Raw genomic sequence first — 57,671 nt, 5'->3', positions numbered from 1 at the left:
CCGGACTCACCGGCGGCCTCGGCGGCGCCGCATCGGTCGCCGCAGCCGCCGCGAAGGTGCGCTCGCACGCTCCCCGCTTCTACGCCCTCCTCACGGCCCTCCGCGCCAGCGCCGCCGCCTCGGTCTCGCGGCTCGAGCGAGTGCGCGACGAGCTCGCGGTCGTGCGCTCGCGCGTCCAGCGCTTCGTGCGTGCGCCGGTCCGCAACGAGGTGGGTGCTGTGAAGCCGGGCGCATGGCTGCCCCCGAGGAAGACCGGCTGGCTGAGGGACCACGAGGTACCGCCGGGCCACACGATCGAGTTGCACGTCGGCAAGACGTCGGACGAGCTGCTCCAACGATTCGAGAGATGGCCGAGACTCAAGCGTTCGTCGACCTTCGCGGACGAGTCCGAGGCCGAACACCTCATCTCGAGGGTGATCCAAAGGCGAGAAGACGAGATTCGGCAATGGCTAGCTCGCCCGTCGGGAAAGCTGACCCTGGAAGAGGATCTCGGCATCGCGACAGGACGCAGCATCGGGCGCGACGGCACTGTTCACATTCCCACCGGTGTGCGTGTGGTGCTCATCTCCGACGCCAGAGCACCGACGGGGTGGCGCATACTGACAGCGTTCCCGGACTGAGCAGGAGGCTCACATGGAAGCCGTGAAGTACCTCATGGGTGCGTACTTCCACCAGGACTGGGTCATGGACGGCGGCACCCTCTCGGACACGGTCGGGTCGTTTCTCCGGGAGCGACGCCAGCTGGTCGGCGACGCTGCCGACGAGATCGACCAGCTGCTCACCGCACCATTGCCCGAGGGTGACCTCGAAGCGCGTCTGGACGCATGGGGATGCGACTACTACGCCGGGGACACGGACGACGACTACCGTCGGTGGCTCGCCGAGATCCGCGACCAGCTGCGAGCCTTCCTCGCGACGAGCGCCGCCTCCTGACACCAGGCTGACAACCAGCGCGGGCAGTTCGCGCCGCTGCGCGCCCATCCCCCGCGTGAGGAGCGCGCCCGCTGACGCGAACTGCCTGCGGTGGTGGTCGCCGTTCCGGGCAAACGCCGGACGAAGCCCCACCAGCACCGCACAATCGTCGGGTGCCCCGCCGGACCTGGACGACCGTGCTGGCCACGCTTGCCGTGCTGTTCGCGATCGTGGCGCTCCACCCGTCCGACCGGCTCGCACCGGTCCGCCGCGCGATCGGGCTCGGATCCGAACGGGTGCTGCCTGCGCCCGCCGTCGTACGGCAGGGAGGGACCTACGCCTTCACGATGACGCAGCCGGACGACGACGGCGAACCGGTCGGGTGGGACCCGTGCATGGTGATCCGCTTCCAGGTGAACCCCGAGGGCGAGCCGGCAGGCGGCCGAGCGCTGGTCGACCGGGCGATCGCGCGGATCAGCGCCGCGACCGGGCTGGCCTTCGAGGACGAGGGTGACACCGTCGAGCGGCCGTTCCCGGGCGGGATCAAGATCTTCGGCGGGCCCGATCCCGTGGTCATCGGCTGGGGCACACCAGCCGAGTACCCCGACCTCGCCGGCGCTGTCGCCGGCGTGGGTGGTGCGATGGCGGACCAGGGCCGAGGGCGGGTGCACTATGTCAGCGGCGGCGTCGCCCTCGACCGGGAGGCGTTCACCGACGTGGCTGTCGCCCAGCAGCCGCGGGTGATGGAGGCGATCGTGCTGCACGAGCTCGCGCACGTCGTCGGCCTGGCCCACGTCAGCGAGCCGATGGAGCTGATGTTCGCCGACAACAGCGGGCAGGTCGAGCTCGGTCCGGGCGACCGCGAGGGCCTCGCGAGGCTCGGCTCGCTCCCCTGCGACTGAGACCTGCGGCTGACGGTCACGGCGCACGGTTGCCGCGCGCGTCCTCCTGCTCGACCAGCTCGGCGAGGTCCTTCAACCGGTCGAGCCCGTTGACCGCGCGCGACATCCGGTGGTTGCCGGCGAACGCCTCGCGGTGCCGGTCCAGGAACCACCAGTAGCCCGCGCTGAACGGGCACGCGTCCTCCCCCACCCGCACCTTCGGGTCGAACCGGCACGACCCGCAGTGGTCGCTCATCGTGTTGATGTAGGCGCCGCCCGAGGTGTACGGCTTCGTCATCATCACGCCGCCGTCCGCGTGCTGCGACATCCCGACGATGTTGGGCACCATCACCCAGTCGTAGCCGTCGACGAACGCCCGGTGGAACCAGTCGGTGACCTGCTGGGGCGCCCACCCACGCTGCAGGGCGTACGACCCCAGCACCATCAGCCGTGGGATGTGGTGCACCCAGCCGTGCTCGGCGACCTGGCCGAGGGCGTGCGACAGGCAGCGCGCGTCGGTCGCGTCAGCGTCGAGCTCGGTGAACCACTGCGGCATCCGCTGCGTCGCCCGCAGCGCGTTCTCACGCCGGTAGCCGTCGCCCTGGTGCCAGTAGGTGTGCCACACGTAGTCGCGCCACCCGATGACCTGCCGCACGAACCCCTCGACGCTCGCGATCGGTGCGGCGCCGCTGCGGTACGCCGCCTCCGCACGCTCGACGACCTCGAGCGGGTCGAGCAGGCCGAGGTTCATCGGCGCGCTGACGAGACTGTGCGCCATCCACGGGTCGCCCTCGAGGATGGCGTCCTCGTGGGCGCCGAACTCCGGCAGCCGGTGCTCGACGAAGTGGTCGAGCGCCGCCAGGGCCTCGCGCCGCGTCGCGGCGAAGAGCCGTGGCCCGTCCTTGCCGATGAGCTCGACGCCCTCGCTCTCCCAGCGATCGAGGTCGTCGCGCACCTCGGCGTCGGTGTCGTCCTCGGTCGGCCACCACGGCTCGGTGACGCCGAGCGTCGTCGCGCCCTTCGGCGGCGGCTGTCGGTTGTCGTGGTCGAAGTTCCACTGGCCGCCGGTCGGCTCGCCGTCTTCCACGAGCACGCCGTGCGCGAGCCGGGCGCGACGGTAGAAGTCCTCCATCAGCAGGCGCTTGCCCTTGCGCCCCTCGGCCCACCGCTCGAAGTCCTCACGCGGCGTCGCGAAGCCCCGCGGCGGCAGGATGCTGCACCCGAGCCGCTCGACCAGACCGAGTGCGGCGTACGACGTCGGGTGCACGACCTCCACGTCGTCCCGGCCACGCAGCGCGTCGGCGTACGTCTCCGCCTGCACGTAGGTCAGCCGATCGCCCAGCTGCGCGGCGCGGTGCCGCATCGCGCTGAGGACGAGGTGTGCCTTGGCCCGGTGGAACCGGCGCCGCCGGAACACCGCCTTCGACTCCACCATCAGCAGCGGGCCGCGGTGGTCCTCGGTGAAGTGCGGGCCGAGCTGGTCGCCGAACAGCCAGCGGGTGGTCATCCCTGCTGGAGGCCCTTCACGTAGGCCGCCTGCCCGAGGTGCTGGAGGCAGTCGCCGATGATGCTCACCAGTCGCTGGCCGGCGGTCACCGGCGGGTCCCAGCGCTGGTCGACCTCGCGCTCGAGCTCGCGCTCGTCGACGGTCTCGAGGTAGCGCGCGGTCGCGAGGGTGACCTCGTGGTGGTAGGCGACGAGCAGCTCGGGATCGGAGATCCGGATCGCGTCCACCTGCTCGCTCGTGTGTCCGTAGCCGATGTCGTCCGTGCCGTTGGGCAGGCCGAACCGCTCCTGCCACTCCTCCCACACCTGCGGCGTGTCCGCGAGGTCGGCGACGTGGTCGTCCTGCACCCGCGCCAGGTGCCAGAGCAGCCAGGCGATCGGGTTGCCGGTGCCGCCCGGTCGGTGGTGGAGGGTCTCGTCGTCGAGCCCCTCGGCCACGCCGTCGTACAGCTCCGTGATCCGGCCGAACGCCTCCGTCAGCACCCCACGCGAGTCCACGGGATCACTCCACCGGCGAGGCGGACCGGACCTGCGGCGCGCTCGACTTCTCGTCCTTCATCCCGTCGATCTCGGCAAGGATGCGGGTCTTCTCGTCGTCGCTGATCGAGACCTGCGCCTTCGCGAGGCCCTCGTCGAGCTGCTGCGCGATGGTGCTGTCCTCGGCGCTGTACTGCCACGAGCTCACCTCGTCCACCACCCGCTGCGCTGCCTCGATCGCTGCCTGCTGCTTGTCGTCAGTCATGCGTTCCAACGTAGCGAGGGCATCCGAGGGCGCAAGGCCCTTCGGGGTGGCTGTCTTCCGCGTGTCAGGTCCTCGTCGTACCCACCAAGGCATATGGCTTCGCTGTCGCGTGACCACGGACGGGCAGGCTCTTGGCTCGGCCGCGGCTAGCGCCTTCCGGTCTCGTAGATGAGGTGTCCGCCGTCCTCTTGCTCCTGAAGGAAGTCCGCCACCTCCTGTGCGTGGGACTCGTCTCGCGCGTCCACGGCGACCAGGCTGCGGGAAGACCACTCCGGGATCGCACCCATCGCTTGCAGCCGCTCGACCACCTCGTCCCGCGGCTGGTCCGTCTGGCCGAAGTGGACCCGGAACACGTACCTGCCCGACTTCTCGACCACCTGCGTCATCACGTGGTCGCCGTCGACTTCCACGACATCCCCGAGAGCGAGGTCGTACACGAAGAACGGGATGCAGCAGATCTCGTACCGATCCCCGTCCTGCCGTGCCCACAGCTGCTCGGTCGTGACGCCCGTGCTGCCTGGGTCGATGTTCGCCGCGATGATGAAATTCGAGCGATCCCGCCACGCTGGGTGCCGATGGACGACTTCGATCCGGCTCACGCGTCGCTACTGCCGTTCCCACTCCAGTGACGGATCCACGGCTCCGTCTTCCATGAACGTCCGAGCTGCCTTGCGCGCGGACGCGACGTCGACGACGAACTTGACGGGATACTCGCCAGGCTGGCCCGCCGCAACCAGCTCGACCATCTCCTCCTCGCCGCGGTGTGTCTCGGACAGCAGCTGGTGGATCTCGCCCTCGAGCCCGACGAAGAGGACAAGTCCCTGCTTCGCAGACCCTCCGCAGACCAAGTGCGCCTCGCCATCACCCAGACTCACGTGTGTCCGCTCGTCGCCGTCCAAGGACTCGATCAGATCGCTGACAGCACGCCACTCGGCGGTGTCGTCGTGCTCGCCGTCGTCGTCGTCCCACGAAACGTTCACAGCGTGGTTCCCCCTCCAGGCCAGAAGACATCCAAGCGCCCGATTCCGGCTTCGTCGGCCATGGTGCGCACTCCGCCGAAAGTACCGCAGGCCTTGCACAGACCGCCCGGATGGTCGATGTACATCGATGCATTCGAACCTCCCGCGCCGCCCCTGTTGACGACTTGTTGCATCGCGTCGCCCTCGGCGTGCGTGCGTGAGATCGCGTTGGACTTCATCGTCACGTCCTGCCCGTGCCCGCTGATTCCGTAGGTCGACCCCTGACCCTCCACGTCGAGCCTGGCGAGGGTGGGCGAGCCCTTGCCGGCGTGCTCTCCCAAGCCCAGTTCGCTGCGCATGCTCGACAAGTCGTCGAAAGCTGCTTGGGTCTTGCACGAGTTGTGCACCAGCACCCCGGCGTCACCCACCTGGTAGGTGTGGATGTCGGCGACCTCGAGGTTGTACGCGGTCCCGGTGCGGGCGCTGCCCGCCCGGATCCCGCGCACCTTGACCACCCGGCCATCGCTGGCCAGCACCCGGTCACCGCGGTCGAGCTCGTCGGCGCGCTGGTACTCCGCGTCGTCGACGTTCCAGAACGGGTGGTCCGTGGTGGTGGTGATCGACTCCCTGCCGACCTTGAGCTTCACGAGGGTGTCGGTGTGCACGAAGGTCTCGAGGACCTTCTTGCCCACCCGCTCGCCTGTCTCCGGGTCGCGGGCCTGGACCTCGTCACCGACGGCGACCTTGCTGATGGCCTTCGTCGAGCCGTCGGCCATCACCACCTTGGTGCTCCCGGAGAAGGAGCACATCTTGCTGGCGGTCTTGCTCGCGGTAGCGGCGTCCTGTGCCCCCTGGACGGCGTCGGTCGCCTTCTTGGCGTACTTGCCGGCCTTGACCGCGCTGGCGCCGTACCCGGCGAGCGGGACCGCCGCGGCGGCGCTCAACGCCGCGTTGGCGTAGTCCCCCTCAGCGGCATACCAGGCGGCGTTGCCGAGATCGGCCACCTCACCGATGACCGGCACCAGCCCGGCGACGTCGAGCGCGCCGTGACCGATCTCGGAGGCGTTGTCGGAGACCCAGTCGCCGGCGTCGTCGGCGAAGTCGCTGACGTCCTCGGCGCGGTCGGAGAACCAGCCCCCGATGCCGCCCCCGTCATCGTCGTCGTCGGACTCCTCGGAGTCGGTCGAGTCCTCGCTCGTCGACGACTCCCCCGACGACTCCGTCGACGTGCCGCCCGACGTCGTGCCGCCGCCACCGCCGTCGGCGAGCGCCATGTGCCCGTCGATCTCGATGTTGGAGACCGGGTTCCCGCCGGCCAGTGCGTAGCGGTTCTGCGTCAGCGGGTCGGTCGACAGCCCCAGGTCTCCCAGCGAGGACTGGAACATGTCCTCCTGCAGGAACCGGCCGGTGTCGAGGCCGTAGCGCCGTGCCCCCATGTTCATCGAGGTGGCGTTCTCGTTGGTCCCCGCCGTGCCGGAGTCCAGCCGCTTGCCCGAGAACCGGTAGGGGTTGAGCGGCGCCTGGTCGTCGGTGTCACCACTGCTGAGCGACTCCCCGCCCTGGTCGTCCTGCGCGTTGCCGTAGGCGTCGTAGCCGTAGGACGCCTCGACCTTGCCGTCCTCGTCGAGCAGCTGCGACGGCGACCCGTGCACGTCGTTGCCGTAGGTGTAGGACTCCTTGGGCTGCGTGTTGTCGGTCTTGGACGACACGTCGGTCATCGAGATCCGCTGCCCCATGGCGTTGTAGGAGTACGTCTTGGTGCGCGGGTCGGTGCCGCCGGTCTGCTTCTCCTCACCGACCTGGGTCGTCAGGCCGATGTAGGAGAAGTCCGTCGTACGGCTGTTGGCCGTGTTCTCGTGCTGCTCCGTCTCCTGCAGGGTGCGGTCGAGAGCGTCGTAGATGTACTGCGAGCTGTCCGTCGGCGCACCGGCACCCTCGTAGGAGGCCTGCGCGATCTGGCGGTCGAGCGGGTCGTAGGTGTACTCGGTGAGCACGTTCGCGCTCGCCCGGTCACGCGGCCCGTTGCAGTCGGCCTTCGTGCCGCCCGTCTTCGTCACGCAGTCCTGGTTGCCGAAGTCGTCGTACCAGGTCTTCGACACCGACGTACCGCCGACGAGCGTCTCCGTGAGCCGCGTGCCCAGGTAGCGCTTGTTGGTGGTGGTGCCGTCGGAGACCTGGGTCGTCACGTTGCCCGAACGCAGCGTCTGGTCGCCGTCGAGGTAGCTCGGCTGGTCGTAGGCGTAGGTGATGACGGTGCCGTTGCCCATGTCGTCCTTGAGCACCTTGCCACGGGCGTCGTACTCGTAGGTGCGGTTGCACCGGCTCGCAGCGACGCACTTCGTGGCGTCCCCGCCGGTGTCCGCGGACGTCTCGGACCGGAGCAGCAGGTAGCTGTCGGTGACCCGGTTGCCGTCCTCGTAGCGGCCGGAGGCGAAGTAGCCGACGTCGTGCGCCTCGGTGGTGCGTCCGCTGGTGTCCTTCGTGGTGAGGGTCTGCAGCTTGCCGTTGTCGAAGTGCGTCCAGCTCGTCGTCTGGCGAACGCCCCACGTCGCGGAGTCCGGGCCACATCCCGCCTTGGCCCGGCGCAAGGTGCGCTGCCGCTCCCAGCCGGTGTCGTAGTAGGTGGTGTCGGTGCGCTCGTCGTCCACGCAGTCACCGGTCGTCCCGAGGTTGACCTGACGCGTCATGAAACCGCTCTGGTCGTAGGTGAGCTCGACCCGCTTGGGCGCCTTGACCTGGGCGCCCGCCGCGTCGCGCTCGGAGTTCTCCAGACGCAGCGTGATCTGGCCCTCGCGGTCGTAGGTGAACTCGGTGTACTTCCAGTTCGCCTCCGAGTCGCGCTTGTAGCTGGTCTCGATCGCCTCGTCGAAGCCGTTGTACGACGCCCGGGTGGACACCGCGGAGTCGAAGCCGACGGACTGTCCGGCGGGGTCGTAGGCCTTCACGATGTTGTCGTGGAGGTCGTACTCCCACGTCGTGATGCCGCCCTGGTAGTCGGTCATCGACGACTTCATGCCGTCCGGCGTGTACGTCCAGCTGGTGCGACGGGCGTAGTTCCAGTCGTCGGCGGTGCCGGGCTTGGCCGGCAGGCGCGACGTCTGCTGGCCCAAGGCGTTGTAGTCGAAGAGCAGCGCCGGGTTGGCGTTCTTCCCGAGGGTGCGGATCCAGCCGGGGTCGTAGTAGGTGTTCTCGGTCTTGGCCAGGTCGCTCACCAGGTTGGGGTCGGTCTCGGTGGTGGGCAACGACGTCCACAGCGTGCGCCCGAGCTTGTCGTAGGACGCGTGGACGTAGCGCTTCTCCTCGCCCGACTTCGTCGGCTGCTCCTCGCGGACCATCTGGCCGTTGGCGTCGTACGTCTTGCGCGTCGCGAACTGCGTGTAGGTGCCTGCACCACCGTCGGCGTCGACCGCGCGCGGCGAGGCGGTGAGCGTCTCGCGGCCGTCCTGGTCGTACTGCGTGATGGTGGTCAGCTCGCGACCGGCCTGCTTGTCGAAGACCTCGACCTGCCTGGTCGTCAGGCCACGCTGGTCGTAGTACATCGTCGTGCGCTGCACGCGGGCCGCGCCGCGGTCGATGTCGGTCTCGCTCCACGTGGTGCGGCCGTTCGCGTCGTAGGCGGTGCGCGACTGCCGCCCCATCGGGTCGGTCTTGGTCGTCAGCTGGTGCGCGGCGTCGTACGCCATCCGGGTGACGTGGGTGTACGCGCCGAGGGCGCCGCAGTCGACGGTCGCGACACCGGCACCGGCCGACACCTGCGCGACGGCGTCACCGGCGAGGTCGTAGCAGGTGTGCGTGTAGCGCACGTCGGTCGCCGACAGGCCGTACTGCGCGGTGCGGGTGGCCCGGTCGAGCAGGTCGTAGGTCGTCACGGTCGTGAAGTCCTGCGCCGACGTGCCCTGGCCACGCGGCCGCGTCATGCTCGCGGTGCGGCCCGCCGCGTCGTAGACCATCGTCGTCTGCGCGCCACCGGGCTCGGTGTTGCTGACGACCTGGTCCATCTTGTCGTAGACGGCGACCGTCCTGGGCGTGCTCGGGTCGACAGGAGCGCCCGAGGCGTCGGCGAAGACCGGGATGTACTTCGACACCGCGTTGTCGTTGGGGTCCTGCTCGGTCACGCTCCACACCAGCGTGCCGCGGTCCGCCACCGTCGACTTGGGCGCGCTCTGCCGCACGACACGTCCGAACTCGTCGAAGTCGTAGTAGGTGCGGAAGGCACGCACGTCGGTGCCGCTGTCACCCTGGTGCACCGCGTCCTGCATCCACTGCGCGCGTGAGTCCGCGTCGTAGCCGAACGTCGTGAGGGCGCCGACCGGGTCGGTGATCTTCGACGGCTGTCCCGAGACGTGGTACTCGTAGCGCGTCACGCCACCCATCGGCATCGTCTTGGTCAGCGTCAGGCCCGCGGTCGCCGTGCCCGGAGCGCCGTAGGTGTAGCGCGTGGTGAAGTCGTCCGCGGTGCTCGTACGGCTGCCCTCGGGGTCGGTGATGCTGGTGATGTTGCCCCGCGAGTCAGCGCCGTACCGCCAGACGAAGTCGTTGGCGTCGGTCGTGGTGGCGACGCCCATCGGCATCACCCGCTCCTTGATGACGTTCCAGTGCAGGCGGGTGTCCAGCGCGTCGACCTTGCGGTCCTCGTAGGTGATGACGCTCTTCTCGCCCAGCTCGTTGGTCTGCGAGGTGAGGTAGCCGTTGGCGTTGTAGGTGAACGTGTTCGTCTTCCCGGTCGGGAAGGTCACCTTCGAGACCTTGTTGTCTGCCGTCCACTCCATGAGGGAGACCTCGGACCTGGGGTTGGTCATCTTCGTCACCCGACCGGAGAGGTCGTAGCCGTAGACGTAGGTCCGGCCCAGGGGCAGCGCGGTCGTCATCGTCCGGTTGGCCCAGTCGTGGGTGAAGGAGGTCTGGTTGCCGAGCCGGTCGTTCCAGCTCTTCAGCTTCCAGCGGTTCTTCGAGTCCGGCGTCGGACCCCAGTAGGCGAAGGTCGTCTCGTTCTTCCTCGGGTCGATGACGGAGTAGAGCTTCACCGACTGGGTCACCTTCTGCGGCGGGTTGAGCCGCTCGGCGGCGGTCGCGAGAGCCGGCGCGTCGCCCTTCGGGTTGGTGTAGGTGAAGACGAAGGACCGGTCCGCGACCGCGACCCCCGCGGCCGTGGTGCCACCCTGCTGGGTGACGCGCATCAGGTTGCCGTCGTCGTAGTAGTCGAAGAGCAGCAGCGAGCCGGAGTGGTCCGCGATCGACTGGACGTTGCCGCGCACGCGGCCGCCCTTGACCTCGTCCTTGTCGTAGTAGTCGACGACGTACGCCCGACCGCCCGGGTCGACCACCTTCGTCACGCGCATCTTCGGACCGCCCGGGTCCTGGCCGGGTGGCGTGGCCTCCAGCACGAACTCGAGGAGGTTGCCGTTGGTGTCCTCGACGAGTCGCGGGTAGCCGTCCTGGTCGAACCAGTAGGTGAGGTTGTCGGGGCGGGTCAGCGCCCAGTACTTGCGGGCGTCCGTCGTCGACGGGTAGCTGCGCAGGTAGAGGTTCACGCCTGCGGGCTCGGTCCACACCACGTTGCCCGAGGAGTCGAGCTGCCCGGTGAACTCGTGGGCCGATCCGTCCCCGTCGACGAAGCGGACGTAGCGCGTGTTCTGCCCGGTGCTCTTGTCGGCCTGGTTGGGGTGGATGTCGAGCCGCGAGCCGAAGCGCAGCAGCCCGGACACGTTGAGCGAGACGTTCTCGCCCGCCGGGGAGTCCGAGTGCTCCTCCAGCGAGTTGTAGGTCAGGTCGACGATGCTCGAGATGCCGCGCCCAGGGGTGGCCCACGGCGACCAACGCCAGAGCAGGTTGCCGTTGTTGGCGTTGGTGTACGCCGAGCTGCCCGCGCCGGTGGCGAGCTGCTCGTACTGCCAGTAGCGCTCGAGGCCGAGGTTCTCGGACTGGATCTTGTTCACGATGACCGGGTTGTCGACCGGCGCGTTGCCGCCCTGGGAGAACCACTTGCCGTTGGCGCTGTCGTAGATGTCGAATCGCAGCCGGATGCGGTCACGCTGGGCACCGTTCAGCAGCGGCGGCGGCTCGACGGTCACCGGGATCAGCTTGGTCTGGCCCGGCTGGAGGGTGGACGGGAAGTAGTCCGTGCCCGGCGCCTCGAAGAGGACCACACCGTCGTCGGTGTACCAGCGGTACCAGAGCTGGAGGCCGGTGCCGGTGGTGTTGGACTTCCACGGGATCGTCGACTGGTTGGTGACGTCCACGTCGAGCTTGAAGCCGTACGGCGACACCGGGTCGTCCGAGGGCTGGGCGGTCTCGATGACCTCGATCGAAGCCGGGTCCGTGGTCGCGCTGGTCGAGTTGCTGCCGGACTTGCTGCCGGACGTGCTGGCCGCACCACTGTCCGTGCTCTGCAGGGTGGCCGTGGTCGATCCGCTGCCGCACGCGTCGCAGCTGGGCGAGGTGGTGAGCGTCCCGCCCTTGGTCCCGGTGGAGCCGCTGCCGTAGGTCGTGGTCTCGGTGGTCGCCGTGGTGAAGCTGCGGTCGGTCTCCAGCATCTGCGGGAGCACGAACGGGGTGTAGTTGGACGACCCGACCTCGTTGAGGAAGAACGACGCCTTGAACGGCCCGGCGGTGGACCCGACGAGGTTGTTGTCGACCGTCACGTTGCGCACCGACGACTCGGTGGTGCGACCGCTGTCGTCGACCGCCTCGACCTTCAGCACGTGACTGCCGTTGAAGGCCTGCGTCAGGGGGGCCAATGTGTTCCAGGTGAAGGAGAACGGTGCTGCGGTGTCGGTCTCGACGACCGACCCGTCGACGCTGAGCACGACCTTGCTCACCGCCCGGTCGTCGGTCGCCGTCGCATTGACGGTGACGGAGCCGCCGACCTTCGCGCCCTCTGCGGGCGTGGTGATCGCGACGCCGGTGGGGGCCGGGGAGTTGTCGACGGTGAAGGTCGACGACGACGTCTCCACGACGCCGCTCGGGGTGCTCACCTCGGTCGTCAGCGTGTGCTGCGCCGACGAGACCGACGCCGAGTTCCACGACAGCGCGTAGGGCGCCGTCGCGTCGGTGCCCACTGCGGTGCCGTCGATCTTGAACGTGACCGTCGCCCCGCCGCGGGCGGCGGAGGCCTCGGCGCCCAGCGTCGTCGTACCGCTGACGGTGCTGCCCGGTAGCGGTGCAGCGGTGTCGACGGAGGTGGATCGTGCGACGTTCTTGGTCGCGTCGGTCCAGGTGACGTCCAGGACGGGACGGTTGGCCGCGGTGGTGGCGTCGTCGGAGTTGTAGGTGACGCGGGAGGCCGTGGTCCGGTCCTCGGTCGCCTGCTTGAGCAGGAGGCCGTGGTTGGGCGAGCCGTTGGCCCACGCCTGCACCATGGAGGTCAGGTTGAACGTGTCCTTGCCGGCTGTCGCGCGCGAGTGCGTGCCGCCGGTGGGGGCGATCCCGGTGGCGTCGTAGGTGCCGCCGGTCGCGAAGGCGGTGGCCTTGCGCCACTGCACGCCGGGCGCGGACTCGCGCCAGGTGGCGCCGGCACCGGGTCCGCACTGAGCGGAGGTCACGGTGCCCTCGGTCCATCCCTGCGTCATCCGGTGGGCGCGCATGCCGGTGTCGGTGTTGCTCGTGGCGATGTAGGTGAGGCCGAGGTCAGCCTTGGTGATCGTGGCCTTGGCCGGGATGTCCTTGAGGTCGAAGCGCAGGAGCGAGCGCAGGATCCAAGTGGTCGTGTCGCTGCCGGCGTAGATGTAGCCGGCGCCGCCCCAGCTGGTGTCGTTGCCGCACGCGAAGGTCGAGGTCGAGGACAGCGCGCCGATGGAGGTGGCGTCCACCGTGGACGGGGTGGCCGGGATGAGCAGGCGGCTGGTGCCGGCCGCCGGGAGCGTCGCGGCGACCTCGCTCGACGCGCTGCCGGACGCGGTGACCACGACGACCTTGTAGTAGTAGGTCGTGCTCCCCTTGGCCGAGTCGTCGGTGAAGGTGTTGGTCACCCGCGAGCCGATGCGCGCGATCCGGTTGGCGTCGGTGGCGGTGAAGCCGGCCGCGGTGCCGCGGTGGACGTCGTACCTCGTGAAGTCGCTGTCGGCGGCGCGTCGCCAGGTGAGGCGGGCGCCGTTGCCGTGGAGCAGGGTCGGGGTGTCCACCGCGACCGCGGTGACCGCCCGGGCCGGGGCGAGCGTCGCCTGCACGACGATCTGACAGATGCCGATGACGAGCAGGAGCCCGACCCACCTGGCGAGGAACGACCGGACCGCCACCCCCGTGCTGCCGACGTTGCCCTCGATGACGCGTGCCCGACCGGTCATGGCGACCTGCTCCCCGTGAGTGCCGACGACGCCCGGATGCCCGTCGGCTCTCGCAACGTAGGTCGCTCGGCCGCTGTCAGGACAGCCCTGCCGACCCCTCGGATGCCGACACAATGCCGACAGCTCGTGAACACGTTCACGATGCGTCGAAAGGGTGTAGTCAAGCCGCCACGCCGGACCTACCGTCCCGGACATGACGCTCGCTCTCGGGGTGGGCGCGGCGGCCTCGGTCGCCCATCCCACCGTCGCGTACGCCGCTCTCGCACAGGCCCTGGTGGTGGCCGCCGAGTCCCACATCGGGTCGGAGGCCGCGCGGGCCTGGGCGGTCCAGCAGGCCGGTCAGCTGCTGTCGATGGCGGCCGTCGCAGCCGCCCCCGCCGCTGCCCCGCTGGTACCGACGCCCGTTCCGGCAAGGTCCCGGCTCGTGCTCGACGAGGAGCACTGGGAGGTCCGACATCGCGACCTCGCGCTGCGCATCACCCTCGCGCAGTACCGCCTCCTCGGTGCGCTGATCCGGGCCGAGACCCACACCGTCCCCACCCGGCACCTCGCGCTCGTGATGTTCGGCAGCGCCCACCGCGAGACCGAACGGGTCGCCGCGCACGTACGTCGCCTGCGCCGCCGCCTCGTGGAGGAGCACGTCGACTGCTGCTCGCTCGACACCGTCCGCGGCGTCGGCTACCGCCTCACGTGGACGAGCTGACCGGACCGCACGCCGGGACGTGCCGGGCGTGCGCGCGACCTACAGGTGCTGCAGCTTGGCGAACGGCGGCTTGATCCGCACCGACTGGGCGCCGAAGTCCACCGTCACCGCGTGGCTGTCGACCGCCGAGACGCTCCCGAGCCCGTAGAGGTCGTGGCAGACGCGGTCGCCGACCTCGAAGACCTCCAACACCTCCTCGACCGGCGGGGCGAACGGACTGCTGCTGAGGTGCTTCGGCCGTGAGCCGTGCGAGGAGGTCATCGTCCGTCCAGTATGCGCCCTCGAGGAGGCGTTCCGTGCACGAACGGGGGACCCGCCTCCGGACTACGCTCGCGGCATGACCTCTTCCGCCACCTCTCGCGTCGCGCTGGTCACCGGTGGCTCGTCCGGCATCGGCGAGGCCACCGCCCGCGCGCTGCTCGCCCAGGGCTTCACGGTGTACGCCGTCGCGCGCCGTGTCGACAAGATGGCCGGCCTCGAGGCCGAGGGCGTGCACACGTTCGCCATGGACGTCACCGACGACGACTCGATGGTCGCCGGCATCGCGCGTACCGTGGATGAGCAGGGACGGATCGACGTCCTCATCAACAACGCCGGCTACGGGTCGTACGGCGCCGTCGAGGACGTGCCGATCGACGAGGCGCGGCGCCAGTTCGAGGTCAACGTCTTCGGTCTCGCCCGGCTGGTGCAGCTGGTGACACCGCACATGCGCGCGCAGGGGTCGGGCCGGATCATCAACATCTCCTCGATCGGCGGCAAGTTCTACGAGCCGTTCGGGGCGTGGTACCACGCGACCAAGTTCGCGGTGGAGGGCTTCAGCGACAGCCTGCGGATGGAGCTGCGGCCGTTCGGGATCAAGGTCGTGCTCATCGAGCCCGGCCCGATCCGCACCGAGTGGAACGAGATCGCCCGCGACTCGCTGCTCGAGCGCTCCGGCGACGGCGCGTACGCCGACCACGCACGGCGCGCGCACGCCGTGCTCACCCGCTTCGACGAGCCGTCCCGCGCGTCGACGCCGGAGGAGGTCGCGGACAAGATCGTGAAGGCGGCCGTGGCGAGGCGTCCCGCCGCCCGCTACCCCGTCGGCCGGGGCGCGCGAGTGATCACCACCTCCCGTGACCTGCTGCCGGACCGGGTCTTCGACGAGGTCGTTAGCCGCACCTTCGGGACGCGGTAGGAGATGACGGAGCGCAACGTCCTCGGCGGCGAGCTCGACCCGTGCGGCACCGACCCGGTGACCGGGTTCCACCGAGACGGCACGTGCACCGTCGGCCCGCAGGACGTCGGGCTGCACGCGATCTGCGCGGTGATGACCGAGGAGTTCCTCGCCCACCAGCGTTCCGTGGGCAACGACCTCTCCACCCCTCGCCCGGAGTGGCACTTCCCCGGCCTGGTGCCGGGTGATCGCTGGTGCGTGGTCGCCGTGCGCTGGCTGCAGGCGTACGACGCCGGGGTCGCCGCACCGGTCGTGCTGTCGGCGACCTCGGAGCGCGCGCTCGACGTCGTACCGCTCGAGGTGCTGCGTGCCCACTCGGTCGACGTGCCGCCCGACCTCAGAGCGCTGGACTGACATGGAGCTCGTCGATCGCGCCCGGGCCCTGGTACCCGCGCAGGGGCGGGCGATCCTCGGCATCACCGGCCCGCCCGGCGCGGGCAAGTCGACGCTCACCGACGCGCTCCTCGCCGACCTCGGCCCGGACGTCGGGCACCTGCCGATGGACGGCTTCCACCTCGCCGACGTCCAGCTCGACCGGCTCGGCCTGCGCGACCGCAAGGGGGCGCCGGAGACGTTCGACGTCGACGGATACGTCGCCGCCCTCCGGCGGCTCCACGACGAGCCGGACCGCACGCTCTACGTCCCCGGCTTCGAGCGCGACCTCGAGCAGCCGGTCGCGGCCGCGATCGCGATCCCGCCGACGGCTCGGCTGGTGGTCACCGAGGGCAATTACCTCCTGCTGCCCCACGGCGGGTGGGAGCGCGTGCGGCCGCTGCTGGCCGCGTGCTGGTACGTCGACCTCGACGACGACGTACGACGACAGCGCCTCGTGCGCCGGCACGAGCAGTTCGGCAAGTCGCCCGCCGACGCGACGGCGTGGGTCGAGCGGAGCGACGAGGCCAACGCCCGGCTGTCGGCTGCCACCCGCGAGCGCGCGGACCTCGTCCTCCCGGTCACCGTCGGCTGACGCCCGGGCCGGGGATCACGAGCTGGACGCCCGCAGCCAGTGCCAGGCGACCGCGCCGACCCACAGCTCGTACGCCAGCGTGCTCAGCGCGAGGAACGGGAAGAGCGCGTCGGCGAGCAGCGTCGCGCTGCCCAGTAGGCTCACGGGCAGGAGCACCAGGCCGATCCGCTGCAGCCAGCGCGCGGAGCCCGCGAGACAGAGCGCCATCACGATCGCACCGACGAAGAACAGCCGCGGGAAGACCGAGAACGCCAGCGAGTACGGCGCGACCGAGTCCCAGCCCGCCAGCAGGCGCGGGTCCGCCCCACCGGCGGCGGCCTCCATCGCGACGTCGTGCAGCACGCCCGCGAACGGCCAGACCAGCGCGAGCATCGTGCCGGACGCCAGGGCGACGGTGGCGAGGACCCCGCTGGCGTCCACCGCGCGGAGTCGCGCCTGCACCACGCCCAGGAAGCCGAGCAGCAGGGTGCCGGCGGCCATGAACGCGTAGTTGCTCACGCGGTAGGCGGTCTGCACGTCGAGGATGTCCCGCCCGCGGTCGAGGGCGGGGTCCCCCGGCCCGCCGACGTGCGGCAGGACGAGGACGCCCATGGCGACCATGACGAGCAGCTGTCCCACCGCGAAGGCGATCCCGAAGCAGGCGCTCGCGCGGGCCAGCGTGGCCCCGGGATTGCGTGCGGGCGGCTGGGTCGTGTGAAGCAGACGCGTCGACATCGCAGGCCGCTCAGGCGAACCGGAACGCACGGCGCTCGCCGCGCTCGAAGCGGGGCCGGAGCAGCCGCAGCAGCAGGCCGTAGCCCGGCGGGGTCGACTCCATCATCCGCTCGCGGACATCGGCGGGGAGTCCGTCCATCGCCCACGGCAGGACGAAGGGGATCGTGCTGAGCGGGTAGGCCTTCTCGATCGACTTCTCGAACGCCGTGTTCTCCTCGACGCTGAGGGTGCGCTGCAGCATCGGCAGGGCGTAGGTCTCCTCGTGGGCGAGGTGGTCGAGCAGGAGCTCGTGCGCAGCGGCGAGCCGGATCTCCAGTGCGTTGCGGTGGTCGGCGCACGGGTGCGCGGCCATCGCCGCGAACGCCTCCTGGACGTGGTGCAGGGCGGGGTCGACGTCGGCGTGCTCGGCCTCCATGTCGGCGAGCAGGCGCACGCCCTCCTCGTCGCCATCGGCCTCCGCGTGGCTCAGCAGCAGCGGCCACAGGTGGGCGTCCTCGGCGGAGTGGTGGTGGTGCAGCACCTCCGCCATCTCCACCCAGCGCCGCTCGAGCGCGACCCAGACGTCGCGCTCCGACACGGGCGTGGCCTCGACGGCGGCGGTGAAGCGCACGAAGTCGCGGCGCAGGGCGTGGTGCATGACGTACATCCCGGTCTGGTCGTGCGGGCCTTCGGCGGTGTGCGCCTGGCGCGGCAGGGTGAGCTGCGGTCGGTGGGTCGTCGGGTCGGTCTCGTGGTCGGTCATGGCCTCTCCTCTGGTCGGTGGGATCCGACGATCTCCCCCGACTCTTGAGACCGACTCCAGAGCGACTTGGGTCGCCGGGCGCTACGTTGCTGCGCGTGTGGGTCCGTGTGCTCGGGACGAGCCAGGTGGCGCTGGGGGACGACCCGGCGGCCACCGTCGACGTCGGTGCCCGCAAGCCGCGCTCGGTGCTCGCGGCGCTGGCGTTGCGCCTGGGTGGGGACGTGGCCCCCGACGCGCTCGCCCGTCTGGTGTGGGGCGAGGACCCGCCGCGCGGGGCGCACGGCACCCTGCACTCCTACCTCTCCGGCCTGCGTCGGGTGCTCGAGCCGGGGCTCGGTCCGCGGGAGAAGCCGCGGGTCCTGCTCACCAGCGACCACGGCTACCGTCTCGCGCTCGGACGCGACAGGGTCGACGCCCACAGGTTCGCGGACGAGGTACGAGCGCTCGGACGGCAGCTGGCGCCGCTTGCCTCGCAGCTGACCACCGGCACCGGGGCGGACTGGCCGACGCGCGACCGGGTCGCCCAGCACGTCGACCGGGTCGAGGAGCTGCTGGGGCTCTGGACGGGTGAGGCCTACGCCGACCTGCCCGACGAGCCGGCGGTCGTCCTCGAACGCACCGCGCTCGACCAGCTCCGTGTGGACGCCGAGGAGGCCAGGGTCCTGGGGCTCCTCGCCCTCGGTGACCACGCCGTCGTGGTCGCGGCGACCGAGGAGGCGACCACGCGGTACCCGCTCCGGGAGCGGCTCTGGGCCCTGCACGCCCTCGCCCTGACCCGCTCCGGGCGGCAGGCCGACGCGCTCACGGCCTTGCGCCACATCCGGTCGGTGCTGGCGGACGAGCTCGGCCTGGACCCCGGCCAGGAGCTGCGCGACCTCGAGCAGGCCGTGCTCGTCCAGGACCCGGCGCTGCACCAGTGGCTCCGTGCGCCCGTCGTCACCGCGCCTTCGACCTCTTCCGCTGTCGCTCCGGCTGTGCCGTCGACGGACTGGGCGACGGTCGGCAGGGAAGCCGAGGAAGCGGCGTTGCTCGACGTGCTCCAGCGCGCGGAGGCCGGCACGCCCTCGACCGCTGTCCTGGTCGGCGAGCCCGGCATCGGCAAGTCACGCCTGGTCTCGCGGGTCTCGGAGGCAGCTCGCGAACGCGGCTTCCGCGTCGCCACCGGACGCTGCTCGCAGGACGACGGCGCCCCGAGCCTGTGGCCGTGGAGCCAGGCGCTGCGCGAGCTGGCCGACGGTGATCTCGACCCCGAGGTCGACCGGCTGTTGTCCGGATCCCCGAGCGGCGGCGACGACGGCACGGAGCAGGGGGCCTTCCTCGCCCGTCAGACCCTGGTCCACGAGGTCGTGTCGCGCGCCACCGAGCAGCCGGTCCTCCTCGTGCTGGAGGACCTCCACTGGGCCGACACCGCCTCGCTCAAGGTCATACGACACCTCGTGTCGGGCGCGCGCCCGGGACACCGCCTCGCGCTCCTCCTCACCCGCCGCGCGCGGCCCGAGCCGGTCGGCGACCTCGCCGAGGTGGGCGAGGAGCTGGCCCGCCACCACGCGACCCGCCTCGACCTGGACGGCCTGGACGCCCGTGACGCCCACACCCTCGTCGACTCGGTCGCCGGGACCGAGGTCGCGGCCGACGTCGTGGCCGAGTGGCACGCGCGCTCGGGGGGCAACCCGTACTTCCTCGTCGAGCTCGCCCGGCTCGGCACGCGCGACAGCGCCTCGCTGCCCTCGAGCGTCCGGGACGTCATCGTGCGACGGTTGCAGGACCTGCCCGACACCACCCGGGAGCTGCTGCTCCTCGCCGCGGTCCTGGGCAGGAGGTTCTCGCTCGACCTCCTCGCCGCCGTGGCCGGCAAGTCCGCGGACGTGGTGGACGACGTCCTCACCCCCGCCCGTGCGGCCGGCCTGCTCGAGGACCCGGAGGCCGGGACCGTCGCCTTCACCCACGCCCTCACCCGCGACGCGGTGGTGACGACCGCGAGCCCCTCGCGGCTCGCCAGGCTCCACGCGCAGGTCGCACACACCCTCGACGACGAGGCGCTCGTCGGCGGCCTGGTCGGTCGCGAGGAGCGCGAGGCCGAGCTGGCCCGTCACTGGCTCGCCGCGGGTCCCACCCATGCCGGGCGGGCGTGGCGGGCAGCGGCACACGCCGCCACCCACGCACGTCGTACGTTCTCCTGGGTCGAGGCCGAGCAGCTGGTCGCGGCGGCGATCGACGCCCACCGCCGCGATCCCCTCGGCACCGTGACGGAGCTCATCGACCTGCTGCTCACGCGGGCCCACGACCTCCGACCCAACGCGGAGTGGGACCAGGTCCTGCCGTGCGCCGAGGAGGCCATCGCGCTCGCCCGCCGGGAGGAGGACCTGTCCCGGCTCGCTGCGGCAGCGGCCGCCGCCACCGACGGCTCGGTGTGGATGCCCCAGCAGTGGAACGAGGTGCCCGAGGACACCATCGACGACCTCCGGTGGGCGCTGGCGCAGCTCCCACCGGGCGACTCGGCCGACCGTTGCCGGGTGATGCTCGCGCTCGCAGCGCTCCTCTACTACGACCCCTCGGCGCAGGCCGAGGTGACCGCGCTCGTCGACGAGGGCGTCGCCATGGCGCGGCGCACGGGCGACCTCGACCTGCTCGGCTGGGCCACGCAGACGGCGTGGAAGGCCGTGTGGACGCCCGCCCACCTCGACCTGCGGCTCGCGCTGGCGCGTGAGTGCCTCGACGCCACCCGCGGGGCGGGCGACCCCGACGCCGAGGTGGTCGCCTCGGTGCTGCTGACGGGCAGCCTGCTGGAGATCGGGGACCGGGAGGAGCACGTCCGCCAGGCAGCCGCCACGAGCAGGCTCGCTTCCCGGCGCCGCAACTCCTACGCCCGCCTCGCCCTCGCCTGGACTGAGCTCAGCCTCGCCTCGATGCGGCGCGACGAGGCCCGCATCGGGCAGCTGCTCACCGAGCTCCACGCACTGCGCCCGCGCCGCAACCCCGCCAACGAGGCCCTCCACCTGATGGGCATCCACCTCGTCTCGCACACGTGGGACGAGGGCATCGGCGAGGTCATCGAGCCCATCCGGCAGGCGATGGCGATCGCCGACAACGACCTGGCAGCCGACGTCCTCGTTCTCGCCCTGGCCCGTGCCGGCGACCCCGACCAGCTGCGCGCCCAGCTCGCGCACCCGCTCCGGCACCGGGTCGACAACTGGAGCAGCACCAGCACGTGGAGCACGCTGGCGGAAGCCGCTGCGGTGGCGGGCGACGTACGCCTCGCGTCGCGGATGGTCGAGCTGCTCGAACCCCTCAGCGGTCGGATCGCCGTCAGCGGCATCTCGACCGTCATGGGGCCGGTGGACGGCTACCTCGCGCTCGCCCTGGCGACGACGGGCCGTTCGGTCGAGGCGGCCGAGGCCGCGGACCGCGCGGACGCCCAGGCCGAGGAGTGGGGCTTCGAGGCGTACGCCGCGTGGCTCGCTGAGCGACGCAGGCAGCTCGGCATCTGACCCGTCTTGGGTCCGTGGCGCAAGCCGGGTCCAAGCCGCCCTCAAGAGGCAGGCGACAGCGTGCTCGGTGTCAGCACACCGCATCCCGCAGGAGTCCCACCATGTCCACGCAGTCGCCCTCGTTCCTCTACCGGCTCGGACGCTCGTCCGCCGCCCATCCCTGGCGCGTCCTCGGCGCGTGGGTCCTGGTCCTCGCGACCGTCTCGACGCTCTCGTGGGCCTTCGGCGCCCCGATGCGCGACGACTGGGACGTGCCGGGCGCCCGTGCCCAGCAGGGCATCGACACCCTCCGCGAGCACGGGGTCGGCGGCTACGCCAGCGCCCGCGTGATCGTGCACGACGGATCGGGTGAGCCCCTGGCGACCGCCGAGGTCGGCCGGCTCACCGATCGCCTGCTCGACCTGGAGCACGTCGCGTCCGTCAGCCCGCCGCGCCTCAGCGAGGATGGTGACACCGCGATCCTCACCGTCGAGTACGACCAGCCCGTCACCCACCCCGACCTGATGGCCAACACCGAGCCGCTCGAGGGCGCGATCGCCCCGACGATCGACACCGGCCTCCAGGTCGAGCTCGGCGGCGACCTGCCGGACACCGCGGGCGAGCCGATCGGCGGCACGGGTGAGATCGTCGGCGTCGTCTTCGCCCTGCTCATCCTCGTCATCGCTCTCGGCTCCGCCGTGGGCGCCGGTCTCCCCATCGGCATCGCCATCGCCGGCCTCGCCGGCGGCAGCGCAGGGATCGGCCTGCTGGCCGCGACCATGGCGGTCAGCCCGTCAGCCCCGATGGTCGCGTCCATGGTCGGCCTCGGCGTCGGCATCGACTACGCCCTGCTGCTCGTCACCCGTCACGTCGAGAACCTCCGCCTGGGGCTCTCGCCGATCGAGGCCGCCGCTCGCGCGGTCGCCACGTCGGGCCGCTCGGTGGTCCTCGCCGCGGTGACCGTGCTCGTCTCGCTCATGGGCCTGCGCCTCGCCGGCCTGACGACGTACGACGCCTTCGGGCTCGCGACGGCGATCGCGGTCGTGTTCGTCGCGACCGCTGCCCTCACCCTGGTCCCGGCGCTCTGCCGGCTCGGCGGCCGCAAGCTGCTTCCCCGACGCGTCCGTCGCGGCCGCCCGGAGCGCACGACGCAGCCGCTCACCGGTCGGTGGGCCGCCCGCGTCGGTCGTACGCCGCTGCCGTGGGCGCTGGCCAGCCTGGGTGTCCTGCTCGTGCTCGCCGCGCCGGTGCTCGACATGCACACCTGGCCGAGCGACGCGAGCAACCAGCCGGCCGACAACACCACGCGCCAGGCGTACGACATCGTCGCGGAGGAGTACGGCCCCGGGACCAACGGCCCCGTCACCGTCGTCGTCCCGACCGCCGACGGCGTCACCGACGAGGTCGTCTCGACGCTCGCCTCGGACGACCGCATCGCCGCCGTCGCGCCGGCCGTGGTGACCCCCGACGGCGAGCTCGCGATCGTCACCGCAGAGCCGACCTTCGGGCCGACCGACCAGCGGACCTCGGCGCTCGTCTCCGACCTGCGCCAGGCCCTGCCGGACGGCGCGGAGGTCACCGGGTGGACGCCGTTCTTCTCCGACATCTCCGAGATGCTGCAGCAGCGACTGTGGGTGGTGATCGCCTTCGTGGTCGGAGTCTCGGTGCTCCTGCTCGGCGTGATGTTCCGCTCGGTGCTGGTGCCGCTCAAGGCCGCCGCGATGAACCTGCTGTCGATCAGCGCGGCCTACGGCGTGCTCGTCGCGGTCTTCCAGTGGGGCTGGGGCTCCGACCTGCTGGGGGTCGACCGCTCGATGCCGCTGTCGAGCTGGATGCCGATCCTGATGTTCGCGATCCTGTTCGGACTGTCGATGGACTACGAGGTGTTCCTGCTCTCCCGGATCCGGGAGGACTACCTCCGCACCGGCGACCCACGCGGCAGCGTGGTCCGGGGCCTCTCGGCCACCGGCCGGGTGATCACCTCCGCGGCCGCGATCATGATGGTCGTCTTCCTCGGCTTCGCCAGCGAGGGTGACGTGGTCGTCAAGCAGCTCGGCCTCGGCATGGCCGTCGCGATCCTGCTCGACGCGACCCTGGTCCGGATGGTGCTCGTGCCCGCAACGATGTCGCTGCTCGGGCACTGGAACTGGTGGCTGCCGGCCTGGCTCGACCGCCTGCTCCCGACGGTGCGGGTGGAAGCCGAGCTCGAGGAGGAGCCGGCCGACGAGCGGGAGCTCGTCGGGGTCTGACCTGCCGCGGTGTGTGCCGGGCCGGCGTCCTTCGAGGCGCCGGCCCGGCGTCGGCCACCGCGGTCTAGCCGTCCGCACCGGTCGGTCTAGTCCCGACAGTCAACTTTCTGTGGCAGACGACGAGGTGTCCGGGCACACCACAGGCCGTCGGAATCCGGTGCCCCCGACGGCCCTCCCGTATTACGCCTCGCCACCAACGATGTCAACACTCGTCACGGCAACGTTGACCACCCGCAGAGGCGAGGTCTGAACTGACCGGTGGCACGTTCCGGAGGGGCGCGTGCCTTCCGGGAGGTCGGCCATGTCCATGGCGTTGGGGAACAAGCACGTACGTACGTCTCGGTCGGGCTCGCGACCTTCGCGACGAGCGAGGTGGCTCGCCCTCCTCACCGCCGCAGTGCTGGTGTGGCCAGCGCTCCAGGCGCCGGCCTCGGCCGATCCGGTCAGCCCCATCACGGTGACCAACACCGCGTCGCCGAGCCCCGTCGCGTCCGGGGCCGAGATCACCTACACGATCACGATGACCAACACCGGCGGCGCCAAGCTGACCAACCTGGTCATGACCGACCAGCTCAACGGGGTCGGCACGATCCAGTCGCCGCCCGCGACCCCGCAGTACGTCATCACCTCCACTCAGGGCACCTGCACCCAGTCCGGCCAGCTCGTCTCCTGCAACGGCGGCACCCTCAACGGCGGAGCCACGTGGACCGTCACCATCCGCGGCCTGGTCACCGCCCCGTCCGGGTCCACCCTCAACAACACCGCCGGCGTCACGGGCACGAAGTCGGCGCAGAACTTCACCACCAACGCGAGCAACCAGACCCTCGTGCAGGGCGGCTCCGGCAGCACGCTGCCGGACCTGACGATCAACAAGACCGGTCCCTCGACGGTGGTCGCCGGCGCGGGCTTCGACTACGTGCTGACCGTCAACAACATCGGCACCGCCCTGGCCAACGACATCAAGGTCGTCGACACCCTGCCGGCCGGCGTGACCCTGCAGACGCCCGCCTGGGACACCACGAGCCTCTTCACGTGTACGTCGTCGGGCACACCGATCAAGGTGACCTGCACGGGAGGTCGCGTGAACGCCGGGCAGAACGGCAGCATCCGCCTGCACGTCGTCGCGCCCGCGACCGGACCACTGACCAACACCGCCGCCGTCGACCCGGACAACACCATCGCCGAGGGCAACGAGCTCAACAACACCTCCGCCGTCGTCAACACGACAGTGACCGCGGCGCCCCAGCAGGGCTCCCTGGAGATCATCAAGACCGACGATCCGGCCGTCCTCGCGGGAGCCGGTCCCGACCCCGTCGCGCCGGGCCAGCTGCTGACCTACAAGATCCAGGTCACCAACAAGGCCAGCACCCGAGCGGACGACGTCGTCGTCGTCGACGGCACCCAGGGCCTCGAGGCCGCAAGCATCGTGGCGACCCAGGTCGTCGTCAACGGCACCGTCGGCAACGGCAACGGGTGCGCCGTCGCCGCGCCCGAGGTCCGGTGCAGCATCCGCACCCTCAATCCCGGCGGCACCCTGACCATCACCGTCAGGGGCACCGTCGTGGCGCCGGCCGGCACCACCCTCATCAACACCGCGACGGCGACTGCCAACATCAAGAACACCGGCGTCCGCGCCACCGCGACGGAGCGTACGACGGTCAAGCCGCAGAACGACCTGACGATCACCAAGGCAGGGCAGCCAGACCCGGTCTGCGCGCGCTCGTGGCCGTCGGACGATGCCGGCGACCTCTGCACGGGCGGCCTGAAGTACACCTTCGTGGTCGGCAACAGCGGCGTCTCCGCGACGCAACCGGTCGTCGTACGAGACGTGCTGCCGGCCGGTGTCGTCTACGACTCGTCCAGCAACGCCGCCGGCAGCGACTTCGCCTGCGTCCTGGGGAGCGGCAACACCCTCACGTGCACGAACCCGAGCATCGGTCCCGAGACCACCGAGACGTTCTCCATCATCGTCGTCCCGCCGGCGGGCACCGGTCCGCTGACCAACAACGTCATCGTCGACCCGGAGAACACGATCTTCGAGGCCGACGAGACCAACAACAACGCATCGGCGAGCGTCCAGGTGAGCACCGGCATCGACCTCACGATCTTCAAGTACGACAAGAAGAACGCGGCCACCGCCGACCCCGCCGGCCGCATCCCGGCCTACCCGCCGCCGCCCGACGGGTTCGACCCGATCGCGACCAACGGCACGCAGACCTACACGATCTACGTCGACAACCTCGGCACCCAGGACGCCACCGACGTACGCGTCGAGGACACGCTGCCCGCCGGGACGAGGTTCCTGTCGGTGTCCGGCGACCAGGGCTTCACCTGCAGCCACGACGGCTCCACGACCGGCGGCAAGGTGACCTGCGTCGGGGGCCACCTCGACGGCACCTACAAGGAGTTCTACAAGCAGACGCCGACGAAGAACCAGTTCGCCACGATCACCATCAAGCTGAAGGCCACCGGCTTCGTCCAGCCGGCCATGCACAACGAGGTGCGGGTGGATCCCCTGAGTGCGATCGCCGAGTTCGACGAGAGCAACAACTTCGCCTTCCAGGACACCGTCGTCGGGACCGGCGGCGCCGACCAGAGCGCGTTCAACCAGCTCAAGATCGCCAAGGCCCAGACCTCGCCGGCCGCTGACAAGCCGGTCGCCACCAACGGCATCCTCAAGTACGAGCTCACCGTCGAGAACGACGGCACCGACCCGGTCAGCAACGTGGTGGTCAAGGACTTCCTCCCGACCGGCGCACGGTTCATCTCGGCGAAGGACACCGACCCCGGACCCGGTACGACGGACGCGTTCTTCTGCACGCACGACGGATCCGCCACTGGCGGCACCATCACCTGCACCGGCGGTGACTTCTCCGGCACGGTCAACACGATCCCCGACACCGGCGGCGCCGGCACCGTCCCGCTGACCCGCAAGATCGAGGTCGTCGTCTACGCCCCCGACGTACCCGGCACCTACACCAACACCGCCAAGGTCGACCCCGACGACGTCGTCCCCGAGGGCAACGAGTTCGACAACACCGCGCAGGCGCAGACCGTCGTGAAGACGGCAGGTGACGGCGGGCTGAACTCGTTCGTCCAGCTGACGATCGACAAGAGCGCGACCGCCCAGGTGGGCACGAGCAGCGTCATCACCTACACGCTCGACGTGAGCAACACCGGCACCAACCCGGCGTTCGGGGTCACGGTGCGCGACGTGCTCCCGGCGGGCACGCAGTTCATCTCGGCCGAGGAGACCTCGCTGGCCGGGCCCGCGACACGGTTCAGCTGCTCGGAGTCCGGCGGGACGGTCACCTGCACCGGCGCCACCCTAAGCGGTACGACGGTGACCGCCTCGGGCGCGCCGACCACCCGGACCATCACCATCAAGGCGTTCTCGCCCACCCGGCCCGGCAACGTCAGCAACACCGCTGTCGTCGACCCGGCCAACGCCATCCCCGAGGGCGACGAGACCGACAACCAGGACTCGGCGACCACGAAGGTGGTCGTGGGTGCCGGCTTCATCGACCTGCGGATCCAGAAGTGCGACACCGCGATCACGACCGGCTGCGCCAGCGACGTCAACGAGTTCAAGAGCGGTGACGAGATCGCGTACCAGATCGAGGTCAGCAACGCGGGCACGGACCCGGCGTTCCAGGTGGTCGTGCGCGACGCCCTGCCGGCAGGACTGACGTACGTCTCCTCCAAGGACGTGCTCGGCGGTGACGGCGCCTTCCTCTGCGGCGAGAGCGGCGGCGTGGTCACCTGCACCGGTGGCACGCTCGACGGGTCCGACGACCTCGTCCCGGGCCTGCCCACCACCAGGATGATCCGGATCGTCGTCCGAGCACCTCAGGTGCGGCAGCAGACCTACATCAACCAGGCGGCGGTCGACCCGTTCAACGCGATCGCCGAGTCCAACGAGATCAACAACACCGCGAGCGACACGCTCAACGTCTCGTCGCCGTACAACCTCACCATCGACAAGGACGGTCCGACCACCGCCCAGCAGAACAACACCGAGGACTACGTCATCACGGTCACGAACAAGAAGGCCGCTGTCGATGACGTCGTGGTCCGCGACCCGCTCCCGGTGGGACTGATCCCTCTCGGGGTCGAGGCGACGGGCAACTTCACGTGTGAGATCAGCCCGACCAACGTCGTGGAGTGCGTGGGCGACATGGCTGGCAACGACGCCACGGCGACCATCACGGTCCACGTCTTCATCACCCAGGACGGCGGCACCCTCGACAACGAGGCCTGCGTCGACCCGGACGACGCGGTCGTGGAGGAGCTCGAGAACGACAACTGCAAGACCAAGACCACCGCCATCCGTCCGTTCTCGCCGAACATCTCGGTGCAGAAGTCGGCCAGCGCCGGGACGGTGAGTGTCGGCGCCACGCTGGAGTACACGATCAGCGTCAGCAACACCGGCGACGCCAAGTCGGCGCAGTTCGAGGTCACCGACGAGCTGCCGGCCGACGTGTCGATCATCGGCGACCCCACGGCGACCAACGGCCTGGCGACCTGCACGCACGACGGCTCGGCCACCGGCGGAACGGTCACCTGTGACGTGACCGGGGGCCTGAGCCCAGGACAGTCGACGGTCATCACCATCCAGACCAAGGTGGAGGACACGGCCAGCGGAGCGCTGGTCAACACGGCCGAGGCCAACGGCGGCAGCGCCGTGGCCTTCGACCCGGCGGCACCCTGCGACGTCGCGGACGCGTGCGAGGACGAGACGCCGACCAACGTCTCCAACAACACGGACTCGGTGACGACCAACCTCGGCGGTGCGGCGATCGACCTCGTGGTCGGCGACATCACCGATGCGTTCGACCCGGTGGCGACGTCCGACGAGGTGATCTACACCGCCACGGTCACCAACGCCGGCACGCAGGACGCCAAGGCATCGGACGGCAACGGGGTCGTCGTTAAGGTCGACCTGCCGACCCAGGGCATGACGCTGGTGTCGGTGCTCGGCTCCCAGGGCTTCGCGTGCTCCATCACCAATGCCAACGCCCTCGCGACCTGCACCGGGGACCTGCTCGCCGGCCAGTCGACGACCATCACGGCCAAGCTGATCGTCGGTGCCGCCGCACCGGGCAAGCTCACGGTCAGCATGACTGCCGACCCGCTCGACGCCATCACCGAGACCGACGAGGCCAACAACACGCAGACGGAGACGACGACCGTCACGCACGACGAGTGCACCGCCTGCGTCGACCTCGAGCTCGGCCAGATCATCGCGACGCCGAACCCGATCCCCGACAACTCGGACGTCACCTACAAGTTCACCGTGACGAACATCGGCGACCAGCCGGCCGTGCCGACCGGGTCGAACCGCATCACCATCGCGATCGACCTGGACCGGACGGCCAACGAGCTCAAGGCGCCGTGGACCGCCGACGCCACGAACGGGTTCACCTGCGCGGCCTACCCGTTCTTCGGCAGCGGGGTCGGGCAGAGCCTCGCCAACCCGGAGATCATCTGCACCGGCCCAGCCGCCGGGCTCGCCGCCGCTCAAGGCACGACGGTCACGGTCAAGGCCCACGCCGACACTGCCAGCCCGAGCTCCTACGTGGACTTCGACGTCGCGGTCGCCTCGGGAGGGGTCATCGAGGCCGAGACCAACAACAACACCGGCGGCCTGCGCGTGAACACGTACGCGCCGTGACGTGACGAGGACGGACGACATGACAGACACCAAGCGACGCACGTACGTCGTACGACTGCTCGCGACCGCCAGCGCGGTGGCTTTCCTGGTCGCCGGGTCCGTGGCCGCGCCGTCGTCCACGCCGCCGGCGCAGGCTGCCGGGTGCCGGATCTACGTGGCCTCGGGTGACGACGTCACCAACGGCAAGGAGCTCGACGACAACGCCAAGCGCTACCCCGAGCGGCTGCTCGAGGACCACCTCGGTTCGCCCGGCTGGTGCGTCTACAACCAGGGTAAGAACGGCGTCACGTCGGCGACGTACATCTCGGGCGGGTCGATGTCGTCGGCCTACAACATGCGTCCGGACCTGCACACGATCATGCTCGGCGAGCAGAACAAGCCGGCCGTGGACCTGATCGACTCGTGCTTCAGCAAGGTGAAGGACCACCAGTTCGCGGAGGCCGCGGCGTGTGCGACCGCGGTCTACGGCAACACCTCGCTGTGGACGAACATCAAGAACAACTACACGACCCTGCTGGCCACGGAGAAGACGATGGCCGCCCAGCGCCCAGGCCTGGTCGTGGGTGTCGTGAACTACCCGAATCCCTACCCGCGGGCGGTGGACGTCTACGGCAAGATCCAGCAGCTCTGCACCCCGCTGATCGACACCATGCCGACCTGCACGGTGCGCTGGTCACAGCTGCCAGCGGCGCTCACCGCGATCGACCAGGCGATCGCCAAGCTGAACACCACGATCAAGGAGTCATTGGCGCCCTACCAGTCGGGGCCGGGCGGCTGGCGCTACGTGTACGTCGACGTCGCACCGAAGTTCGTCGACCACTGCATGTCGATGAAGGTGCAGATCAAGACGACCGTCGAGCACCCGGAGCTGATGGGCCAGGTGCACGACCACAACTCGCCGACGATCAACTTCGGCTGCTACGACACGTGGTTCGTCAAGGGCCAGACCGGTTACTACCCACCCACCTACCTGATCCCCGCCACCCCCGGCGTGCTCGTCAACTTGAGCCAGACCACCGAGGACATGGGCGTGATGCCCAACGCCGACGGCCACCAGTGCATCGCCGACGCCATCTGGGAGGCCGACACGATCGACCCCGGCACCACCCCGCTGAAGTGGAAGCTCGGCTACGGCGAGGCCTCCACCACCGACTACTGCAACTAGGAGATCGCGATGCGCAAGGTTCTGGCGAGCGGCCTGGCCGCGGCCCTCGGGGTCAGCACGGTGCTCGGCGCAGTCCCCGCGTCTGCAGGCCCGACGAGTGGGAGCACGGAGCTGCTGGGTCCGGCTGTCGGCGGTGGCGAGGTCACGGTCCGCGCCACCATCGGCGGCGTCTACCCCGTCGTCAGCTACGACTTCGCCCTGCTCAACCAGTGCTGGTTCAAGGGCAAGTTCTCCGGCCGCTTCGACTCGAGCGAGACCTACCCCCTCCTCGGCCCCTGGTACGACGCCGGCAACGGCGCGGCATACAGCGACGAGGTGATCAACCTCAACAGCGTGCCGTCAGGCGCGGTCTGCAAGGTCTCGATCGTCCGCGGCGGCCCGGTCGTGAAGGGAACGACCACCTCGTACGCCGTCGGGTAGTGCCCATCGGTGGTTGAGGTGCGAGCGAAGCGAGCCTCGAAACCACGAGGTCCACCGCTGGCTGAGGTGCGAGCGAAGCGAGCCTCGAAACCACACAAGCCGCCCGCCATCGTTAGTTGAGGTGCGAGCGAAGCGAGCCTCGAAACCACACAAGACCAGCAGCCTGTGGATGACCGTTCGCGCGCCACGGCGATCGGCGACAAGGTCGGATCATGACCGAAGAGCTCTTCCAACCCACGATTCGTACTCAAGCCGACCTCGAGTCGGCCTGGCGCCGGCTGATGGGCCCGTGGTCCTTCGGCGGTCGCTCCGTCTGGATGATGCTGATCCAGGACGACGTCCCGCTCCCGCAGCTCACCGAGATCACCGACGCGGATGAGCCCGACGACCTGTTCCGCGCGAACTTCGGCACGGTCCTGACCCTGCTTCGCGACGACGTGGTCCCACGCGTGAGCTTCGCCTTCCTGGTCTCCCGTCCGGGTTCGGGGTTCCTCACCGCGCCCGACCGACGCTGGGCCGCAGCCCTCTACGAGATCACGAAGGACGCGGGCGTCCCGTGCGAGATCGTGCACCTCGGGACGAAGGGCGCGATCCGGCCCATTCCTCCGGACCAGCTCGAGCCGATGGCGAGCTCAGCCTGACCCTTAGATGCCGAGCCTCTTCGCGACAACGTCCCCGCCCACACGGCGTACGGTCTCGGGGTCTCCCACCACGACGAGCTCGTCCGTGGCTCGGGACATCCCGACGTACAACCGTTCCCGCGCGCGGTCACGCGACCCGTCCTCGTTGAGGCAGAGCACGACGGCTCGACGCTCGAGGCCCTTGCAGCCGAGGACGTGGCCGTAGAAGACGTCGTCGTCCCAGTAGGTGCTCCAGTAACCGTCCTGGTCGTGGAAGTCCGTGCGCTCTACCTGTATCGGGTGTCGGTGCCCGACTGTCAGCAGTGCGATGTGCCTCGCGTCCCACCCTCCGTCGAGCAGCCGGTCGACCTCGTCGTCGGCCACGTCGATCGGGTCCTCATCGCCCGCGTCCACGAAACGCACCGACGGGCCATCGCCTCCACGGGAGTACATCCGGCTCGGCGCCAGTGGCCCGAAGGACTCATGGATCTGCTTGGTGTTGCGCAGGTTGTGGTCGAGCACGAGTGGGACGAGCGCGACCGGCGGCCGCCCGAACCGCGCGAAGATGCGCTGGTTCTCGTCGGAGTAGACATAGAGCCCTCCTTGCTCCTCATCGCGGAGCGAACGCAGGACGGGCGTCCACCAGGAGTCCGCGAAGTCCTGCGCCTCGTCGACGATCACGGCGTCGTACCTCTGCCCGTCGGGCAGGTTCAGCGCGAGCTCAGCCATCTCGGCAGGCAGACGCTCCTCCCAGAACTCGCTGTCCTGCCGGTCCCCGTCAGCCGCTCCCCACTGCCGCCCGAAAGCATGGAACGTGCCGACGAACGCCGGCCGCTGGCGTCGCTCCCACGTCGCGACCTCACGCTTGAGGTGCTCGGCGAGCCCGATCGAGTAGCAGAGCAACGCCACACGCTGTGGCTTGCGCCCGTGACCGCCGCGGGTGAGCTCCTTCGCCTGCTGGAGCGCGAGGACGGTCTTGCCGCTCCCGGCGCCGCCACGTACCTCGACGCGGTTGAGCAGCCGCGTCACGCCGAGGATCGACGCCTGCTCGAGCGTCAGCCGGTCGGCCACAGCGGCGCGCTCGTCGGCCTCCGCGCGGATGTCGTACGACGTCCGCAGCCGGCCCGTGAGGATCTCCGCGATCTCGTCGACGTCGTCGGGCGTCGCGACCCGCTGGCCGTGGGTCATCTTCGCCGCGGTCTGCCTCAGTCGCAGGACGAGGTGCTCCTGATCGTGCTTGTCGTGGAGCGCCCAGCGCGGCAGGTCGGTCAGGGAGAAGTCGTCGCCGAACTCGGAGTACGGCGTCACCACGGCATGCGCCCACGCGACCCGCGCGCGGCTCCCCCACCGCTCGTCGTGCTCGACGTACGTCCGGACGGCGTACTTCCCGTCGCGTGCCTGGTCGACGGGGTGTATCACCGTCTCGCGGCCACGGCGCATGATGTGCCAGCCGTCGTCCCACCAGACGCTGCTGCCCTTCACCTCCACGGTGACGATCCCGATGTCGGGCATCAGAACGACGAGGTCGATCTCGTGGTCCTTGTGCTCGTCGGTGAGTCGTAGGTTGGCGACGAGCACGTCGTCGTCGCCGAGGGTGTCTCGCAACCGCTCCCACACCTCCCGCTCGGAAGGAGTGGTGAAGGTCGGGCTCTCCGGGATCAGGCGCGGCATGCGTTTACCCCATCACCCATCGCGTTGGTGCGTCCGGCGAACGCGTCACCGGCCGGTCCCCGCCTCGTCCTCGTCGAAGAGGGCAAGCTGGTCGACCTGCACCTTGCGGATGGGCGCGTCGACCATCAGCCGGAGACCCGCGCGCATGCGGGTCACCAAGTCCCGGTGGTAGTCGTGCCGCGCCTTGGCGAGCTTCTCCCGGGTCGCCTGCCCCGCCGCCCGAGCGTCGCGCATCACGGTCCGCGCGTCGCGACGGCGCTGCTCGGTGATCCGGATCGCCTTGAGCAGCAGCCCGGTGTCGTTGCCGTAGATCCGCACCATCGCGGCCGGACCGACCGAGCCGCGGCGCTCGCGCTCCAGCTCGGCCATCACGGCGTACGCCGTCCCGAATCGCCCACCCTTCCGCTCCCTCTCTCCACGGGGCGCGGAACGGACGCGCGGACCGAGGTGTCGCGCCCATCCGTCGACCTGGGAGAGCAGCCGCTGGATCTCACCCTGGACGGCCGCCGGCACGGCGACACCGAGCCCGAGCTCCCGCGTCACGGTGAGCCGCTGCTCGGTCAGGGCGAAGGAGAGTCCGAACTCGGTCCGGTTGAGGCGGTTGACCTCCTCGAGCGCCGCCTTCTCGTTGGCGACGTCGTCGACGAGCAGGCAGGACAGCAGCACCCGCGGTGCCTCCTTGTGCACGAGCACCCACACCAGGCAGTCCTCGGTGGGCAGCGGGAGGTCGCCGTCGCTGTCCCACGCCGGCGCCTCCTCGTAGATGCCGGCGACGGCCAGGTCGACGACGGCACGCACCTCGTCCGGCGAGGAGGGTCGCACCACCCGGTCGACATCAGGCCGTGCCTGTTGCTCGCGCTTGTCGACAGGCTGCGGCTCGAGGCCGTCCGCGTCGAGGTAGATCGGGTGGAGCACCCCGTAGGTCTCGCGGAACGCCTCGACCACCATCACCGCAGCGCGATCGACTTCGCGCGGCTCGAGCTCGACAGCCAGCCCCTCCTCCCCGTTTGCGAGGGCGTAGACCCACAGGACATCGCCCGTGCGGGACACCTCGCACCACGGGGCGGCCGGATCGGCCGGGTCCGCGTCGATCACCACGTTGTCGTCGACCTCGAGCTCGGCCAGCCGGTCCGCCAACCGTTGGCGGAACTCCCGCCACGCCGTCTCAATCGCGTCGTCCCACCGACGCTCCAGCTCGTCCTTCATGCTCTCGACCCCTCACTGGATCGCCCCCGCGACCCCCACAACCACGACTCTAAGGACGACCACCGACAGTCGGTCAGGCTCAGGGACGGGCACGCTGGGCCGACATCTCCAATCTCCTGACTCGCCAGCGAGAGCGGGGTAGCGTGCGCGATCGGCGGGGTCTTCCGTCATGCCCTTCCGCCAATTCTCGAGGTCCTCCTTCCATGTCTCGCATCTCGAAGGTCGCCGTGCGCGTCCTTGTTGCCTTCGTCGTCCTCTTCGCCGCCATCGTCGGGTTCACCTTGCTCAAGAACGCGGGCCTGCTTTCTCCGCTCGGCATCAAGTCCGAGACTTCTGACTCGCAGGTAGTGCAGTCGATCAAGCGGACCGAGGAGGTGTCTCTGCTCGCGCTGGGCATCCAGGGCATCACAAGCGAGGAGCGCTGCTCGACGGCGTTCGGCAAGTGCGTGCCAGGCACCTCGGACACGGTCTACCTGCAGTACACCTTCACCGGAAAGCTCGGCATCGACGGCGGGGCCGTCGAGGTCACTGAGTCTGGCGCCGGCAACTACATGATCTCCGTCCCGGCTTTTGAGTTCATCGGCTACAGCGAGCCCAAGTTTGAGGTCGCGGTGACGGACGACGGCGTGCTGAGCTTCGTGACCGAGGACATCGACCAGGCGGAGATGATCACCAAGATCCTCGGCGAGGAGGCGCAGCAGAAGCACCTCGACGACAACCAGGAAGTCCTTCAGCAGCAGACCAAGGTCTTCTACGACAACATCATCCTGAGCGTCGCCCCTGACGCGAAGATCACGTACGAGTTCGCATGAGCACGTGGGTCGCCGGCTGGTACCCCGATCCCCTCGGTCGTCACGAGCACCGCTACTGGGACGGCCGCGAGTGGACGCACCACGTGGGATCTCGAGGTCAGCAAAGCATCGACCCGCTCCAGGGTCCTCCTCCAACGGCTGATCAGGTGCGCCCAGATCAAGCACCAGCTCCCGATGCCGACCGAATCCGTCCTGCGGAGGACGTCCGAGACCCCAGGACGTACCCGGAACCCGTATCACGCAGCGACAGGCGCATCCAGAAGCAGGTGAACAAGCTCGGCTTGAGCGATGGTTCAGCCCGGGGAGATGACTCGTGGCTGGACGAGCCGGTGCTGGTCGTCAACCAGAAGGGCAAGCTGCTCGAGGTCAACGCCGAGTACCTGGTCCACGACCGGTCCGGGCGCCAGGTGGGCAGCATCCGAGAGGTGGGTCAGAGCCTCACCAAGAAGGCCATCTCTCACAACAATCGCACGCGCAGGTTCCAGGTCTTGGATCGAGACGGCAATGAGCTGATCTCGCTGACTCGTCCTACGGTGTGGCTCAAGGCAAAGATGGTGGTCCGCGGACCATCTGGACGAGAGATCGGGCAGATCGCTCGCGCGATCTCGTTCGACTACTCGCGCTTCAAGCTGGAGGCTGACGGACGGACCCTCGGGACCATCAGAGGCGAGAACGGCCGTCAGTCCGACTTCAGCATCCGCGATGAATCGGGAGCGGAGATCGGACGGATCACGCGAACGTATGCCGGCGTCCTCAAAGAGGTGTTCACCAAGGCGGACCACTACGTGGTCGAGATCCACCGTCCGCTAGAAGAGCCACTGCGAACGCTCGTGATGGCAGCCGCTCTGGCAGTCGACACCGCCCTGCGGCAGCAATGATCAGGCACTAGCGAGTCGCGCGTGGCGGTGCTTGGGTCAAGGTATGGCTGACACTGCAGATGGACTGCCCGAGCCGGAACCGACCAACGCAACCGTGGGCGACTGGGACGGCGTACTTCCGCGCGACCGCGATCCGGCGACTCGGCGACACCGCCGCCACCAGGGCGAGTGGCGCTCGAGCACGCTCCGTTGGGCCGCGGGACCACCTCAGGACGACATTCGTGTTCGGGCGCGGTACGAGACGCTGCCCAATTGGCTGGCTGCGACAGACCGCGGCCGGGACGTCGTGGTCGACGGCCCGAACGTGATGTCGGACGAGGCACGGTCCTACACGCACGGGCGACTCGACGCGCTGAACACGATCGACGGCAAGGCAGAGCCCGACCGACTGTGGCGCAACCTCCTCTCGTCGCAGCCGATGGCGTTCAGCATCGCGGGACACCTCAGGGCGCACCGAGACGAGGCTGCCGCTCTTCTCGGTGCGATGACCGGGCTGGACGTGGCACACCTCGGCACGCTTGCCCCTCCTGATGGGACGCCTGCCGCGCACATGCTTGAAGGCGTCGAGGCCGAGTGGTTCCCACCTCGTCAATCGCATACCGACGACAAGTCCGGAGCGGATGTGGCTGCCTGCCTGGACCTGACCGACAACACCAGGACCCTCATCACGATCGAGGTCAAGTTCACCGATACCTTCAGCCCGGCTCCCGTTCGTTGGACGCGTTACGAGGAGCACCTCATGTCTCTAGGACTCGACGAGGAAGCGACAAAGAGGCTCGTCGACGCTGGGTGCAGCCAGGTGCTCCGTCAGGTCATGCTCACCGATTCAGTACGTCGACGGGGCATCACCGCTGACTCTGGCCCTGACGGAGCGGTCGAGGCGGGGATCGCTGTCGTGCTGGCTCGGCACGACGACAAGACGGCCAAGCGCGTCGCGAACACCCTTGACGAGGCAGTTGGATCAGTCGTGCCGGTCAAGTTCTGGAGCCATCGCCAACTGTTCGGCGAGGCTGCCCGGATCCCCGGACTCAGCGAATGGGCACAGCGAATGAAGGCGCGCTACGTGCTCAAGTGACGTCTCACGTGCGGCAGCTGATCGAAACAGGTCCTGGATGGTGGACATCGTGACATCGTGTCGTCGGCAAACCGGCAGGACAACGGCACCAACCTGATCATGGGGAAAACATGACGGATTCGTGGAGCGCGGGCGAGCTGGTCACGCTCGCGCCAGCAGAGCTGTTGGGACTTCCAGACGGACCAGATGTGCACGTCGTCCTCGACGAGAACGGCGTGCTTGTCGTTGGACCGCCCGAGGGAAGGTCACGCGCGTTCAAGCTTGTCCTCGAGCCGCTGGGTGGCATCGGCAGCCAGGTCTCGAAGCGTAGCCTCGCCGACACCGCGGCGGTGGCTGGGTCTGCCGCTGCGGTGATGGCAGCCGGTGCAGATTACTTCAGCCTGACGGCCGAAGGTGCGGCCAAGCTCGCTCAGTTTCACGAGAAAGCGGCGCCCAACGGCGGCATGTACGGCTTCGTGATGAACGACAGCGGCCAGTTCGCCGGTCAGCTGACGTTTGATCGGGCATCTCTGGTCGGCGGACAAGCGCTTGCGATGCAGACAGCTGCCACGTCCATGGCCTTGCGGACAGCCATCGCCGAGGTGCAGGCGGCCGTCGAACGCGTCGAAGAGCGGGTCGACGACATACAGAGGCGGCTACGGGCCCAGCAGATCGGTCAGGTCATCGGGACCCACCGACACCTCGACCGCGTCACTCGGTCGTCACGCGACCGGGGCGCGCTGCTGGACGCGGATTGGGAGTCGGTTGCTGGTGTTCGGACCGGACTTTACCGAGCCCTCGAGGAGATGCGCGAGTTCGTGCGGAGCCAAGCCGCAGACATCGACCCTCGTGCCCGCCTCTCAAAGCGCGAGAGCAAGCTCGACGACTTCCTCGAGCCCGGTGGCGGTCGCGACGTCCTCGACCTCATCCTGATCGCTGAGCAGTCGCTCCTGCTCTTCGAGCACCTCAGGCTCATCCGCGTGCAGGCCACGCAGCCCGAACATCTCGCTTCGGCTTTGTCCGAGGCCCGCGACGCCCTAGCCACCGAGCGGACTCGCGATGAGGAGCTAGTCGCGACCGTCATGTCGGCAGTCGACGAGGTGCGAGCCGTCGCCCCCTTGGAGATTCACCGCCTCCTCAGCGCACGTGAGATGCGACAGACGGCGTCGGACATCCACGCGTCGCTCACTCGCTTCGCCACTGCTGTACGCCTTCCAGCCCCTGAGATGGTCCTGGTCGAGCACCCGACGATCGGTCAGGCACGTGAGGAGGTGAGGGCCCGAGCACTCATGGCAGGACGCTCCGCCAAGTCGCTCGGGTCCGCTTCAGCGGATGCGGGAGCCGGCATTCTTCGGGGGGCGCGCGACAAGGCACGCGAGCGATTCACCAAGGACGGGTGACCTATGGACACCGGCGTACGCACCCCGCAGGAGATCTTCAACCTGCCGCAATACCTTCTGGTGCCGATCTTCCAACGCCCCTACGTCTGGGAAGAAGAGCACCAGTGGACGCCGCTGTGGCAAGACGTACGCCGCATCGCTGAGCTCCGCCTCACTCCCCAGGGCGCCAGCGCAAAGCACTTTCTCGGCGCTGTCGTCCTCCAGGCGCAGCAGCCCGGAGTCAACAGCTTGACCGCCCGTGACCTCATCGACGGTCAGCAGCGTCTCACGACCATCCAACTGCTGATGGACGCGGTCGCTCTGGTGCTCGAGGAGCTCGAGCACGACAACCTGGCCCAACAGCTGGCCGACCTGACGCACAACCCAGCTCACTTCGTGGGCCCGGGTGAGTCCACCCTCAAAGTGCGTCACACGAATCGGGACCACGAGCCGTTCGATGCGGTCATGAACGCGACCCCACCCCTCGACTACGAGCACATTCCCCACGCCGATTCGAGAATCGTGCGGGCTCACCGCTACTTCAGCGACGAAGTTCGGTCGTGGCTGGGATCCGGCGACGCATCGGACTTCGCCATGCGCGCTTCAGCACTGGTCAGTGTGCTGACGCAGGGACTTCAGATCGTCACCATCGACCTGAAGTACGACGAGAACTCCCAGGAGATTTTCGAGACCCTGAATGCGCGGGGCACCCCGCTGACGGCAGCCGACCTCATCAAGAACTACGTCTTTCAGCGGCTGACCGGAGAAGGCGCTGATACCGCCCGCGCCTACAAAGAGGACTGGCCTTTCGACACTGCGTTCTGGGAGCAGGAAGTTAGCGTCGGCCGATATCTCTTGTCCCGCTCGTCGCTGTTCCTCAGCCAGTGGCTCATTTCCCGAACGGGGGAAGAGATCGGTCCGCGCGTGGTGTTCACGCGCTTCAAGCACTTCGTGGAGCATCAGTCCAACACGTCGATGTCGGTGCTGCTGCAACAGATCAAGGAGCAAGCGGACCTCTACAAGACGTGGACTGAGCGGTCTGCCGCTACGAACGACGACTTGGATCCAGTCCTCATGTGCGTCTACCGCATGCGGGCCATGGACCTCGAGACACTCAAACCCATCCTGATCTGGCTCCACGAACGCCCGCGACCGGACTCAACCCTCTACCCGGTGGTCGCGAGCACGGAGAGCTGGTTGGTCAGGCGAGCACTTTTGAGGCTGAAGATTGGTGACCTCGGCAGGGTCGTCGCGGACCTGATCCGCGCCCACCGCGACGTTGCCGACGACCAGCTCGCGACCCAGGTCGCCGGCTACCTAGCCGCGCTCGATGTGGAGAGCACGTACTGGCCGGGGGACGACGAGATACGAACCGCTCTGATCACGGAGCCCATCTATCGACGTATCCGACGACCGCGCTTGCGCATGTTCCTCGAGGCCGTCGAGGACCACCTGCGCGGCTACAACGACAAGCCGCTCACCCTCGGTCGCGTGCCGAGAAAGGCTTTCCACATCGAGCATGTCCTGCCCCGCAGGTGGCAGCAGCACTGGCCGGTCGACGACCTTGCGGGGGAGATCGATCGTCAGAACCACGTCCACGCCCTGGGAAACTTGACTCTCTTGACGGCCTCACTGAACGCGTCGGTGTCTAACGGCCCTTGGAGCGGCCCGACCGGGAAACAGCGGAAGCTGAAGGACCACGACGTCTTCCTGATGAACGGCCGCATCAGGGACGTCGAGAACTGGGATGAGGAGGCCATCGACGCGCGCACCGATCGGATGATCGATGCGCTCCTCGCGACGTGGCCCGTTCCTGCCGGCCACGCCGGGCGGGTGATCGCAGCAAGCCAGGACTCCGGCGCCTCTGAGATCTACCTCCCGCACCTCGTGGCCAGCGGCCTGCTTCCGGTCGGCACAGAGCTACGTCCACGCAACGGCGGTCCTGAGCGCGCCGTGGTGCTCGCCGACGGACGTCTGGCGGTAGATGACAAGGTTTACGACAGCCCGTCCGGAGCCGGTCAGGCCGTGCGTGGCGGTGCCACCAACGGCTGGCAGTTCTGGACCCTTCCGGACGGGCGCCGCCTAGGAAGGCTTCGCGAGGAAGCGCTCGATCGAAATTCCTGACGAACGGTGGTTGCAGCACCTGGCACACTGGTCGCCTGAGTGGGGACCACAAGCGTTCCATCAGGCTACAGCGAGCAATGGCCCGTGGCAGACTCTCGTCGTGCCCAGTCCGGAGAAGGTCCTGCTTCGCAAGTCGCAGGATGGCTCGTGGTCCGAAGTCGGCGTCCTGCGTGAGCGCGTCCGCGGGAAGACCTGGAGGTTGTTACTACCTGATGGGCGCGAGGTCGACCACGACATCCAGGCCTCTGAGTCCTTCCCAGAACGGCACTCCCTGCAGTACCGCCTCAAGCTGGACCCGGACGGAGTTGCTGCCGACCTCGAGACGGCCCCGGCGGACGTCTTCCTCCTGGCGCTCGGAGGTTTTCGCAAGGGCGCAACATCTGGTCAGCTCAAGCAGGCCTTCGTGGGGATCGACACAGGCGTGGTGGACCGAGCCTGGCGACGTGCGAAGAAGCACCTCGACGCCTCTGAGGTCGTCACGCGTTCCGGTTCGAAGGTTCCCACCTACACCCTTGTCGTCGAGGCCAGCAGGGACAGCGAAGCAGGCGAGGAGAGCACGGAGACGCCTGAAGATGTCGTCACAACGCAATCTGAGGGCTCGGCGCCGGAGCCAGTCCAGCAGAACCAGGCACATGCTCGCGACACTCCAAGATTAGCGGCCAGCTCTGACCACGACCGGCCGGCGGAAGATGACGTGCTCACCCGCCATCTGGTCTCCCAAGGGTGGGACGAGGCGGAGGCGGGACTTGCGTCGCTTGGTCAACGCCCTCTGAGGCTGGGGCTGACACTCGGTCGCCTCAAGGCTACCGAGCTCAGCGACCTGCTCCAGTCCTTGACTTTCAGCCAACGTGCCGAGGTCGCGGTTGCGCTGGGGAGAGGCAAGGACGGGCTGCTGGAGACTGACACCGCCGGGCTGTCCCAGGCGAAGTACGAGACTGCGCTACGACGTGCACGTGCTGAGCTGGATCGCGATCAAGCGTCCCCCAGCCTCATTGGTGCCCTCACCTCGCTGCTCGAGCGGGTCAGTGCGACGTACGTCGTACCACTCTCCGTCGCTGCCGAGCTTGCGGGGAGCTTCGCCAAGGTGGCGCGCGAGGGGGAGCGCAAGGCAACTACGAGGGCCCAAGCACGCGACGGACTGAACAAGGCCCTGGCGGCGGCAGCCGAAGCGATGAAGCTCGCAAGCAGGATTGACAGTGAGGCTGCGCCCGAGCTTGTCCGACTCTCCCAGGCGGCGCGCCATGTTCCCTTCGCTCGGACAGGTGGACGTTCGCTGCTCGTCGCGACGATCTACCAGCTGGGTCCTGACCGAGCGAGGTCTGATGCATGGTGGACCGACGCTACCTTCGACGACCTCGCCGAGGCGGGACATGGACCGCTGGCGAACGTGCTCGAGGATCGACTGATCGCCGAGTCGGTCGTGAGGCCGCTGGTCACCGCCGCCGTCGATCAGGCGGAGTCCCGGTCGCGTGTCGGACAGATCATCTCGGCAGCGATCCCGGTTGCCCGTTGGGTGTCGGGCGAGACGCTCAGGGGCGCGATTCTCCGGGCCGCTCGGCACGACGAAGTGGCCTCAGCATGGGCCGAGACGCTCACCGACGACCGCAAGCTTCAGCGCATGGAGTCGGCGCTGGCTGCAGCACGAGCAGACGTCGAGGCGAGCGCCGACAAGCAGCTGGACCTGCAGCGACATGTCGCACGCCTCGAGCAGCGCCTGGCGACAGTGGGAGAAGAGCTCGCGGCCGCTCGCTCTGCTCAAGGAGAGAGTCGCGGCGCTCACGACCGGCAGGTGCGCGCCGACCTCGTACGAGTCCTCGCCAAGGTCGCTGCGCAAGTAGCACAATCGGCCGCCGCGTCCGAGGACGAAGGACTGATGAGGAGCGTCAGCCACGCGACGAGGCGCGAGGGTCTCGATCCCATCGGCGAGGTCGACCGTCAGACGACCTTCGACCCCAAGGTCCACGACTCGATGGGACAGTCGATCTCGGCCGAAGCGCAGGTGACTGTCGTACGTCCGGGATATACATGGCGGGACGGCACGGACACGCTTGTGCTGGTGAAGGCGCAGGTAGTACCAACGGGGGAGTGATCGCAGGTGCCGTGGTTCAAACGTTCAGCGACAACTGCTCGGGAGACCGTTGCGGCGTCCCTGGTCACGACGCCATCCCAGACCCCGAGCGCACCTGAGCATCTTGTTGAGCGGCTCGATGGCGGCACGGACGTCGCCCTGCTGACGCACGCCATCGGGGTTGACTTCGGGACCTCGACGACCTTGGTCGCCGAAGGTCGACGCGGGCGTCTGCCGCTGGTCTTCCCCGTCGGCACACGAGGCACGTCCTGGCTGCCCTCGTTGATCGGAGTCGCAGGCGACGGCGCGTTGGTGGTCGGCGAAGCGGCTGCCGACCTTCCTGTCGAACGGCTCCGACGATCGATCAAGCGCGCGATCACCAAGCGGCAGACCGAGATCGACATCGACGGTATCCCGGTCAGTGTCGACGGTGGCATCCGACAACTACTCAACGAGCTTGCCTTCCGGGCACGCGATGACCTTGACCTCGATCCCGGAGTAGTGCGCCTCGGCTGTCCAGCCATGTGGACCGGAGACCAGAGGAAGCGACTCCTCGAGGTGGCTCGATCGGCCGGCCTCCCCGTCGACGACCACACCCTCATCGACGAGCCGATCGCAGCTGGCGTTGCATGGGTCAACAGCAGGATGGCGCGATCTGGCCAGGGCGTCCGCGGGCAGCTCCTGGTGTTCGACATGGGCGGCGGCACGCTTGACGTGGCGGTGCTGGACGTACGCGCGGACCTCGGTCACGAGCCGGAGATCTCCGTTCTTTCCTCGTGGGGTGTCGACGAAGCGGGAGACGCGCTCGACGAAGCGTTGGCGGGCGAGCTCGAGCAGCAGCTCCGCGACATGGGGCATGACGTTGATGACCTCCCGATGGCCGCCGGCGTGCGCGCCATGATCCGACAGGCTGCGAAGGAGGCAAAGGAGCGCCTGAGCCACGACCTGGACACGCAAGTGGCCATTCGCCATCCCGACGCCGAGCTTCCCACGCTGTCGCTGTCGCAGGAGCAGGTCGACACAGCCATTCGGGACCAGCTGACGCGTGCCACTCACCTCGTGTGGGCTGTGCTCCGCGGAGCCCAGGTGACCCATGAGGTCGCCAAGGCCCCCGACGAGATTCGCGCCATTCCGCTCGAGACGCTCGCCGAGGAGGTCGACTTCGTCCTCCTCGCGGGAGGCATGTCCCGCGTTCCTTCGGTTGCACGCATGCTCGCGAGTTTGTTCCCTCACGCGGAGATCTCGTCGGACGCTGGCGTAGCGAGCGACGAAGCGATCGTGGCGGGGCTGGCGGAGACGGCGTCCTACGAGCGCGTCAACCTGCACCGTCCGCCTTTTCACTTCGTGCTCGAGTACGAGGACAAGGACGGGGTGGAGCACGCGACGTCCGTCTACGAGGCCCATTCACCGTTCTACCCGCCCTACCAGGCGATGCAGCGCAGCTCGCTCTACTACGAGTGGCGTCCACCTCGCGGCGCTCTGCCAGCTGTCGGCGCGGGACTAGTCAGCGTGTTCACGGCCGGCGGCGAACGTGCCCGGTTGTCCATTGACGGCGCAGACGGGGACGGTTTCGTCCTCCGTTTCGGACCGAACCCGCCGGCTGTGCTGATCTATCCCAATGGTCGGGTCCTCATCGTCGACGGCAAGGGCAGTCGCACGGAGTTCCTGGTGCCGCGCTGGCCCGTCATCCGCGGGAAGGACCACGCCGTTCTCTACGCGAACAAGCGAGGCGACTCGCGAGCGCCACTTGTGGAAAGGTCGTGGATGAAGGACCCGTTGTTCCTCCACTAGGGGCACACGATCAGGCGCGGTGGACCTGCAGCACAGCGACCGTCGACGACGTGACGTCGAGGTGGCGCATCGCCTCGAGGTCGTGCTCCACGCGCGCCCGGTCGAGCTCGAGGTTCTTGATCCGCCCCTCGTGCAGCCGGGCGACCCGGTCGTCGCGTTCACGCTCACGCACGTCGGCCAGTGTTGACCGAGCCCGGTCCATCTTGATGTCGATCGACCGCTGCTGCGACGCGAGGCGGGCATCCACCAGTGCGTCGTTGTCTGCGCGGCGCTCTCGCTGGACACCTCTTCGTCGAACGGCTGCTATCTCGTCCAGCAGAGTCAGTCGGGCCTCAACGAGGGGGTGCTGTTCATGCGGCACGTCGACAAGGCTTCCGCGAGCGATGCTCTCGAGCAGTTCAGGGCCGAGGTCCCTGAGAGTCTCGCCCGTGTCGAGGTCCACCGCGTGCGCCCACAGCTCGGTGCGGGGGCGGACTCCGGTCGAGCTCACCATGTCCAGGCGCACCAGCGCACCCAGCGCCGGCAGCTGCGCCCCTGGCAACCCCACGACTGCGAAGCGCCTCAGGCTGATGACGTCGTCCTCCAACGAGGCAAGAGCGAGGTCGACGAGAGGGTGCCGGCTCGCCACGAGCTCGACCCCGTGCTTGCTGGCCACGTCGGAGTCGAAGGTGACCCTGACCTCCGCGCGGTTCGCAAGGTCGGCCGCGAGCTGTCCCACGGGGCGCATGCCGCCGCTGCTCCTCACATCGAGCGCCCGGAGCCGCGTTGCCATCTCCACGCTGCCAGTCAGTCGGGAGATGCCGAGCTGACTGGAGGGAGTCAGCTTGCCGCCGAGGCGAGCGACCAGTCGCTCGACCAGGAGCCTCACCTCGGCTGCGCCCACGAAACGACCGTGGGTCGGACCGTCGTCCGTCATCCCGTCGACCTGCAGCTGGTCGACGGTGGAAAGGGCGCCTCGGGATGCTTCCAGCTCGCGTACCTGCGCGGCGCGCTCGGCGAGCGCGACAGCCACCCGCTTGGACTCCCGATCTCGTTCGGCAGGAGTCAGGCTCGGGTCCAGCAACGACCTGGTGATGTCCTTCAGCTTGTCGCGCAGGATCGGCTCGAGCTCGCCGATCGATCGCTCGAAGACCCCGATGCGGCGGTAAAGCCGCTCGAAGATGTCCGACTCGATCGTCCCGGGCACGTGCATGTTGAGGATGAAGATCTTCTCGTTCTGCTGACCGAACCGGTCCAGTCGTCCGATCCTCTGCTCGACCTGCATGGGGTTCCACGGCAGGTCGTAGTTGACCATCACGTTGCAGAACTCGAAGTCGAGGCCTTCCGCGCCCACCTGGCTCAGCAGCAGCAGCTCGAACTTCCCGTCCCGAAACTCCTGCATGATGCTCTGGCGGTCGTCCATGGACGTCGCCCCGGTCATCCGCCTCGCGCTGAAGTGCTGGCTCAGTCGCTCTTCCAGGTAGCGCAGGGTTCCGGTGAAGAACGAGAACACCATGGCCTGCTGCATCCCGCGCTCGCGCGCCTGAAGGAGCCGCTCAAGCATCGCCTCGAACTTGGTGTCGTGCGCCAGCGGCCTCATCAGTCCATCGAGGTCCAGGATGTCGAGTTCCACTCTGTCGGACGCTGCGGCATCGGCCACGTCCTCGAACGCGTCCTCGTCTTCATCCTCAGCGTCGACGAACCGCCGTCGGATGCTCTCCTGCATCGCGGGAAGGCACGACGCGGCCTGCCGGAGCGGCATCTGCAGCGCGAACCCGATCGGCGTCCCACGCCGCTCCGCCTCGGCGGTGTAGAGCGCGCGCACGCTCTCGTACATCGATCGCTCGTGGTCCGACCAGTCCACGGGAACCTGCTCCGCCACCCGGATGGCCTTGGCATCAGGGACGTCCGCCTTCCGCGTACGGGTCAAGACGCTGCCGAGCGTGTTCAGCGCGCTGGCCGCGCGCTTGGCCCCTGCCGCCTCCTCCGACGTGAGAGGACGGTCCACGTCCAGGATCGTGCACAGCCTCCCGTAGTCGGGCCGTGCCGCGACCGCGGCGCCCAGCTCCATCTCGGCGATGCCCTCCACCAGGGGCAGCAGGGTCCGGGGTGCCTGCATGCCGGTGCGCACCTCGCGGATGACCTCGTTGAGCGCCTCGTTGGGCTCGAGCTGGGCCTCGAAGACGGCCGGGTCGCTGAACTCCTCCTCGTGAAGCATGTTGACGAGGTTGAAAAGATCGCTCTGGCCGAGGTTGAGAGGGGTCGCAGAGAGGAACACGAGCACGTCTGCCCAGTCGGAGAGCAGCTGGCCGAGCTGATAGCTCTTTCCCCCTCGGTTCCGAAGCACGTGAGCCTCGTCGACGATCACGAGGTCGAACCGCGCGTGCACGTCGGTGAGCGCCTGGAGCGCGTCTTCGTGCCGCCGAAGGGACTCGACCCCGACCACACCGGCGAATCTTGACTCGCGCCCCTGGGCCATCTTGTGCGCCTGGTCGCGGAGGTCTTGAGGGGTCATCAGCGCCAGGTCGCGGTCGAAGCGCCGACCCATCTCGCTCTTCCACTTGAGGCGGAGCGACGCAGGGCAGACCACCAGGACGCGGTCCAGGGGGGTGCGCCGCTCCAGCTCGCTCCAGATGAGGCCCGCTTCGATCGTCTTGCCCAGACCGACCTCGTCAGCGATCAGCAGACGGCCGGTGCCGGACGACAGGAGCTTGAGCACCGGCACGAACTGGTAGGGCCGGAAGATCGTCTTGCTCGATGCGTAGGAGTAGACGGTGTCAGTCAGTGCGTTGCGCAACTTGGTCCACGTGACGGTCAAGGAGATATCGGCCGCAGAGCCTCCCGGCTGGCTGATCCAGAACGCCGGGTCGTTAGGGTCGCCTCCGATCACCTCCAGGGCGTCGGTGTCCATGACCTGCACCCCGTTGGGTCCGCGCACCTCCACTTCGTACTCGCCTGCCCGCAGGCGCACCGCGGTCACCGTGCCGAGGGCAGCTGAGCCCCGCAGCCGGACCACGTCGCCCTCGCGGACGCCGGCGGAGGTGTCGACGGCACGCCCCTGCGGCCACATGCTTTCGAAGACTGGTTCTGCCAGCCCCATGTGACCGACGAGGCGTCGCGAGTCCCCCTGCAATGCACTTCCCCCGGGGATGCCGTGGAGCACGAGAACGATTGCTGCCTTGCTCCCGCGGCGCAGGGTGTACGTCCCCGTGTGCAGCGAGCGCGACCACATTGTGCCGTCCGCGAACCGCAGCGATGCGCCAGACGCCTCCGCCGCCTGAGCGATCTCCTCAGTCGGCTCGCCGAGCACGAGCCACTGCTCGAGCTCTCCGCCCAGGTCGGTCCAACGACCGTCAACCGCTGGCGTGTACGCGACGTCGTCCATGTCGCCTCCTATCCGACGTTCGGGAGCGCGCGATAGGTCGTCGGGTCCAGCTGGGCCGCGGAGCGCAGCGAACCTGGCAGCTCGTAGTGCCCACCGCCCGCGCCGAACTTGAAGAGCCGGTAGAGGATGAACTTGTCGGGCTCCTCCTCGGAGAGGTCAACCTCGTTGCGGGACACGAGGAACGGCAAGTGCCTGGCGTAGCGCGTCGTCTTGACCTCGATGAATCGCTCGTTGCCGGCCCGGTCGAACGACCTGACGTCGTAGCCGAGACCGTCACCGTCCATGACCGAGACGTGGCGCACCTCGGCCGCAAGGTCAGCCTTGCCCGCTGCAGCCAGACGAGCACGTTCTAGCCGCACAACGGCCTCCTCCCCTGCTAGGCCGAGCGACCGGTTGCGTGCCTCGCGCTCGTGGAAGTCGATCATCCGGGCGACGCGGACCCGGCCGAACGCTGGCGGGGTCAGCTCGACTTCAGGAACGGCGGCCGCCGACCCCAGCGTCACACGGTCGGACGGTGCCGGCTGCTCGGCGGCTCTCACCATCTGGTCGCGCAGGTCGACCGCGCCGCCGAACCGTTCCGTCACCCGCTCGCGTAGCAACCCCTGGACGTTGGTCGCCGGCTTGTAGCCGTCGATGAAGACCCCGCCCAGCTCGTTGATCACCGCGGAGATGTTCTGCAGCTTGTACTCGACGGAGCCGTTCGAGCGTTCGATCTTCGTCATCAGGTCTCGCCGGTGGTCGGCCTTGCTGTAGGGCTGCCCGTCCAGCTCGAGCCGCAGCATCGAGAAGTACGTGTCGATCGTCAGGTCCACCTCGCGGGTGTCCCACGCCTCTCGCGCCATCAAATCTCCTCTCTGGTCGGCAACAGCTCACTGGGCTCGCCTGTCCACACGATCGCGAGCTCGTCGCGAGCCCGGGTGGCAGCGACGTAGAGCAACGAGCGCTCACGACGCACCGCGTCCTCGCGCTCCGCCTCGGGCACGTCCTTCAACGCGTACGCCGCAGGCACGGAGTCCGCGTCGGCGCCCGTGATGAGCACCCGGGAGAACTCCATGCCCTTGGCTCGGTGCATCGTCATGGCGACGGGCTTGCCACCAGGGACGGTCTTGTCCGAGACGAACCGTGCGTCTACCCGGCGCTCCTCGAGCGCGCGGACCAGACGCTCCCCCGCATTCTCCGACCGCACGAGCAGTCCAATCGTCTCGGGGACGGCGCCCTCGTCCAGCCAGGCACGCACCACCTCCGCGGCGCGGTCAAGCTCCTCGCTCGGGGACGAGGCCTGGACGAGCCGAGGGGACGGTCCCGTCCGTGCCGAGCGGTACTCACTGGGGTCCTCTGCCTGGTCCTCGAGGTCGACGAACTCGGTGCCGGTGAGCATGCTCACCGCGTAGCGGAGGTTCTGCGCGGTCGTGCGGTAGTTGAGCCGCAGGCGCTGCGACCGGCCGACGATGCGCACGCCGTAGCGGCCCAGGACGATCCTGTGGCCATAGATCCGCTGGTGCGAGTCCTCCGCGATGAAGATGTCGTCGGGTCGCTCGGCGACCAACGCTCGCAGCAGCTGCCAGCGGGACGGCCCCAGGTCCTGGCCCTCGTCGACCAGCACGTGGTCCAACGGGTGCTGACCACTGGCCGACACCGCCTCAGCAGCGACCGCGGCGGCCTCGGAGAAGTCCAGGCTGCCCCGGATCCCGGCCTCCAGGCGGTAGGCAGTGATCACCTTCCACACCGCTGCCCGCCCGCGTCGGTCGAGGGACACCCCGCGTCCTTGCCTGCGGACCTTCGCGTACTCCTCGAAGGTCGTGACGCGGTGCGGGAGCACGACCGTCGCGTACTCGGCCTCCAGGAAGGACGGGCTGCGCAGCTCCGTCGGCAGGTCGTCCCCGGCCGCGGCGATCGCGTCTCGCCACGCGTTGCGGCCGGTCACCTGGCTGACCTCGCTGGTGCGGGGCCCAAGCACGGCCGACACGGCGCCGGGGAGGTGTGAGGCGTACGACTGCCTCACCGCGCGCGCGACCGCATCGATGCCGCGGACGAGGACGCCCGGGTCTCCGACGCGCTCGGCCAGCGGCAGCGTGGGGTCGAGGACGCGGAGGTCGCGCTGCATGGCCTCAGCGAGGGTCTTGTTGAAGGTCGTCAGCAGGATGCGAGCAGCGGGGTCCTGTCGCGCGAGACGGCGCGCACGGTGGAGCAGCACGACGGTCTTGCCCGTGCCGGCGCCACCGGAGAGCCGGAACGGACCGTTCCAGCTCTTCTCGACGTACTTCCGCTGCTCCGGGTGCAGGAAGACGCGCCACGCCGCGAAGTCACCGTCCTCGATCGCGCGGCGCAGCGCAGCGTCGTCCTCCACGAAGGCGAACTGCATGCGGGCCGCAGGGTGCGTCAGTGCCCGGACGAGCGAGCTGTCCTGGTCGGCGGCTGGCTCGGGTGCACTGGTCGCGTCCAGGCTCAGCGCCTCACGCACCTGCTCGATGCTGCGGCCTGCGACGAGATCGATGAGCGCCACGCCCTGCCACGGCGCCGCGGCGTCGGCGAGCGTGACGATGTCGTCGGGGTCGCGCACCTCCATGGCGAGCTCGACGAGCGCCGGGTCTAGGCCGAGGTCGTTCACGAGGTTGACCGCGGAGTGTCCAAGAGCAATCAGCAGGGGCTCCTCAGGCGCCAGGTCCGCGGACTCGAGGACCGGGACCTCGGCGGAGTCGACATGCAGTGGCGCAGGCTCGGCGAGCAGCAGCTCGGCGATCCCGTTGACGGGGTTCACCTGCAGCTGCGCACGCTGGGCGAAGGCGATCGCGTCGTCGTGCGGCCAGACGCCGAGGTATACGTACATCGCGTCGTCGGCCTGACCCTGCACCTTGAACAGGACGGCCCGCCAGAACTGGTCGACCCGGCCGGTGCGCACCCGCGCGTCGAGCGATCCACCGATGGGCTCGACGTGCAGACCGGGACGGGTGTCGTCCTCCGCGAGCTTCGCGAGGAACGTGTACGCCTTGCCGCGCACCGATCCGTCGATCTCGGGCGCGTGCTGCTGGGGGCCGAGGATGATCTGGGGCACTACGGCGCTCCTGCCGGTTCGAGGGCCTGCTGGACGGCGGTTGCATCAGGCGGGACCACGACCCACCCGTCATGGACCAGGTCGTGGCGGTCGTCGTCGGTGAGGTCGAGGTCGACCACAAGCTGCCGGTCTGGCCACGCGATCTCCACGACGATGCCGTCGCCGGCCTCACCGCCCACCACAGGTGGAGTGACGTCGAGGTCTGCCAGGTCTCGCACGAGCGCGATGGCGGCGTCTCCGACCACCTGCTCGAGCAGGCTTAGCCAGGGCTCGGCGTACGTCGCGGAGGCGGGCGACGTTCCGGGGCCGACCCCTACGGCGGGGGCGGCCAGCTGGGAGTACGTCAGGACGGTCGCCTCCTGGAGGCGCAAGTTGAGCAGGTTCGCCAGCCGCAGCCACTCGTTCCAAGCCTGCTTGTGCGCCTGGCCGAGCACATCGGTCCGGTCGTCGACCATCACTGCCACCTCGCTGGCCGTCCCGGTCGTGCGTCGGGCGAGCACGGTCAAGGTGTCGTGCCGCCACGACCACGTGGCATGCGCCCCGTCGCCCGGCAAGGCCTGACCGCTGTGCAGCGGCCCGACGAGCTCGAGCAGCGGTTTGGAAGGATCCGTCTTGCCGGCGTCCCCCGCGCCAATCAGCAGCAGCGGCAGGAGCTCTGCGAGTGCCTGCAGGCCATCTCGATCGGGTGACGCGACCCAGGACACCAGGAGGTCGATCGGCCCACCGACGACGAGGTCACGGTGCGCCGGGCGAAGGGCGCCGTTGCTGGCGCCGAGCACCTTGCTCCACCGCGCGTCGTCGAACCACGATGGCGGCGTGGCAGCGGACTGCTCGGCCCCGTCGAGGTCCTGCCAGGTGAGGGAGACAACCACGTAGCCCTGGGCGCGGAGCCAGGCGCGCTTGGTCGCGTCGGCGGCGAGGTTGTTCACGGCCGGACTGGCGTGGAACCGCCAGCCGTCGCAAAAAACTGCGACGCGGGGAACATTGGGGTCGTTGCACACCAGGACGAAGTCGGGCTTGACGTTGCCGAGCGGCAGCTGCGGCTCAAGGGTCCACGTTCGGCCGCCTAGGACGATCGTCCACCGGTTGCCGTGCGGACCTGGCTGCTCGCTGACGGACGCGCCCAGCCCCTCGGTCAGCCGCTTGCGGAGGACCGCGCGGAACCGCTGCTCGATGTGGGTCTCAGGGTCATCGGGCACAGTGGGCTGCTTCATGACGGTCCAGCCGAGCACCTCGTCGGGCTCGGGGAGCGTGCCTCCGGCGGTGAGGATGTCGTGCAGGTGCCGCTCAGCGGCCAGGCGGGACACCCACCTGCCCGTTGGTCCGTTGAGCCACGGCGAGAGGCAGCGGTGGCACGCCGCGCGGTCCTCGTCCTGGCAAGGGCAGTCCCTGACGACGAGCCACGCCTGGCGCAGCACCGACCACAGCTTCTGCGGCTCGGAGAGCTCGGCGAGATAGCCGGTGCCACCTGGCACCTTGTCGTGCACCAGGAGCGCGTCGCGGTTGTCCGACCCGTCGCTGAGGTGCGGATCGACGACCTGCTCGACCGCGAGGTGGTCGGGTGTGCCTCCAAGGTGCTCACGAAGGCCGAGCTGGAAGGCAGCGATGAGGCTCGGCACGGCGAACCTGTCACCCAGCGTGATGGTCGCGGGCAGACGCACCACCACGCCCTCAGTCCGGAGGGTCCGCGACAGCGCGATCGCGCGGACGTCCTCGTCGACCGCGTGCCGCTGGGGGCACCACGGGCGGTGCTCGGACGCCGCGTTGCGGCGCGTCCCTGTGTCGACCTTGCCGCACCGCGCGCACACCCGGAAGAGCGCGGCGGCGTGCTCCTGGCCCGACACGTGGACGCTGCCGGACGACGGCTCGCCGGTGCGGCCGAGATTCAGCCACCGGATCGTCATGCCGTGCAGGTGCTTGACGCCGAGCGGGTACTGGTCGACGTGCCACTCCGTGCGGGGGGTGCCGACGTCGGCCGCAGTGACCACCTCGAAGCCAGCGCGCTTCCGGTCGTCGCTGCCGTCGTCGATCGTCGCCTCCTCGCGTCGCACGGCGGAGGAGACGCTCGTCAGCTCGACCACGTCGATCGTCTGGCGAACGTCGGCGATGGTCGTGTCACCGCACCGCGGACAGCTGGTCGGTGGCTGGGCGCCGCCGTCCCGCGGCTGGGCATGGCCGCACGCTGCGCACAAGGCCCACGGACGGACGGCCTCGCCTTCGTGGCCCAGGTCGACGGCGTCGACGAGCAGCTGGTGCCGGTTGGCGTAGAAGGTCGCGCCCGGTGCTAGGTCACGCAGGGCCAGCGACGAGGCCCGATGGAAGGACTGTTCCTCCGAGCGGTACTCCTGGCTCTCGGGGTCGAGCCAGCTCAGCGTGACGTCCAGGCTCACGGTGTCGTCGAGCAGGGTGTAGTTGGGCAGGATTCCGTGCTCCTCGAGGACCCCGATCCAGTAGCCGTCGCGCAGGTCGGCGAGCTGCCTACGCGCCAGGCCGAGGCCTGCGACCGCGGTGCGGACCGCCAGCTTGTCGTCGTCGGTGGCGGCCGGAAGCGCAGCGCGCTCCTGCAGCTCGGGCAGCTCGGCCTGGATCTCGCCGATGCGGTGCTGGACCGTTTCCACCCGTGACGCCCAGTGGTGTCGCTGCTCGTGCAGGAACGCGGCCATCGGGCTGGTGAGCGGCGTAGCTCCCGGGGTGATCCACTGCTTGAGCCCGTCTCGAGCCCTGGCCGAGAGGTCGTCGAACCCCACGACGAAGGCGTCGAGGGCGCCGGCGTCCTCGGCCGCCGTGCCGAGCGCGTGGAGGAAGCTGCCCGCCTCGACGCTGCCGATGGCCTGCGCCGGGGTGCTGGGGTGCGGTGCACCCGGCGTCCGGGCGAGGACATCCGCCACCGACGCGAGGTACTGACGGCGCAGGATCTCCTCGGCGTCGAGGTAGGTGGCAGGCGGTCGGACGGCTCCGTTGACCACCGACAGTGGGTCGCCGAGGCGCGGCAGCTGCTCCCCCCTGCCCGACACGAACGCGAGGTTCAGTGCACTGCCGGTGAGGCGGCCAGCGCGTCCCACCCGCTGGAGGTACGACGCGACGCTCCGCGGCAGTCCGGCGAGCATGACGGTGGAGAGATCGCCGATGTCGATGCCCATCTCCAGCGTGGGCGTGGCCACCAGGACGTTCGGAGCCGCCGGGTTGCTGGCGCCGGCCTTGAACTCGGTCTCGTACGCCAGTCGTGTCTCGTCCGGCAGCAGGCTGGTGTGCTCGCGGGCGATGACCCGCGTGGTGTCCGCCGCGGCGTAGAGCCGGCGGTAGAAGTTGTCGGGCTCGCCGGACGCCCGGACGAGCGAGCCGCGGCAGCGCAGCACCTGGCAGGGCGCGCCTTCGAGCTCGTCGACGACCTGGGGCGTCCCCGGATGAAGGTCGCCACACGTGTCGCACACGAGGAGGACGCCGCCGTCGGCGAGCTCGACGTCGCCGACCGGCTGGACGAGGACCCGGCTCGGGAGGATCTCGTAGACCTGCGCGCCGGACTGGGTGTTGACGACCTGGACGACGTCGAGCGCGGCGAGCTGCTTGAGGAGCTCGACGACGACAGAGGCACCTTCGGCTGGGCTGCACCCGAGCGCGCGTGCGGTCCACACGGCGTACCAGCCCTTGGTCGAGGCGGCGGGCACGAGGTCGTTGTCGCGCGGGCCTCCCCCGCCACCGACGCGGGGGTAGCCCGGGGCCGGACGCCCCCGCGGGAAGGCGGGCATCCCGTCGGTCGCGGGGCGACCGCCCCAGATGGAGTACCTTCGCCCGTCCTCGGCCTGGAACCGGCGGAACCACTCGTGCTGGATCGCACCGTCCGTACGCATTCGCTCGAGCACCCCGCGCGCCCAGCGAACCCGCTCGTCGTCGGTGACGCCGAGGCCGTCGAGGTGCTGCTGGCCGAGCGCCTTCTCCACGTCGTTCGCGGCGCGGAGCAGGACGCCTCGCGATGCCTCGACCTGGGCTGCAAGGCTGCCGGTGAGCTCGAGGGTGCGGCCGAGGCGCGACTGGAGCCCCACCTCGAGCACCACGTCGAGGAGCAGCCGTGCCCGTACGCGGCGCAGCACCGCGGGTGCGACCCGCCGCTGCCGCTCCTCGCGCCAGAAGGGCTCGAACTCGCTGCGGTCGGCGTGCTCGGGCGGCAGCAGGCGATAGCGGTGGTGGGGGTCGTTGCCCGCCTGCTCCAGCACCCGCTGCACGAGGTGGTCGAGGGTCATCGTGTCGTCTCCGACTGCCGCACGCAGGACGGCGCGGAGCGTCAGGCGGTGGGATCGGCTCTGCACGAAGCCAGCCCGATGGGCGGCGTCCTGCACGGAGTCGGTGAAGACCAGCGACTTCTTCTCTGCCTGGTCGAGGTCGTCGCTGCCGAAGATCGTGGACAGCGAGACGGACAGCAAAGTGGCGACGGCGGAGCCGAGGAAGCGGATGCCATCCTTCTGCAGGCAGGAGGGGCAGGTGTCGTCGCGGGAGAGGTCGCCGGCACCCGGGCCGGCATGGGCCAGCACCGGGAGGACGCGCCCCTCCGCCACCTCCGCGTCGTCCGCGGGGAGGGAGGGCAGCACCCGGCGCTGTTCGGCGTGCAGCCACATCAGCCGCGGCTCGTCGGGCTCGGAAGGCCCGGCCCCCTCCTCCGTCTCGGCCTCTGCGGGCGCATGGATGAGCGCCCGAAACTCGCGGTCGTCGAGCAGGCTCGCCCGCCGGATGTCGTCCGGGTCTGCGCCCGTGAGGTCGAAGCCACCGACTGGCGCGCGCAGCACCGCCCAGCCCGAACGTCCGCAGTGACGGCAGTAGACGGCCGGGAAGGCCGGCACCGAGTCTGTGCCGTCGTCACCACCCAGCGCGAGGTGACGGTCGTCGGACCACAGGTAGTCGGGAGCGCCTGTCGCACGGCGGTCAATGCGGCTCAGCTCGCGCACCCACAGGTGCAGCTCCACGGACACTGCGTCGCGACCGACCTCCTTGCGGACGTGGCTCAGCACCGCGCTCCAGAGCAGCAGCACCTGTTCGGCTACGGCTCGGCCGTCAGGGTCGGCGGCGTACGACGGGAGCACCGCGTCGACCAGCGCGTCGAGCGACACAGCCTCGGCGGCGGCCTCGACCATCGCGCTGGTCATCGGGTGGGCCTTGACGAGGTCGAGCAGGTCGCCAGGCTCGGCGCCGGCGAGCATGGGAGCCGCGCCGTCCCGGTCTGCGAAGAGGGAGGACAGCATGCGCTCGGCGATCAGTCGGCCGCTGGTCTCCGCACCGGCGGTCTCGACGGCCAGCTCCAGAGCCGCACGATCCGTGCGGGGCAGAAGGGTTGTGGCGGGCTCACCCAGCCATTCGTCAAGGGTGAGCCGCGACTCCGTGACGACGGCGTCGAGGCCGAACTCCTCACCGAAGACCGTGCGGGCGAAGTCCAGCATCGCGGCGGGATCGCCCTTGTCGCCGAGGGTGGCCGACGTCGCGACGGGCGTGACGATCCCGAGCGGCCGCGCACGGTCGGACGCGGTGAACGCGTCATCCGGCCAGTGGCTCTTGAGCGCCATGCCGAGGCGGCGCAGCAGCATCGACACATCGGTGCCCTGGGCGCCGTCGTAGGTGTGGAACTCGTCGAGCACGAGGTACTGCAGACTGGCGGCGCTCTGCGCCCAGATCTGCTGGTCGGCCTCGCGAAGCAAGAGCTGGTCGAGCATCTTGTAGTTGGTCAGCAGGATGTCCGGCGCTTGCCGCCGGATGATGTGCCGGTCCGTGATGAGCGCCGTGGCGGTGACCCGCGATCGCGGGGTGCCCTGCTCACCGGTGTAGAGCGCGGCGGTGATGCCTGCCAGCTCCTGGTGCTGGGTGATCAGGCTCGCGAGGCGGCCGGCTTGGTCGTTGGCGAGGGCGTTCATCGGGTACAGCACGATCGCCTTGGTGCCGGTCACACCCCGCCGCTTCGCCCGGACGACGTGGTCGAGGATCGGGTGGAGGAACGCCTCAGTCTTGCCCGACCCCGTGCCGGTGGTGACGAGCGTCGGCAACGGCCGCGGCTTGTCCAGACCTAGGTCGAGGCTGGTCAGCCGCTCAAACGCGCGTGCCTGGTGCCCGTAGGGAGGAAACCCCTCGTACCACTCCATCGAGTCACGCCACCCGTCAGCAGCAGGCCGGAACGGCAGGCGCAGGCGCAGGTAGGGGCCTTTGAAGATTCCGCTCTCGCGATCCTGAAGCAGGTCGAGCAGAGCAGAACGCGCGTCTTCGTCGGCGAGCGAGAACGTGGTCGCCAGGTAGTCGAGCATGCTCTGCTGGATCCGCGGCGCCTGCGTCGTGGGCAGGAGCTCGCTCACGCGCCACCCCGCTCGGCGAGCACCTTCTCGAAGTGCGCGTAGGCCCGTCGCATGTCGGCCTCACGATCCAGCGTCACGAACGGCAACTCGTAGGTGTACGTGTTGCCTGAGGCGTTGGTGGCTGTCCGCTCGTCCAGGCTGATGTCGTTGCCCTTCTTGCGCCACACTGTCAGCACGGAGTTGGGCACGAGTCGACCGTTGGCGTCGTAGAAGTACGTGTTGCGGTCATAGCCGTAGAGCACCGGGAATTGGGTCCGATAGATCGTTGCCAATTCATCTGCGCTCAATCCAAGCGTGACGGCAACGATTGCATCGATCTCAACCTGCGCCTGTCGACGGTCAGAAGCTCGACGAAGAGGTGCATTCGGCAACCAGTCAGTCGAAACGCCGGCCAACTCTGGCCGCCCTCGATAGGCCAGCCCTCCAGTCCATTCATCTTTCAAATTGATCGCGCCGAGGGATCTATTCCAAATCTGCGCGTACTCCGACACAATGCAGTTGAGACGAAGTACTCGCAGTACAAGTTGGTCGGCAAGCAGATCCCGCGCGGTGACGATTGGCACACGATTGGCCGCAGACATGTAGACGCCGCTCTTAGGAGCACACCGTATGGAGAAGTCCGCGATCAATGACGTCATGCTTCCAAGAGCCAGCACTAGATCACGCAATGCCACCCCAGGAGATCCGGCGGAGAACACCGCGTTGATGTGCCCTGGCCCAGGCGGGA

36 protein-coding genes and 1 pseudogene (2 of these 37 only partly in view) are annotated in these 57,671 nt (G+C 69.2%); 21 read left to right on the top strand and 16 right to left on the bottom strand.

Annotated features, from left to right (window positions below):
- The 3 genes from L2K70_RS21505 to L2K70_RS02460 all read left to right on the top strand — a co-directional run.
- Nucleotides 1-620: the end of an RNase A-like domain-containing protein gene (locus L2K70_RS21505; protein ID WP_236398486.1), read on the top strand. It extends 760 nt beyond the left edge of the window; the window shows 620 of its 1,380 coding nt (coding positions 761-1,380); its start codon lies beyond the left edge, outside the window; its stop codon occupies nt 618-620.
- A 13-nt stretch (nt 621-633) separates the two neighbouring features.
- Entirely contained in the window at nt 634-933 is a 300-nt protein-coding gene (locus tag L2K70_RS02465; RefSeq protein WP_236398484.1) for a contact-dependent growth inhibition system immunity protein, read from the top strand.
- A 152-nt stretch (nt 934-1,085) separates the two neighbouring features.
- Nucleotides 1,086-1,814: a zinc metalloprotease gene (locus L2K70_RS02460; protein ID WP_236398481.1), complete on the top strand. Its 729-nt coding sequence runs from the start codon at nt 1,086-1,088 to the stop codon at nt 1,812-1,814.
- Nucleotides 1,815-1,830: 16 nt separating this feature from the next.
- Here the strand turns inward: L2K70_RS02460 and L2K70_RS02455 are convergent, their stop codons facing one another.
- The 6 genes from L2K70_RS02455 to L2K70_RS02430 form a co-directional block, all read right to left on the bottom strand.
- Entirely contained in the window at nt 1,831-3,300 is a 1,470-nt protein-coding gene (locus L2K70_RS02455) for a cryptochrome/photolyase family protein (protein WP_236398479.1), read from the bottom strand.
- The gene (locus L2K70_RS02450) at nt 3,297-3,797 is read right to left on the bottom strand and encodes a mycothiol transferase (protein ID WP_236398476.1); all 501 of its coding nucleotides are present in this window, start codon (nt 3,795-3,797) and stop codon (nt 3,297-3,299) included. The genes L2K70_RS02455 and L2K70_RS02450 overlap by 4 nt, the downstream gene beginning before the upstream one ends.
- Before the next feature lie 4 nt (nt 3,798-3,801).
- Complete coding sequence (locus L2K70_RS02445; protein WP_236398474.1) at nt 3,802-4,041, bottom strand: hypothetical protein; 240 nt, start codon at nt 4,039-4,041, stop codon at nt 3,802-3,804.
- 146 nt (nt 4,042-4,187) lie between these two features.
- Nucleotides 4,188-4,640 carry a DUF4265 domain-containing protein gene (locus L2K70_RS02440; RefSeq protein ID WP_236398471.1) on the bottom strand — a complete coding sequence of 151 codons (453 nt, stop codon included), beginning with the start codon at nt 4,638-4,640 and terminating at the stop codon, nt 4,188-4,190.
- A 6-nt stretch (nt 4,641-4,646) separates the two neighbouring features.
- Nucleotides 4,647-5,021, bottom strand: coding sequence for an Imm1 family immunity protein (locus tag L2K70_RS02435; protein WP_236398469.1), 375 nt, complete (start codon nt 5,019-5,021; stop codon nt 4,647-4,649).
- A complete protein-coding gene (locus tag L2K70_RS02430; RefSeq protein WP_236398466.1) occupies nt 5,018-13,282 on the bottom strand; it encodes an Ig-like domain-containing protein in 8,265 nt (2,754 codons plus the stop codon). Before L2K70_RS02430 ends, L2K70_RS02435 begins: the two co-directional genes overlap by 4 nt.
- A 193-nt stretch (nt 13,283-13,475) precedes the next feature.
- On the opposite strand from L2K70_RS02430, the gene L2K70_RS02425 reads away from it, so the two are divergent.
- The gene (locus L2K70_RS02425; protein WP_236398462.1) at nt 13,476-13,985 is read left to right on the top strand and encodes a winged helix-turn-helix domain-containing protein; all 510 of its coding nucleotides are present in this window, start codon (nt 13,476-13,478) and stop codon (nt 13,983-13,985) included.
- A gap of 39 nt (nt 13,986-14,024) precedes the next feature.
- Here the strand turns inward: L2K70_RS02425 and L2K70_RS02420 are convergent, their stop codons facing one another.
- The gene (locus L2K70_RS02420) at nt 14,025-14,246 is read right to left on the bottom strand and encodes a hypothetical protein (RefSeq protein ID WP_236398459.1); all 222 of its coding nucleotides are present in this window, start codon (nt 14,244-14,246) and stop codon (nt 14,025-14,027) included.
- A gap of 76 nt (nt 14,247-14,322) precedes the next feature.
- Here L2K70_RS02420 and L2K70_RS02415 point away from each other — a divergent pair, with 76 nt between their 5' ends.
- Genes L2K70_RS02415 through L2K70_RS02405 form a run of 3 tightly spaced genes read left to right on the top strand, consistent with a single transcriptional unit; the run spans nt 14,323 to nt 16,168 of the window.
- Complete coding sequence (locus L2K70_RS02415; RefSeq protein WP_236398456.1) at nt 14,323-15,162, top strand: oxidoreductase; 840 nt, start codon at nt 14,323-14,325, stop codon at nt 15,160-15,162.
- A 3-nt stretch (nt 15,163-15,165) separates the two neighbouring features.
- On the top strand, nt 15,166-15,555 hold the full coding sequence (locus tag L2K70_RS02410; RefSeq protein WP_236398453.1) for a DUF2237 family protein: 390 nt from the start codon (nt 15,166-15,168) through the stop codon (nt 15,553-15,555).
- Between the two features lies 1 nt (nt 15,556).
- Nucleotides 15,557-16,168, top strand: a complete 612-nt coding sequence (locus tag L2K70_RS02405; RefSeq protein ID WP_236398450.1) for a nucleoside/nucleotide kinase family protein — start codon at nt 15,557-15,559, stop codon at nt 16,166-16,168.
- Nucleotides 16,169-16,183: 15 nt separating this feature from the next.
- Here the strand turns inward: L2K70_RS02405 and L2K70_RS02400 are convergent, their stop codons facing one another.
- Nucleotides 16,184-16,882 (bottom strand): hypothetical protein, encoded by a 699-nt coding sequence (locus tag L2K70_RS02400; protein ID WP_236398447.1) that lies wholly within the window; start codon nt 16,880-16,882, stop codon nt 16,184-16,186.
- Between the two features lie 10 nt (nt 16,883-16,892).
- On the bottom strand, nt 16,893-17,624 hold the full coding sequence (locus tag L2K70_RS02395) for a hemerythrin domain-containing protein (protein ID WP_236398444.1): 732 nt from the start codon (nt 17,622-17,624) through the stop codon (nt 16,893-16,895).
- Between the two features lie 95 nt (nt 17,625-17,719).
- Between L2K70_RS02395 and L2K70_RS02390 the strand changes: the two genes are divergently transcribed.
- The 6 genes from L2K70_RS02390 (at nt 17,720) to L2K70_RS02365 (ending at nt 31,240) form a co-directional block, all read left to right on the top strand.
- Nucleotides 17,720-21,112 (top strand): ATP-binding protein, encoded by a 3,393-nt coding sequence (locus L2K70_RS02390; RefSeq protein WP_236398441.1) that lies wholly within the window; start codon nt 17,720-17,722, stop codon nt 21,110-21,112.
- A 101-nt stretch (nt 21,113-21,213) separates the two neighbouring features.
- Nucleotides 21,214-23,340 (top strand): MMPL family transporter, encoded by a 2,127-nt coding sequence (locus tag L2K70_RS02385; protein ID WP_236398439.1) that lies wholly within the window; start codon nt 21,214-21,216, stop codon nt 23,338-23,340.
- Nucleotides 23,341-23,797: 457 nt separating this feature from the next.
- Nucleotides 23,798-29,014 (top strand): CARDB domain-containing protein, encoded by a 5,217-nt coding sequence (locus tag L2K70_RS02380; protein WP_236398437.1) that lies wholly within the window; start codon nt 23,798-23,800, stop codon nt 29,012-29,014.
- 19 nt (nt 29,015-29,033) lie between these two features.
- Nucleotides 29,034-30,179: a hypothetical protein gene (locus tag L2K70_RS02375; protein WP_236398434.1), complete on the top strand. Its 1,146-nt coding sequence runs from the start codon at nt 29,034-29,036 to the stop codon at nt 30,177-30,179.
- A gap of 9 nt (nt 30,180-30,188) precedes the next feature.
- Nucleotides 30,189-30,599: a hypothetical protein gene (locus L2K70_RS02370; RefSeq protein WP_236398431.1), complete on the top strand. Its 411-nt coding sequence runs from the start codon at nt 30,189-30,191 to the stop codon at nt 30,597-30,599.
- A gap of 212 nt (nt 30,600-30,811) precedes the next feature.
- Nucleotides 30,812-31,240 carry a hypothetical protein gene (locus L2K70_RS02365; protein ID WP_236398428.1) on the top strand — a complete coding sequence of 143 codons (429 nt, stop codon included), beginning with the start codon at nt 30,812-30,814 and terminating at the stop codon, nt 31,238-31,240.
- Between the two features lie 3 nt (nt 31,241-31,243).
- On the opposite strand, the gene L2K70_RS02360 is transcribed toward L2K70_RS02365, so the two are convergent.
- Nucleotides 31,244-32,890 carry a nuclease-related domain-containing DEAD/DEAH box helicase gene (locus L2K70_RS02360; RefSeq protein WP_236398425.1) on the bottom strand — a complete coding sequence of 549 codons (1,647 nt, stop codon included), beginning with the start codon at nt 32,888-32,890 and terminating at the stop codon, nt 31,244-31,246.
- A 45-nt stretch (nt 32,891-32,935) separates the two neighbouring features.
- Nucleotides 32,936-34,096, bottom strand: a complete 1,161-nt coding sequence (locus L2K70_RS02355; RefSeq protein WP_236398422.1) for a T3SS (YopN, CesT) and YbjN peptide-binding chaperone 1 — start codon at nt 34,094-34,096, stop codon at nt 32,936-32,938.
- A gap of 203 nt (nt 34,097-34,299) precedes the next feature.
- Between L2K70_RS02355 and L2K70_RS02350 the strand changes: the two genes are divergently transcribed.
- The 8 genes and pseudogenes from L2K70_RS02350 to L2K70_RS02315 all read left to right on the top strand — a co-directional run bounded on the left by L2K70_RS02350 (nt 34,300) and on the right by L2K70_RS02315 (nt 44,202).
- A complete protein-coding gene (locus tag L2K70_RS02350) occupies nt 34,300-34,908 on the top strand; it encodes a hypothetical protein (protein ID WP_236398419.1) in 609 nt (202 codons plus the stop codon).
- Nucleotides 34,905-34,997: pseudogene (locus L2K70_RS21500) on the top strand (DUF2510 domain-containing protein); the annotation flags it as partial. The gene L2K70_RS02350 and the pseudogene L2K70_RS21500, both read left to right, overlap by 4 nt.
- A 177-nt stretch (nt 34,998-35,174) precedes the next feature.
- On the top strand, nt 35,175-35,786 hold the full coding sequence (locus L2K70_RS02340; RefSeq protein ID WP_236399397.1) for an LURP-one-related/scramblase family protein: 612 nt from the start codon (nt 35,175-35,177) through the stop codon (nt 35,784-35,786).
- A gap of 43 nt (nt 35,787-35,829) precedes the next feature.
- Nucleotides 35,830-36,861 carry a PGN_0703 family putative restriction endonuclease gene (locus L2K70_RS02335; RefSeq protein ID WP_236398415.1) on the top strand — a complete coding sequence of 344 codons (1,032 nt, stop codon included), beginning with the start codon at nt 35,830-35,832 and terminating at the stop codon, nt 36,859-36,861.
- A gap of 110 nt (nt 36,862-36,971) precedes the next feature.
- Nucleotides 36,972-38,240 carry a hypothetical protein gene (locus L2K70_RS02330; RefSeq protein ID WP_236398412.1) on the top strand — a complete coding sequence of 423 codons (1,269 nt, stop codon included), beginning with the start codon at nt 36,972-36,974 and terminating at the stop codon, nt 38,238-38,240.
- A 3-nt stretch (nt 38,241-38,243) separates the two neighbouring features.
- Nucleotides 38,244-40,343, top strand: coding sequence for a GmrSD restriction endonuclease domain-containing protein (locus tag L2K70_RS02325; RefSeq protein ID WP_236398409.1), 2,100 nt, complete (start codon nt 38,244-38,246; stop codon nt 40,341-40,343).
- A gap of 100 nt (nt 40,344-40,443) precedes the next feature.
- The gene (locus L2K70_RS02320; protein ID WP_236398406.1) at nt 40,444-42,432 is read left to right on the top strand and encodes a hypothetical protein; all 1,989 of its coding nucleotides are present in this window, start codon (nt 40,444-40,446) and stop codon (nt 42,430-42,432) included.
- Nucleotides 42,433-42,438: 6 nt separating this feature from the next.
- On the top strand, nt 42,439-44,202 hold the full coding sequence (locus L2K70_RS02315; RefSeq protein WP_236398402.1) for an Hsp70 family protein: 1,764 nt from the start codon (nt 42,439-42,441) through the stop codon (nt 44,200-44,202).
- A gap of 10 nt (nt 44,203-44,212) precedes the next feature.
- Here L2K70_RS02315 and L2K70_RS02310 read toward each other — a convergent pair whose 3' ends face one another.
- The 5 genes in view from L2K70_RS02310 to L2K70_RS02285 are tightly spaced (at most 8 nt apart) and all read right to left on the bottom strand, a layout consistent with a single transcriptional unit that may run on beyond the window.
- The gene (locus tag L2K70_RS02310) at nt 44,213-47,566 is read right to left on the bottom strand and encodes a DEAD/DEAH box helicase (RefSeq protein ID WP_236398400.1); all 3,354 of its coding nucleotides are present in this window, start codon (nt 47,564-47,566) and stop codon (nt 44,213-44,215) included.
- Nucleotides 47,567-47,574: 8 nt separating this feature from the next.
- Nucleotides 47,575-48,408 carry a protein NO VEIN domain-containing protein gene (locus L2K70_RS02305; protein WP_236398397.1) on the bottom strand — a complete coding sequence of 278 codons (834 nt, stop codon included), beginning with the start codon at nt 48,406-48,408 and terminating at the stop codon, nt 47,575-47,577.
- Nucleotides 48,408-50,618: a UvrD-helicase domain-containing protein gene (locus tag L2K70_RS02300; protein WP_236398395.1), complete on the bottom strand. Its 2,211-nt coding sequence runs from the start codon at nt 50,616-50,618 to the stop codon at nt 48,408-48,410. Before L2K70_RS02300 ends, L2K70_RS02305 begins: the two co-directional genes overlap by 1 nt.
- Nucleotides 50,618-56,944: a DEAD/DEAH box helicase gene (locus L2K70_RS20915; protein WP_308195713.1), complete on the bottom strand. Its 6,327-nt coding sequence runs from the start codon at nt 56,942-56,944 to the stop codon at nt 50,618-50,620. The genes L2K70_RS02300 and L2K70_RS20915 overlap by 1 nt, the downstream gene beginning before the upstream one ends.
- On the bottom strand, nt 56,941-57,671 hold the 3' end of the coding sequence (locus L2K70_RS02285) for an Eco57I restriction-modification methylase domain-containing protein (RefSeq protein ID WP_236398389.1). It continues 3,871 nt past the right edge of the window; 731 of the gene's 4,602 nt are visible here — the last part of the coding sequence; its start codon lies beyond the right edge, outside the window; the stop codon is at nt 56,941-56,943. The genes L2K70_RS20915 and L2K70_RS02285 overlap by 4 nt, the downstream gene beginning before the upstream one ends.

It is taken from the genome of Nocardioides potassii (assembly GCF_021648885.1).
Lineage (GTDB): Bacteria > Actinomycetota > Actinomycetes > Propionibacteriales > Nocardioidaceae > Nocardioides > Nocardioides potassii.
The sequence above is the reverse complement of the archived record's forward strand: the minus strand, read 5'-3'. Positions and strand labels throughout refer to the sequence as shown.

What these genes read in the sequence shown, in the direction of transcription:
- L2K70_RS02455 (WP_236398479.1), bottom strand. Translation starts at nt 3,300, where the DNA reads ATGACCACCCGCTGGCTGTTCGGCGACCAGCTCGGCCCGCACTTCACC.
- L2K70_RS02395 (WP_236398444.1), bottom strand. Translation starts at nt 17,624, where the DNA reads ATGACCGACCACGAGACCGACCCGACGACCCACCGACCGCAGCTCACC.
- L2K70_RS02465 (WP_236398484.1), top strand. Translation starts at nt 634, where the DNA reads ATGGAAGCCGTGAAGTACCTCATGGGTGCGTACTTCCACCAGGACTGG.
- L2K70_RS02400 (WP_236398447.1), bottom strand. Translation starts at nt 16,882, where the DNA reads ATGTCGACGCGTCTGCTTCACACGACCCAGCCGCCCGCACGCAATCCC.
- L2K70_RS02385 (WP_236398439.1), top strand. Translation starts at nt 21,214, where the DNA reads ATGTCCACGCAGTCGCCCTCGTTCCTCTACCGGCTCGGACGCTCGTCC.
- L2K70_RS02305 (WP_236398397.1), bottom strand. Translation starts at nt 48,408, where the DNA reads ATGGCGCGAGAGGCGTGGGACACCCGCGAGGTGGACCTGACGATCGAC.
- L2K70_RS02355 (WP_236398422.1), bottom strand. Translation starts at nt 34,096, where the DNA reads ATGAAGGACGAGCTGGAGCGTCGGTGGGACGACGCGATTGAGACGGCG.
- L2K70_RS02425 (WP_236398462.1), top strand. Translation starts at nt 13,476, where the DNA reads ATGACGCTCGCTCTCGGGGTGGGCGCGGCGGCCTCGGTCGCCCATCCC.
- L2K70_RS02445 (WP_236398474.1), bottom strand. Translation starts at nt 4,041, where the DNA reads ATGACTGACGACAAGCAGCAGGCAGCGATCGAGGCAGCGCAGCGGGTG.
- L2K70_RS02410 (WP_236398453.1), top strand. Translation starts at nt 15,166, where the DNA reads ATGACGGAGCGCAACGTCCTCGGCGGCGAGCTCGACCCGTGCGGCACC.
- L2K70_RS02430 (WP_236398466.1), bottom strand. Translation starts at nt 13,282, where the DNA reads ATGACCGGTCGGGCACGCGTCATCGAGGGCAACGTCGGCAGCACGGGG.
- L2K70_RS02330 (WP_236398412.1), top strand. Translation starts at nt 36,972, where the DNA reads ATGACGGATTCGTGGAGCGCGGGCGAGCTGGTCACGCTCGCGCCAGCA.
- L2K70_RS02310 (WP_236398400.1), bottom strand. Translation starts at nt 47,566, where the DNA reads ATGGACGACGTCGCGTACACGCCAGCGGTTGACGGTCGTTGGACCGAC.
- L2K70_RS02370 (WP_236398431.1), top strand. Translation starts at nt 30,189, where the DNA reads ATGCGCAAGGTTCTGGCGAGCGGCCTGGCCGCGGCCCTCGGGGTCAGC.
- L2K70_RS02365 (WP_236398428.1), top strand. Translation starts at nt 30,812, where the DNA reads ATGACCGAAGAGCTCTTCCAACCCACGATTCGTACTCAAGCCGACCTC.
- L2K70_RS02350 (WP_236398419.1), top strand. Translation starts at nt 34,300, where the DNA reads ATGTCTCGCATCTCGAAGGTCGCCGTGCGCGTCCTTGTTGCCTTCGTC.
- L2K70_RS02420 (WP_236398459.1), bottom strand. Translation starts at nt 14,246, where the DNA reads ATGACCTCCTCGCACGGCTCACGGCCGAAGCACCTCAGCAGCAGTCCG.
- L2K70_RS02325 (WP_236398409.1), top strand. Translation starts at nt 38,244, where the DNA reads ATGGACACCGGCGTACGCACCCCGCAGGAGATCTTCAACCTGCCGCAA.
- L2K70_RS02335 (WP_236398415.1), top strand. Translation starts at nt 35,830, where the DNA reads ATGGCTGACACTGCAGATGGACTGCCCGAGCCGGAACCGACCAACGCA.
- L2K70_RS02415 (WP_236398456.1), top strand. Translation starts at nt 14,323, where the DNA reads ATGACCTCTTCCGCCACCTCTCGCGTCGCGCTGGTCACCGGTGGCTCG.
- L2K70_RS02405 (WP_236398450.1), top strand. Translation starts at nt 15,557, where the DNA reads ATGGAGCTCGTCGATCGCGCCCGGGCCCTGGTACCCGCGCAGGGGCGG.
- L2K70_RS02360 (WP_236398425.1), bottom strand. Translation starts at nt 32,890, where the DNA reads ATGCCGCGCCTGATCCCGGAGAGCCCGACCTTCACCACTCCTTCCGAG.
- L2K70_RS02375 (WP_236398434.1), top strand. Translation starts at nt 29,034, where the DNA reads ATGACAGACACCAAGCGACGCACGTACGTCGTACGACTGCTCGCGACC.